The organism is Streptomyces sp. IMTB 2501 (assembly GCF_001953885.1).
In the GTDB taxonomy this organism is placed as follows: Bacteria; Actinomycetota; Actinomycetes; order Streptomycetales; family Streptomycetaceae; genus Streptomyces.
The window spans coordinates 1-54,948 of record NZ_MQUS01000005.1; the positions used below are offsets into that span (position 1 = coordinate 1).

Genomic DNA, 54,948 nt, shown 5'->3' on the forward strand with positions numbered 1-54,948 from the left:
ATTGAGAAAACCCCCGCACCGGGAACGGTGCGGGGGTTTTCTGCTTTTTAGAAGGTGATTTCGGCCGTGTTCATCGTGCCGCCCCGCCTGCCCGGTGCGTGCTGGCCGCTCCAGTAGAGGTTCGTGTGGGCGATCACCTGCTCCGGGGCGGGTGCGCCGTACTCGGTGAGGTTTTCCGTCGTGTGGGCGTCGGCGACCAGCGTCGCGTCATAGCCCCGGACCAGGGCGCCGTGCAGGGTCGAGCGGACGCAGAAGTCGCTCTGGGCGCCCGTGACGATCAGCCGGCCCACCCCGTGCTCCGCCAGCACGGACTCCAGGCCGGTGTCCTCGAAGGAGTCCCGGTAGCTCTTGGCGACGAGGGGCTCGGTGTCGAGGCGCTTCAGCTCGGGGACGTACTCCCAGACCTCGGTGCCGGGGACCAGTTCCTCGTCCTGGTGCTGTATCCAGATCACCGGCACGTCCGCCGTGCGGGCCTTGCCGATCAGGGTGTTGATGTTGGCGATGACCTCGTCGCGGTTCGGCGAGCCCGGCACCATCACGCCGTTCTGTACGTCGATGACGAGCAGGGCGGTGTTCGGCCGTTGTGGCAGATTTGTCATGGCGTCCACAATATGGGATGCCACTGACAGCGCTCGGCACTACGGTGACCCCATGACCTCCCTGACCAGCGATGACTACAGCGATGACGACAGGGGTGGCTACGTCATCCGTGCCATACGGCCGGACGACTGGCCCCTGGTGAAGCGGCTGCGGCTGGACGCGTTGCGGGATCCGGCCGCGCCGCTCGCCTTTCTGGAGAACTACGAGGATGCCGTGGCCAAGGCCGACGTGTTCTGGCAGGACAGAGCCGTCGGTTCGGGCGAGGGAGCCACGGCGGCGCGGCAGTTCATCGCCGAGGCGCCCGACGGGAGTTGGGCCGGCTCGGTCACCGTACTCGTCGAGGAGGCGGGGACGAAGGACTGGGCGGGGTATGCCATCGAGCGCCGGCAGGGGCATGTCGTGGGGGTGTACGTCCGGCCCGAGCACCGTGGGAACGGGCTGATCAAGGCCCTGTTCGACGCCGGGGTGGCGTGGGCGCGGGAACGAGGTGCGGAGCGGGTGCGACTGCTGGTGCACGAGGAGAACTCGCGAGCGCAGGGGGCGTACCGCAAGGTGGGTTTCGTGCCGAGCGGGGTGGTCGTGCCGTTCTTCAAGGACCGGGCGGAGACCGAGTTGGAGTTCGTTCTGGAGTGGCCGTCCTAGACCGGCAGTTCCCGGTGGGGCCAGCGGGAGCGGGCCTGTTCGCGGGAGCGGAGCAGGGCGAGGGTCGGCAGGCCCTGGTCGGTGCCGGTGGCGAGCAGATCCGGGAGTTGGGGGAGCGGGGCCACGGCCGCGATGTCGTCCAGGATCAGCGTGAGTGGTGGGTCGAGCCGACCAGAGGATGACCGTTCGGCCATGCGCCGGCCGCGCTCGACCACGCTTGAGACGAGGGCCGTCAGCAGCGGCATCGCGCCGGGATTGCTCTTGGGGTCCTCGATGGATTCACCGACCACATAAAGCGTGCCCCCTTCGTGGACGAAGGAATCCAAGGCGAGCGCATCAGTTCGGTTGGGAGTGCAGGCTTCGCGGATGTTGACCGTGGAGAGGGCGGACAGAGCGCGGCCGGTCAACTCCTGTGCGATGTCACGCCGTTCGGGGTGCGCGGTGAGCGCGGCCTCCAGTTCGCCGGCGGCGCCGGGGGCGGCCTTGGGGTGGGTACGGAGGGTGCGTACGGCGTCCTGGATCTGGTTGCCCTGGGACCAGCGGTGGACGTGGCGGATGGTGCGGTTGTCCAGGGCGGCGGCGTGGAGGTAGCTCCGGAGGAGGGTGGTCGCCGTGTCCGCGACCGCCTGGTCGAGCTTGGCCGTGGGCTGTACGGGGGCGAGGAGGGCGCCGGCTCTGCTCACTGCGGTTTGTTTGTCCTCGCAGCCCGTGATCGGGGACCAGTGGAGGCGGGCCGGGGTGTCGCAGAGGTGGGTGGGGTCGTAGAGGAGGGTGGGGCCCAGTTTGGCCTTTGCGTCCTTGGTCTCCGCCCACAGGGCCGGGTTCGATGTGACGACCAGGGTCGGGCCGGGCGCGTCCTGGATCGCCTGGGTTGCCGTTGCGTGGCGGCTTTCCCTGGGCGCCAGAAGGATTTTCTCCCACCTGCCCACCCGTTCACGGTTGGCTGGAGGGCCGGGTGACGGAGGCTGCGGGACCACCTCGTCGAGAGACACCGTCGGTGCGGGCACCGTCTCGGTGCGCGGGAGTGGGACCTCGTACCGCTGTTGGGCCGGCACAGTCGGCTGCGCGGCAGCCTCGGTCGGTACGACAGCCGCGGTCGGCGTCGCCCGCCGCACGGCCCCCTTGGCTGCCGCAGCCCGTCGTGTCTGTCCCGCTCGCCATCTCGCCACGGTGCCGATCACGAACACGGTGAGGACGAACAGGGCCATCAGCTGGCCGAGGAACAGGCCCCAGAAGAGGCCCCAGCCGGAGAGTTGGGAGGCGGGGGTGTTCGGCCAGGCGCCGGTGATGTCGTGGGGTGCGCCGATCAGGTGGCGCATGGCCAGGGGGGTGCGGGTGAAGGTGACGGCGTGGGGCCAGGCGCCCTTGGCGAAGAGGCCCGCGAGGCCCGTGGCCGTCCACACCAGCACGGTCATGCCGAGGAGGAACGCGAGTATGCCGATCAGCAGGCCGTCGGGGATACCGCCCTGGCCCTCCCGGCGGTCCTCGCGGCGATCGCGAGCGTCCGGTCTCACCCGTTCCTCCCCAGTACCTGTGTGCCTGTGCCTGTGCCCGGGTCCCTACGCCACCGTCGATTCGGAGTCGCCCAGGTGCTGTTCCACGAAGGCCGCCGCCCGCTGCTCGGCCTCCAGCTCGGCGGCGCGCAGCGCGTCGTCGGCAGTGAGGTCGCTGGAGGACTCGGTCATCGCGCGGTCGGTGAAGACCAGGGGGCGTTCCGTCTCTGTGACCAGGTGTTTGACCACCTGGACGTTGCCGTTGACGTCCCAGACGGCGATACCGGGCGTCAGCGTCGGGATGATTTCCACCGCCCACCTCGGCAAACCCAGCACCCGGCCGGTGGCCCGTGCCTCGTCGGCCTTCTGGGCGTAGATGGTGCGGGTGGAGGCCATCTTCAGGATCGCCGCCGCTTCCTTGGCCGCGGCTCCGTCGACGACGTCGGACAGGTGGTGGACGACCGCGACGAAGGACAAGCCGAGCCGCCGTCCGAACTTGAGCAGGCGCTGGAACAGCTGGGCCACGAAAGGGCTGTTGATGATGTGCCAGGCCTCCTCGACCAGGAAGATGCGCTTCTTCCGGTCGGGGCGGATCCAGGTGTGCTCCAGCCATACGCCGACGATCGCCATGAGGATGGGCATGGCGATGGAGTTGCGGTCGATGTGGGAGAGGTCGAAGACGATGAGCGGGGCGTCGAGGTCGATGCCGACCGTGGTCGGGCCGTCGAACATGCCTCGCAGGTCACCGTCGACCAGGCGGTCCAGGACGAGGGCGACGTCCAGGCCCCAGGCCCGTACGTCGTCTATGGCGACGTTCATCGCCTCGGCCGACTCCGGCTCCGGGTGTCGTAGCTGCTCGACGATGTCGGAGAGGACCGGCTGGCGGTCCAGGATGGATTCGTTGACGTAGGAGTGGGCGACCTTCAGGGCGAAGCCGGAGCGCTCGTCGAGGCCGTGGCCCATCGCGACCTCGATGATCGTGCGGAGCAGCGCGAGCTGGCCCGTGGTGGTGATCGAGGGGTCCAGGGGGTTCAGACGGATGCCGTGGTCCAGGGCCGCCGTCGGGTCCAGGCGGATCGGCGTTATCCCCAGCTCTTCCGCGATGAGGTTCCATTCGCCGACCCCGTCCTCGCCCTGGGCGTCCAGGACGACGACCTGGCGGTCCTTGAAGCGCAGCTGGCGCAGGACGTACGTCTTCTCCAGCGCCGACTTGCCGTTGCCGGACTCGCCGAGGACGAGCCAGTGGGGGGCCGGGAGCTGCTGGCCGTACAGCTGGAAGGGGTCGTAGATGTAGCCCTTTCCGGAGTACACCTCGCGGCCGATGATGACGCCGGAGTCGCCGAGGCCGGGCGCGGCGGTGGGCAGGTAGACCGCCTGGGCCTGGCCCGTGGAGGTGCGTACCGGCAGCCGGGTCGTCTCGACCTTCCCGAACAGGAAGGAGGTGAAGGCGTCGGTGAGGACGGACAGCGGATCCCGCATCGGTGAATCAGCCCCTACCTTCGGATGCCGGTGGCGAAGGGAAGTGTGTTCACGAAGGCGCGGTGGTGCTCTCGGTCGCACCACTCCAGCTTGAGGTACGACTTGCCGGCGGAGGCCCTTATCGTGCGCTTGTCGCGGGCGAGGGCCTCCGGGGTGCGGGAGGAGACGGTGATGTAGCCGACGAGGTTGACGCCGGCGGCGCCGCTGGCGAGGTCTTCGCCCCGCTGGTCGAGGCGGTGGTGCGCGGCGACGTCCCGGGGGTCCACGGTCCGGTTCATCTTGGCGGCGCGGGAGGCCTCGGCCTCGTCGTTGGTCTTCTCGGTCAGCATGCGTTCGATGGCTACCTCGGTGGGTTCGAGATCCATCGTGACGGCGACCGTTCGGATGACGTCGGGGGTGTGGACGAGGAGGGGTGCCAGGAAGTTCACACCCACCGGGGTCATCGGCCATTCCTTCACCCAGGCCGTGGCGTGGCACCAGGGGGCGCGGGTGTAGGACTCGCGGGTCTTGGCCTGGAGGTAGGTGGGCTCCATGGCGTCCAGCTCGGCCGGCCAGGCGTTGCGCTGGGTCATGGCCTGGATGTGGTCGATGGGGTGGTCGGGGTCGTACATGGAGTGGATGAGGGAGGCCAGCCGCCCCTGGCCGAGCGGCTGCCGTACCCGGATGTCGGCTTCCTGGAGCCGGGAGCAGATGTCGGTCAGCTCGCGGGCCATGACGACGGCGAGCCCGGCGTCCCGGTCGACCTTGCTGCCGTGGGCGCGGACGGCACGGGCCATGGCATTGGCCTCGGCGGCGAGTTCGCGCGTGTAGTGCATGCAGGCGACGAGGTAGGCGCGGTGCTGCTCGCTGCTGGTGGACACCATGGACTGCAGCTGGTCGTAGGACCGCTGGAGCCAGTCGGGGGAGCGGCCGTCGCCGCGCAGGGCGACGTCCTTGGCGTGGGCGTCGGGGTCGGCGGGCAGGGTGCGGGCGAGCATCTGCAGCCGGGTCACGAATCCGTCGCCGTTGGCGACGTGCTTGAGCAGGGTGCCGAACCGGTCGACCAGGGCCTCCTGGTCCTCGGAGTCGCGCAGGCCGACACCGGGGCCTTCGATCTCGATGGCGGCGGTGACGGTCTTGCGGTCGGCGTGCAGCAGTACGGCGATCTCGTCCGGTCCGAAGGGCGCGGCGAGCCAGGTGATCCGCCCGATGCCGGGCGGCGGCCCGATCTCGACCTCGCGTCCGTCGAGCCGCGTCCCGGCCTCCATGACGGTGGACCGGTAGACGGCGCTGCCGCCCTTGATGGTCCGCTTGTAGCTGCGGTTGATCTCGAACCACTTGTAGAAGGTGCGGCGCTTGTACGGCACGTAGACCGCGGCGAGCGCGAGCAGCGGGAAGCCCGTCAGCAGCGCGATCCGCAGGCTGAGGACCGGGACGAGGAGGCCGCACATCATGCCGAGGAACGCGCCGGCGACGATGAGCGCGATCTCGCCGGACTCGCGGTTCCGGCCGACGATCGCGTTCGGCCGGGCGCGGCCGATGAGATATGTACGGCGGGGCGTGACCGGATGGGACAGGTGGGACTCGGTCGTCAACGCCCTTCACCTCCCGTGCGGTTGATGTTGCGGGTGTTGCTGGCGTGCGGGGTGTTGGCGGGGCTGGGCGCGCGGGGCGCGGGTGTGGCGGAGGGGACGGCTCCACCGCCTCCGGTGGGGGTACGGCTGCTGTGGGCGGCGACTCCGCCGCTGGCGGGGTTGGCGGGGCGGGGGGCGCTGGTCTGTGCTCCTGCGCCTCCGTTGCTGTCGGCGCGGGAGCTGTGGGTCTTGATGCCCTGGGCGACGAGGGTGGCGGGGGAGCTGATGACGGCGGCGGCCTTGCCCTCGGCGCCCTGCATGATGCGGTTGTTGCGGCCGTTCGCGATCTCGTCGCCGAAGCCGGGGACGAAGCGGTAGATCATCGCGCTGGCGAAGATGGCGAGCAGGATGATGGCGAGGCCGGAGACGACGGCGGAGAAGGAGTCGGGGCCGTTGCCGGAGGAGAGGGCGCCGGCGAGCCCGAGCACGATCACGATCACGGGTTTCACGAGAATGACGGCGATCATGATGCCGGCCCAGCGCCGCACGTGCCCCCACAGGTTCTTGTCGACCAGGCCTGCGTAGACGACGGTGCCGAGGAGGGCGCCGACGTAGAGGAGCGCGGCGCGGATGACCAGCTCCAGCCAGAGGACGCCGGAGGCGAGGATGCTGACCAGGGAGACGACGATCAGCATGATGGGGCCGCCGCCGATGTCGGTGCCCTTGTTCAGGGCGCCGGAGAAGGTGCCGAAGAACGTGTCGGCCTGGTCGCCGGTGGCCTTGGCGAGGACGTCGGTCACTCCGTCGGTCGCGGATACGACGGTGTACAGGATCAGGGGGGTGAAGGCGGAGGCGAGCACGGTAAGCCACAGGAAGCCGACGGCTTCCGAGATGGCGGTCGTGAGCGGCACGCCGCGTACGGCTCGTTTGGCCACGGCCAGGAGCCACAGCAGGAGCGTGAGGATCGTGGATGCGGCGAAGACGATGGCGTACTGCTGCAGAAACTTCGGGTTGGTGAAGTCGACGTTGGCAGTCTCCTTCACGGCTTTGCTGAGCTTGTCGATGGTCCAGGAGGCAGCGTCAGCACACCCCTTGGCCAGGGATGATAGGGGGTCGAGGGTGTCGGTGAGGGGGTTGTTGTTCCCGGTGAGGCCACTCTTGGACCCGCCGCCGTCATTTTCGCAGTACTTCTTGGCGGGTCCGGCGACCAGTGAGCAGGGATCGTTGCTCGGGCTTGGCTTGGGAGCCGCGACCACGCTCGTGGCGAGGAGCACGAGGGAAGTCTGGAGGGCGGCCACTAGGCCGGTGAGCGTGAGGGCCTTGCGTCGGCTACCGGGCATAGGTGAAGCCTCCGAACTCCTGGACCGCCTTGCTGATTTCGTTGGCCCCGGACACAGGGTTGTCACCGGTGACGGGAGTGGGACCTGTCTTCTGGGTGGATTCCTCGACCTTCCAGTCCTCGCCGCTCCAGTTCAGTTTCATGGTCACGGTGAACCAGCTACTGGTCACCGGATTGGTTGAACTGTCGCCGGCGATGCCGAAGAGCCCGTTGCACCAGACTTCGACTGTGGCCGCGTTGGCAGTGAATGACGTGACTTTGGTGCCGGCCGGCACAGTACGGTTCACGAATGTGCTGCCCTTAGGCGCGCTGCCGTCGTTGTTGAGCCCGATCTTCTGCAGGAAGGCGGCAGAGTAGTCCGCGTCGAATCCGGACTGCTGATTACCCACGGTGCTGGGGTCAGCGATGGCCTGAACGATTTCGTGTCGTCGGGCGGCGTTGAACATGCCGTCAGACCCCAACGCCACCGCATAATTCGCCGCCGCGCTCTGTGCCCCCTGCTCCGTGCGGGCGAAGCCCGAGGGGATGGTGGCTGTCTTGGTTTCCACCGGGCGGGTGCCGGAGGGGGCTGTGGTGGAGGTCTGGGGTTGGGAGCCCTTGGTGGTCGAGCCGTCGGTGGAGGAGTGGTTGTCTCTGTTGGCGAATGCGATGGCTGCGATGAGGAGGACCACCACGCCGACCACGGTGACCAGGCTGCGGGAGGAGGAGCGGCGGGGGGTGCGGCGGGGGGCGCCGCCGTAGGGGTCGCCCTCAGGGAGGCGGGTGCGGGTGTGGCCCGTGTCGCCGTAGTCGGGGTAGGACTGTTCGTCTCCGGGGTTCATACCGTGCGCACTCCCTCACCCTCGTAGGCATACGACGGTAGCCGTGCTGGTTCCCGCGTGGGCGCGGTGTGGTGACTCGACATCAGCATCAGGGAGACGCAACCTCAGCCGGGGAAGGGCAGCTAGACCGCCATGCCGTACACGATCGTGAACAGGGTGCCCAGGGAGCCGATGATGAAGACCCCGGTCAGACCGGCGATGATGAGGCCCTTGCCCTGTTCCGCGCTGAAGGTGTCGCGCAGGGCCGTGGCGCCGATGCGCTGCTTCGCCGCGCCCCAGACCGCGATGCCGAGGCACAGGAGGATGGCCACGGCCATGACCACCTCGATCATCACCTTGGCCTCGTTGCCCAGGCTGCCGAAGGGGCCCCAGTTCGGGGCGATCCCGCCGATGATGGTGTTGATGTCTCCCTTGTCGGCCGCAAAGAGCATGTAAGTCACCGCCCCTGGTGGGTAGTTCCGTCTGACCGCCTGCGGTGTGCAGAGGTCAGGCCTCATTGTCGCCGACAACGTCGCCAACGTATGTCGACTTGACGTCATTGACTGGCGGGTTTCGTACGAATAGCCCGTACGGTCACTCTGTGTATCACGGCAGGTCACGCCGGGCAACGAGGTCCGACCGGAACCTGTCGTGTGGTTCTGTCGTTGTCCTCCTTTACGACCTGGCGCGGTTTCTGACGGCCGGTCGGGTGAGGCGTCGACACGATGTTCTCATGGCGGGGGCGCGGAAAACGGCCAAGGGCCCCGGCGGTGTGGGTCGCCGGGGCCTTGACGTGCGATGCGGCGGTGCGGTCAGCCGGTGAAGGCCGATGTGCCGTCCGGGGTACCCCATCCGGTCGGGCCGTCGTAGCCCGATCGGGCGGTGCACAGATAGCTGGGCGAGCAGGTGCCGTTGTTGCCGCTGGTGACGTCGTTCAGTGCGGAGGTGCCGGCCGCGGTGTAGGGGAACCTGGCCGGGTAGCTGCCGCTCGACGGGGTGCCGGCCAGGGCGTAGACGCCGGCGATGATGGGCGAGCTGGCGCTGGTGCCGCCGAAGGTGTACCAGCCGGCCGTCACTCCGTAGGAGTCGTAGACGGAGACGCCGGTCGCCGGGTCGGCGACTGCCGAGACGTCCGAGATCGTGCGCTTGCCGCAGCCCGTGTCGGTCTGCCAGGCCGGCTTGGCGTCGTACGCCGAGCAGCCTGAGCCGGTGCCCTCCGTGCTGCTCGTCTTCCAGACCGACTCCGTCCAGCCGCGGGAGGAGGACGACTTCGACAGGGCCGTGCCGCCCACCGCCGTCACGTACTTCGAGGCGGCCGGGTACTCGGCGCCGTAGCCCCCGTCGCCGGCGCTGACGGTGATGGCGACGCCCGGGTGGTTGAAGTAGGAGGAGTCGTACGACGTGTCCGAGGACGATTCGGAGCCGCCGTAGCTGTTCGACACGTACTTGGCGCCCAGCTTGACGGCCTCGTTCACCGCGGTGCCCAGGTTGGCCGTCGTCGCGGACTTGGCCTCGACGAGCAGGATGTTGCAGTTCGGGCAGGTCGCGGAAGCCATGTCGAGGTCGAGGGACTCCTCCTCGGCCCAGCCGCTGTCGGCGGAGGGCAGGGAGGTGGAGGAGCCGGTCTGGGAGACCTTGGTGAAGCAGCCGTTGGACGTCGTGCAGGCGGAGAGACCGTAGTAGGAGCGGTACTTCGCGAGGTCGGCCGCCGCGTTCGGGTCGTCGTACGCGTCGACGATGGCGATGGTCTCTCCGGAGCCGTTGGAGGAGGCGGCGGAGGTCAGGCCGTAGGCCGACTGGAGGTCGGAGGGGCCGTAGCCGGAGGGGGAGGTGGCGTCGGCGGCCTTGGGGGTGATGCCGGTCCTCGCGGCCTGCTGCTTCTGGAAGGCGGTGAGGCCGCCGGTCACCCGGAAGGAGTCGCAGGCGAGTTCGCCGTGGTGCTTGGGGGTGGCACAGGGGGTCGCGGTCCAGGTGGCCTTCGCCGTGGGGGTGGCCGTGTCCGCGTGGGCGGCGGTGCCGAGGCCGGAGAGGGCGAGTGCGGCGGTGGCCACGAAGGCGGCGGTGAGGCGGCGCCGGTGGCCGGGTGCGGCCGTGGATCTGACGGGGTGAGTCGTACGCATGTGCAGCTCCTGGTTTCCGGGTGGGGGTGGGAACAGGGCTGTGCGGGTGCGTGCGGCGGTACGACGAAGACTGTGACTTGTTGAGTACGCGACAACCAGGGGATGACTGGAATCCTGGCGTCCGCCTTACCGAAGCATTCCGCTCACTTGGCGCAACTCATAGCTGTCTCAAGGGAGGTGGACAGGGAAAACGGGCCGCGGCCGGCTGCCGTGGCCCGTCTTCCTTCCGTGCCGCCAAGGGGACCCCACGTCCCCCTCGCCTGGCGGCTCCCCGTGACCCGACGGGGTGGATCAGGCGGTGCTCAGCTCGCGCCGAAGGCGCTCGTGCCCTGCGGGGTGCCCCAGCCGGTCGGGCCGTCGTAGCCGGGCCCGGCGGTGCAGAAGTACGACGTGGAGCAGCTGCCGTTGCTGCCGCTGGTGACGTCGTTCAGGGCGGAGGTGCCGGCCGCGTTGTACGGGTACTGGGCCGGGTAGTCGCTGCTGCCCGGGGTGCCGGCGAGGGCGTAGACCGAGGCGATGATCGGCGAGGAGGCGCTGGTGCCGCCGTAGGTGTTCCAGCCCGTGCCGTCGGAGCCGTAGGAGTCGTAGACCGAGACGCCGGTGGCCGGGTCGGCGACCGCCGACACATCGGCGATCATGCGCTTGGAGCAGCCGCTGTCGGTCTGCCAGCTGGGCTTGGCGTCGTTGGCGGAGCAGCCGGAGCCGGTGCCCTCGGTGCTGGAGGTGTGCCAGACGCTCTCGGTCCAGCCGCGGCTGTTGGAGGAGGTCTTGAGGGCGGTGCCGCCGACGGCGGTGACGTACTTCGAGGCGGCCGGGTACTCGGCGCCGTAGGCGCTGTCGCCCGCGCTGGCGGTGATGGCGACGCCCGGGTGGTTGTAGTACCTGGAGTCGTACGTCGTGTCGGAGGAGGACTCTGCGCCGCCGTAGCTGTTGGAGACGAACTTGGCGCCCAGCTTGACGGCCTCGTTCACCGCGGTGCCCAGGTTGGCCGTCGTCGCGGACTTGGCCTCGACGAGCAGGATGTTGCAGTTCGGGCAGGTCGCGCTGACCATGTCGAGGTCGAGGGACTCCTCACCGGCCCAGCCGCTGTCGGCCGAGGGCAGGGAGGTCGTGGAGCCGGTCTGGGAGACCTTGGTGAAGCAGCCGCTGTCGCTGGTGCAGGCCGGGAGGCCGTACTGCGAGCGGTAGGTCGCGAGGTCGGCCTCGGCGTTCGGGTCGTCGTAGGCGTCGACGATGGCGACGGTCTCGCCGGAGCCGTTGGAGGAGGCTGCGGAGGTCAGGCCGTAGGCCGACTGGATGTCCGAGGGGCCGTAGCCGGTGGGGGAGTCGGACGCGGCGTTCGGCTTGACCGTCCTGGGCGCGATGCCCTTGAGTGCGGCCTGCTTCTCCATGAAGGCGGTGGTGCCGCCGGTGACGCGCAGCGCGTCGCAGGCGGCGTAGCCCTTCTTCGGGGTGGCGCCGCATGCCTTCTCATAGTGCACGTGGGCCTTGGCGACCTGGGCGGCCACGGCCTGGGCGCTCACCTTGTGGCTCGTGGCGGCGGTGTCCGCGCTTGCGTGTGCGGCGGTGCCGAGTCCGGCGACGACGAGCGCGGCGGCGCCGAAGGCGGCCGAACCGATCCGGGCCCGTCTACCGCGTATGTGGGGGGAGTTGGGGTTGGTCGTACGCAACGTACAGCCTCCTGGAAGTGGTGGACAGAGGCCTGCGGGTGTGGGGTTCCACCGATGGGTGACCGGTGGGGGCGGCGGCCCGCGACGACCATCGCTTGTTGAGTACGCGACAACAAGAGGCTTGGGGAATCCTGACTGCCGCGTTACCGAAGGCGGTTGGCGGCTTACTGATCAATGGCTGTGTGCTGGCTCTGTGCTGGTTGCCGCTTGACCCTGCGCACAGTCTGGGCACAGCGTGCGGCTACGCGCGTAACTGCTCCGCGACCGACGCGTGTTACCGCGGCCGGATTCCGTTCAGCAGCAGGTGGACGTGTTCGTCCAGGCCGTTCATGCCCTCATCGGCGGGGAGTGCGCCGCCGGCGATCAGGGTGGCGAGGCCGTGCAGGCTCGCGGCAGCGATCATGGTGATCCGCTCGGGGTCGCCCGCGATGATCTCCCCCTGCTCCTGGGCGTCCGCGATCATCCGCGTGATGGAGCCGAGGGAGTGGTCGACGGCCGCGGCCAGCTGCGCGGAGCCGGCAGAGCCTTCGGGGGCGTGCTTGCGCGCGAACATCAGCTCCAGCAGCTCGGGGTTCTCGACGGCGAAGCCGAGATAGGCGCGGGCGAGCGCGGCCAGCCGTCCCTCGAAGTCGAGGCCGGGGCCCTCGACGGCGGTGTCCAGGGCCCGGTTCAGGCGCTCGTACCCGTCCAGCGCGAGGGCGTCGATCAGGGCCTGCTTGTCCTTGAAGTGCCGGCCCGGCGCGGCGTGGCTCACACCGGCGTCACGCGCCAGCTCGCGCAGGGAGAGGGCGCCGACCCCCTTGTCCCGCAGGGTGCGCTCGGCGCTCTTGAGCAGGGCGGCGCGCAGGTCTCCGTGGTGGTAGGGGCGATTCGAGGGCGAGGAGGACAGGCGCGGCATGGACACCATCGTAACGGGATGTTGTCGTTGACAGCATTGTTGTCGACGTCTACATTCGGGGTATGGCTGACACGAAATGGAATGTGACCGACCTCCCCGACTTCACCGGCCGTACGGCCGTGATCACCGGCGCCAACAGCGGCCTCGGCCTCGTCACCGCCGAGGCGCTGGCCCGGGCCGGGGCGCATGTGGTGTTCGCCGTACGGGACCTGGCGCGCGGCGGGGCCGCGGCGGCGCGGGTGAGCGGCAGCACGGAGGTGCGCAGGCTGGACCTGGCGGACCTGGACTCGGTGCGGGAGTTCGCGGACGCCTGGGACCGCCCGCTGGATCTGCTGATCAACAACGCGGGCGTGATGATGCTGCCGGAGCAGCGCACCAAGCAGGGCTTCGAGATGCAGTTCGGCACGAACCACCTCGGGCACTTCGCGCTGACGAACCTGCTGCTGCCGTACCTCACGGACCGGGTGGTGACGGTGTCCTCCGGCGCCCACCGCTTCGGCGACCAGGCGATCCACTTCTCGGACGTGAACCTGCGCGGCCGCTACACCCCGACCCGCGCCTATGCCCAGTCCAAGCTGGCGAACCTCCTCTTCACGCTGGAGCTCCAGCGCCGCCTCACCGAGGCCGGCTCCCCGGTCCGGGCCCTGGCCGCCCACCCCGGCTGGGCCGCCACGAACCTCCAGAGCCACCACGGGAATCCTCTGATGAGGGGCGCCATGGCGGTCGGCAACAAGCTGTTCGCCCAGAGCGACAGGGCCGGCGCCCTGCCCACTCTCTACGCCGCGAGCCGGGACCTGCCCGGAGCGGCCTACGTCGGCCCCGACGGCCTGGGCGAGTGGCGCGGCGCTCCCACGCTGGTCAGCCGCAGCGCGGCGGCCAGCGACCCGGATGCGGCCCGCCGGCTGTGGACGCTGTCGGAGGAGATGACCGGGGTGGAGTGGGGGCTGAAGCCGGTCAGCCGACCGTGATGTGCTGGTCGGGTCGCCCTTCACCTCTCCCAGAAGCGAGCCGGCGTGCCCAGCTTGTACGGCTGCGGGCTCACACTCACGTCCCCGGAGAACGGACGGTCAAGCACGATGACCAGAAGCAGACAGATCGCGATCAGCGCGGCCACCGACGCGACGAAGAGCGACTGAACGACCCGGTGCCGGATGCTGTACAGGAAGGTCAACGGGATGATCACCCGTGTGCCGCCGTAGGCCAGAATCTGCAGCAGCAACGGTAGATGCTCGTCAGCCTTGTCCAGCCGGTCCCGGCGTTGCCCGGCCACATCGTTCAGCGGGGTGACCACCTCCCGATAAAACGTCTTCTGCGCCTCGGTGGAGGGCTCATACACCTGAACCACCGTGAAGAAGTTGCCGATCCGGGCCTGGGAGGCGCTGTACTGCGCACGTCCCAACCTGGGCAACCCGGGACTCGTACGGTCACGGTGGTCGGCGACACAGGGAAATCGTCACTCGCACAGACGAGCTAGTTACGTGGAGTGGTCGAACTCGCCTACCTGTACGCCGAGCACGACCTCTCCTCGTGGGCGGATTGTCAGATCTGTAACGTAACGCGATCATCCGTGTTCGTAGTGCAAATGGAGGTGACGCGGGGGCAAGACGGGAGGGTGCCCAGTACGGTGGGTGACGTCGCCCTCGGCGGCATGCCTCTGGACGGTCAAGCTCGGCTGCCGTAGGGAGGTTTCACAGGAAAATCTCAGTGAAGTCGGAGCGGGTTTCTCACTTTCGTGGGACAGAGTGGGGACTGATGGAGCGCATCTCACGCATCTCGGTCACCTCGCGTCCCGCGTTGCTCGGCGCTGTGGTGATGCTCGCCCTGACGTCGGCGTCCGTGGCGACGGCCGATGACGGGCCGGGGCCCTTCGGGGTCACCGCCGACGTCGACGCCACGCGGCAGACGGCGCGGGTCGGCGCGCTGTTCGGCGCGGACCGGGCCGACAACCTGTCCGGCGGGCACTTCTGTACGGCCTCGGTCGTGCACAGCCCCCACGGCGACCTCATCGTCACCGCCGCGCACTGTGTGAGCGACACCGGTACCGACCTGGTGTTCGTGCCGGGCTACCGGGACGGGAAGGCACCGTTCGGGGTGTGGAAGCTGGGGCAGCGCTATCTGCCCGACGGGTGGTCCAAGGACCAGGACGAGGACAGCGACCTGGCCTTCGCAACCGTCGACGACGTGGACGACAGGCCGATCGAGGACGTGGTGGGAGGCAACCGGTTCACGGTCGGCACGGCCACCGGCGCCACCGCCGTGACCGTCATCGGCTACCCCGACTCCCGCGAGAGCCCCATCAGGTGCACCAACAAGGCGACCGTGCACAGCCGCACCCAGCAGCGCATCAACTGCCCCGCCTTCACCGCCGGCACCAGCGGCAGCCCCTGGATCAACGGCGACGGCCAGGTCGTCGGCGTCCTCGGCGGCCACGAGGAGGGCGGCTTGACGGACGACGTGTCGTACAGCGTGGCCCTGGGGAGCGAGGCGGCGGGGCTGTACAAGAACGCGACCGCCGAACCCTGACAGATCCCTGGGGCACCGTGGACCGCCAACCGGATCCCTGAGACATCCCGGACCGTCAACTGATCTTCATGGCAAGGTGTGTCCGTGGATGCGCTCAAACCCCAGGACCCGCCGTACATAGGCACGCACACGCTGCTCGCCCGGCTCGGGGCGGGTGGGATGGGACAGGTCTATCTCGGGCGGTCGCCCGGCGGGCGGCTCGTCGCCATCAAGGTGATCCGGGACGAGATCACCGACCACCCCGAGGCACTGGCCCGGTTCCGGCGCGAGGTGGAGACGGCGCGGGCGGTCCGGAGTGCCTACACGGCCAACCTCATTGACGCCTCCTTGGACAGCGCCCCCTACTGGCTGGCCACGGAGTACGTCACCGGCCCCACCCTCGCCCAGGCCATCGCCGAACGCGGTCCGCTGCCGGCCGAGACCTGCCGCGCCCTGTGCGCCGCGCTCGCCGAGGGCCTCGCCGCTGTCCACGCACATGGTGTCACCCACCGGGACCTCAAGCCGCAGAACGTCATCCTCGCCGCCCAGGGGCCGCAGCTCATCGACTTCGGCATCGCCCGCGGCGTCGGTCAGACCGCCCTCACCGACGCCGGGTTCGCGCCCGGCACGCCCGGCTTCACCGCCCCCGAGGTGCTGCTGCGCAACGAGGTCGGTCCCCCGGCCGACGTGTTCGCCCTCGGCGCCACCCTCGCCTACGCGGCGACCGGCCGGGCGCCCTTCGGCGCCGGCGACCCCAACGGGGTCAGCTACCGCGCCGTCCACGAGCCCGTCGACCTGGCCGGCGTCGCACCGGAGTTGGCCACCCTGATCGAGGCATGCGTGGCCAAGGAGGCCGCCGCCCGGCCGGGGCTCGCCGAGGTGATCGCACGGTGCGGGGTGCGCACCGCGCTCGTGGCGGACCCGGTCTACGCGGGCCTCGCCACACCGGGCGAGGCCGCGGCGCAGACCCCGACGATGCCGCTGCGTCAGCCGGTGGCGCCGCCGGTGGCTCCGCCGGCGGGGCCGCACGATCTGCCGACGGCGGGGCCGGCACCGTACGGCCCGCAGGGTTCCCCGCCCGGTTACACGCTCACCCGGATGTCCCAGCCGGGCCGCCGACCGGGCAAGCGGTGGCTGGCGGCCGTGGCGGTGGGGCTCGTGGTGGGCGTCGGCACGGCCACGGCCGTGGTGCTCGCACAGCAGGGTGACGGCAAGGACGGCGCGGCAGGCCGGGCTTCCGCGAGCGGACGGGGCACGGCGTCCAAGGGGGCCGCCGGCAAGGGCGGCGCGCCCGCCTACGCGGAGATGAAGATCGACCGGACGCTGTTCGACTCGGCCACCGGCCAGTGTCAGCTGCCGCCCGAGGAACGCCCCTCCGACGGTTTCATGATGGTGATCGAGGACCCCGACAACCCGGACAAGAACGGCCGGGTCCTCACACTCGACCACCGCGTGCGGATCGGATTCCGGGACAAGTACCCTCCGGCGTCGAAGGCGCCGTACTACGTGACGGTGAGCGTCAAACCGCCGAACGACATCGACCCCGACACCGGCAAGCCCGTCGACGGAATGCGGATCACCAGCGCGACGTCGGGCTACACCAGCACACCGCTCGATCTCTACGGCGGTGCCGACCGGGGCGACTGGAAGTACGTCACCTACCCGGACGACTTCCGGCAATGGGTGAAGGGCAAGGCCTACCCCGCCATTCCGCTCACCAACGACCCGGGCGACTGGACCGTGGAGTGGCACCACATCCGTACGCCCGGCGACTACAGCAGCGTCATGTGCGCGGGCTTCGCTGTGAAATGACGCCACATCACGCCGAAAGGGCCTTGAACCGCGCTGGCATGGGGGAAAGTTGAACCGTGCGGAAGGTATGGGTGGTGGGTGGGGCGGCCGTCGGGCTCGGGCTGAGCTTCGTCATGCTGCTCGTCGTCGGGGTGTACGTCGTCGCCGGGAACCTCCTCGGCGGGGTCGCGTCGGCCGGCCGGGGGCTTGCCAAGGGGGCCGTCCCGGCCGCCTACCAGTCGCTCGTGCAGAAGTGGGGCAACCTGTGCCCGGCGCTCACCCCGGCGCTGCTCGCCGCCCAGCTGTACCAGGAGAGTGGCTGGAACCCGACCATCGTCAGCCCGGCCGGCGCGCAGGGCATCGCGCAGTTCATCCCGAGCACGTGGGCCACGCACGGCATCGACGGCAACGGTGACGGCAAGCGGGACGTCTGGGACCCCAACGACGCGATTCCGTCGGCTGCTTCGTACGACTGCGAGCTGGCGAAGTATGTGAAGGGCACCCCCGGCGACGTCTCCGACAACATGCTCGCCGCCTACAACGCCGGTGCGTACCGTGTCATAAGGGCCGGCGGGGTCCCGGCCATCGCCGAGACACAGGACTACGTCAAGCGGATCCGCAGCCTGTCACAGAGCTTCGCCGCGCCCGTCAGCCGGATCGACCCCACCCAACAGGCCGCCGGTGCCATCGCGTTCGCCCAGAGCAAGCTCGGTACGCCCTATCTGTGGGGCGGGGAGGGGACCGCTGAGCAGGGTGGGCGGTTCGACTGTTCGGGCTTGACGCAGGCCGCGTACGCGAAGGTGGGGATCACGCTTCCGCGGGTGGCCAACGACCAGTACAACGCCGGCCCGCATCCTTCGCGGGATCAGCTTCTGCCGGGTGACCTGGTGTTCTTCTCCACCGACCGCAGCGATTCGCGGGCCATCCATCACGTGGGTATCTACGTGGGCGGCGGGTACATGATCGACGCGCCGCGCACCGGGGCCGTCATCCGGTTCGATCCCATCGACGGCGCTGACTACTTCGGCGCCACGCGCGTCACGGCAGATGGCGCAAAAGCGCTTCCCACGACGGTTTGAGCGGGTGTGCACCGTGCGTGAACCACCCCCCTGAGCTGCGATGATGAGTATCTCTTCGATAACGTCTGGGTGATCATTCAGTGGAGTGTGGAACGTATTGATGGGGGTCATGCGTTCCTGTTGGCGTACGCACACGAGGTGCGTCCGGCAGACGACGAAGGGGCCACAGCACCATGGCTGTACTCGCCGAATCCGGATCGAACCCCGACGTCGAACTGCTCTACGACATCAACGGCCTGGCCAAGGACGCCCCGCACTGGTTCGACCGTGCCATGGAGTTCGTCGGTGAGTACGGCCTGCTGCTCGCCATGGTCCTGCTGGTGCTGTGGTGCTGGTGGTCCGTGCGGCGCCGGGGCGGTGAGGACGCCGCGTCCTTTGTCGCCGCGCTGGTGTGGGCGCCGCTCGCGGCCGGCATCGCCGTACTGGTCAACGTTCCGATCCGGGGCTTCGTGGAGCGCCCCCGGCCCTTTGTTGATCACCAGGGCCTGGACGTCCTCATCTCCGGCAAGACCGACTTCTCCTTCGTCAGCGACCACGCGACCATCACCATGGCGCTCGGGGTGGGGCTGTTCGTCGCCAACCGCCGCTTCGGCCTCGTCGGGATCGGGCTCGCGCTGCTGGAGGGCTTCTGCCGGGTGTACATGGGCGTGCACTATCCGACGGACGTCATCGGCGGGTTCGCGCTCGGTACGGCTGTCGCGCTGCTGCTGTCTCCGCTGGCCATGGCGCTGCTCACGCCGCTGATGAGGGCCGTGGAGCGGGCGCCGAGGGTGGGGCGGATCGTACGACGCCGGTCCACGCCGGATGTCCCGGTCGTCCCCGGCACCCGCCGCCCGGCCCAGTCCGAGGAACGGGATCTGGCGGCGTAGCCCGGCGCGCGGCCACTGCCCTCACCCCGTCCTACAACCCCTGTGCGTAAGAGAAGAACCGCTGCGGGTCGTACTGCTGCTTCACCTTGCCCAGGCGGGTCGCCGCGTCCCCGTAGTACGCCTTCTTCCAGTTCGTCAGCGTCGGGTCCGCGTAGTTCTGGTACGCCGCGCCGGAGGCGTAGGGCGCCATCGCCTTGTGTGCCGACGTGAGCCAGGACTGTGCCGAACCGCCGGAGGCCCCCGCGCCCCAGGACGCTATGTACTGGGCCAGCATCCGGGAGCGGCGGTGGACGAAGGCCGTCGCCGTCGGCGAGACGCGGTTGACCGCACCGCCGAGGGCCGTGAAGGCGATGCTGCCGGCGCCGCCCCGCACCGAGGTGATCTGCTTCAGCACCGTCTGGATGCCGGCCGCCGACAGGGAGCGGTCGAAGAAGTCCGAGCGTGCCGCGTACGTCTCCCGGCCCAGGCGGCCCTGCGGGGAGCGGCCGGGCGTGGAGCCGGGCAGGTGGCACTGGGCGTCCGCGGAGAAGGAGGAGCAGCCGGCGTAGATCTCCATCGCCTCCTCGTAGCCCCGGCGGCGCAGGGTGGCGGAGGTGGCGTTGGCGCCGGCCGCGTGGGCCAGGCGGTCCACGGCGTTCTGCAGTTCGCCGTAGGTGCCGAGGGAGAAGCAGGCCACGGAGATCGACGGGGTGCCGCCCGGGGAGCAGGACAGGTGCAGCGAGGACCAGATCTCGTCGGGCTGGCTCGGGCCCCACTCCTGCCAGGCCTTCAGCACCGCGGCCGCCTTCGCCCACGGCCATGTCATGTACGCCGTCACCGCCTGCGGTGCCGCGTGGGTCTTGAACTGCAGCTCGGTGACCACGCCGAAGTTGCCGTTGCCCGCGCCGCGCAGCGCCCAGAAGAGGTCGGAGTGGGACGTGGCATTGGCGGTGACCTGGGTGCCGTCCGCCGTGATCACGGTCGCCTGGGTGAGGCTGTCGCAGGTCAGGCCGTAGGCGCGGGACGCGACGCCGTGGCCGCCGCCGAGCACCAGGCCGGAGACACCGACGCTGGGGCAGGAGCCGGCGGGTATGGTCACGCCCTTCGCGGCCAGCGCCCGGTAGACGTCGATCAGCTTGGAGCCGGCGCCGACCACCGCCTGCCCGCCGCTGACGCGTATGCGGTTCAGCCGGGAGACGTCGAGGATGAGGCGGTTGTCGCCGGAGGAGTAGCCCGCGTAGGAGTGGCCGCCGTTGCGTATGGAGATCCGTATGTTGTGGGCCTGGGCGTAGGCCAGGGCCGTACGGATGTCGTCGGCGTGCGCCGCGTAGGCCACCGCGGCGGGCTTCAGGCCGTCGAAGCGGGTGTTGTACAGCTGGTGGGCCGTCGTCCAGGCCGCGTCGCCGGGTCGGACCAGGGTGCCGTCGAGGTCATGGGCGAGATCCGTCCAGTTCGCGGCCGCACTCACGCTGGTGGTCTTGAGGGCCGTGAGGGACGATGAGCCCGTGGCGGCCGACGTCGTGGACCTGCCCGAGCCCGAGCTGCACCCGGTCAGCGCGGTCGCGGCCAGTGCGGCCGTGCCGCCTGCGATGAACGTACGGCGTTCCATGCCCATCGTCGTCTCTCACCTCTCCCCAGGCCCCCTTGGCCCTACCTGGGGTGAGATGACGGTGAGAGGCACATTGGTTCGCGCGGTTCGCAACAGTTCGCACACAGGCAAACGAACGCCGAATACGTGTGCGCTTAACCCTGCCGTCGGAACCTCTATGTGCCCTCCCCGTAAGCATTCCGTGACCTTACCGGGCCGACGGCAGGGGTTCACCCGCCGTTCACTTCCGGCCATCGGCGGCTTCACCTGTTCTGCCTAATTTCGGCCGTGCACGGTGCGGAGCGCGGCCATTCATGCGCTCGGCCATATGAGCGCTCACAACCCTCGACAACTTCGCACGCCGCCCACTGCGGCGGCTCCTGGAAGGAACTCCCGAAAGTGAAGCTTCAGCGCAAGAACCGGCTGCGCGCCGTCTCGCTCGGTGCGATCGCCGTCTCCGGCGCCCTGGCCCTGACGGCGTGCGGCTCCGACAACACCGGCGGCGGTTCGAAGGCCTCGGGCAACCCGTCCGGCGCCGCGAACGCCTCCTCGATCAAGTGTGACGGCGCCAAGGGGCAGCTGCTGTCCGACGGCTCTTCCGCGCAGAAGAACGCGATCGACGCCTGGGTCAAGAACTTCTCCCAGGCCTGTGGCGTGCAGATCAACTACAAGGCCGGCGGCTCCGGTGCCGGTGTGACGTCGTTCACCCAGGGTCAGATCCCGTGGGCCGGTTCCGACTCCGCGCTGAAGCCCGACGCCGTCGCCGCTTCCAAGAAGGTCTGCTCCGGCGGCCAGGGCATCGACCTCCCGATGGTCGGCGGCCCGATCGCCCTCGGTTACAACCTGAACGGCGTGGACAACCTGGTCCTGGACGCCCCCACCGTCGCCCAGATCTTCGATGGCAAGATCAAGAACTGGAACGACCCGGCGATCGCGAAGCTGAACCCGAAGGCGAAGCTTCCCGACCTGAAGATCCAGGCCTTCCACCGCTCGGACGACTCCGGCACCACGGACAACTTCACCAAGTACCTGAAGGCCGCCACCCCGGAGAACTGGAAGTACTCGGGTGGCAAGACCTGGCAGGCCAGCGGTGGCCAGTCCGCCGCCCAGTCCTCCGGTGTGGCCCAGCAGGTCAAGCAGACCAACGGCGCCATCGGCTACTTCGAGCTGTCCTACGTCGGTGACGGCGTCAAGGCCGCGAGCATCAACACCGGTGCCGCCCAGCCGGTCGCCCCCAGCACCGACAGCGCCACCAAGGCCATCGCGGACGCCAAGATCGTCGGCGTCGGCAAGGACCTGTCGCTGAAGCTGAACTACACCACCAAGGCCGAGGGTGCGTACCCGATCACCCTGGTGACCTACGAGATCGTCTGCGACAAGGGCAACAAGGCCGACACCCTGCCCACCGTCAAGTCCTTCCTCAACTACATCGCCTCCGAGGACGGCCAGAAGATCCTGAGCGGCATCAGCTACGCGCCGATGCCCGAAGAGATCATCAGCAAGGTCCGCACCACCATCGCGGGCCTGAGCTGACCTGATCCGAGAGTGCGGCCCGGTTCCCACGGCCTCCCCGCGGGCCGGGCCGCACCGTCCGGTGCACCGCCGCCAAGAGCCACCCACCCCACCGGGTGAGCGGCTCAGCAGACCGGAGACTCCTGATGGACATATCGACTAAAACAACTGACGCCTCTCCCCCCGCCCCCCAGCCGGCCGCCGTCGGGAGGCGGGGTGCCGCGCGCGCCAAGACCCGTCCCGGCGACCGTGTCTTCCTGGGCCTTTCCCGAGGCTCGGGCATTCTGCTGTTGGTGATCATGGCCGCGATCGCGGTCTTCCTCACCTACCGCGCGTCCCTCGCGATCAGCAAGGACCACGCGAACTTCCTGACCGCCTTCGAGTGGAACACCAACCTCATCCCGCCGTCCTTCGGCATCGCCGTCCTGGCCTTCGGCACGGTGGTCTCCTCGATCATCGCCATGGTCCTGGCCGTGCCGGTCGCGGTCGCGATCGCGCTGTTCCTCACCCACTACGCCCCGCGCAGGCTGAGCGGCCCCGTCGCCTACGTGATCGACCTGCTCGCCGCAGTGCCGTCCATCGTCTACGGCCTGTGGGGCGCCCTGATCCTCGTACCGCACATGAACGGCCTGTTCGGCTGGCTGAACGACTACCTCGGCTGGACCGGCATCTTCTCCTGGGACGGCGGCGCCCCCCGCTCGATGCTGACCGTCGGCATCCTGCTCGCGATCATGATCCTGCCGATCATCACCAACGTGAGCCGCGAGGTCTTCCGCCAGGTCCCGCAGATGCACGAGGAGGCCGCCCTCGCCCTCGGCGCCACGCGCTGGGAAGTGATCCGCACGGCCGTACTGCCCTTCGGCCGCTCCGGCGTGATCTCCGCCTCCATGCTCGGCCTCGGCCGCGCCCTCGGCGAGACGATGGCCGTCGCCACCGTGCTCTCCCCGGACTTCGACATCCACGCCAGCCTGCTCAACCCGGGCGGCGGCACCTTCGCCCAGAACATCGCCAGCAAGTTCGGCGAGGCGACGCAGGACGGGCGTGACGCGCTCATCGCCTCCGGCCTGATCCTGTTCGTCATCACGTTGCTGGTCAACGGCGCGGCCCGCGCGATCATCGCCCGCCGCAAGGAGTACTCGGGGGCCAACGCATGAGCACCGCAGCCGTCACCGGCAAGCGTCCCAGCACGCTGCGCAGCGCCAGCCTGCCGAAGTGGTCGCCCTGGGCGATCGCCGCCGGCTCCGCCGTGGTCGCCGTGGGCATCGGCCTGGGCGCCGGCCTCAGCAGCAAGATCGAGTGGGGCCTGATCGCCGTACTGCTCTTCGTCTTCGGCACCTTCGCCGTCGCGGCGAAGGTCGAGGGCAAGCGGCAGGCCAAGGACCGCGTCGTCACCGCCCTGGTCTGGGTGGCCTTCCTGCTCGCGCTGATCCCGCTGGTGTCGCTGATCTGGACCACCGTCAAGCGCGGTGTGAAGGTCCTCGACCCCTACTTCCTCACCCACTCGATGGGCATCGTCGCCGACTCCGAGCCGGGCGGCGGCATCTACCACGCGATCATCGGCAGCCTGGAGCAGGTCGGCCTCGCCACCCTGATCGGCGCCCCGATCGGCGTGCTCACGGCCGTCTACCTGGTGGAGTACGGGCGCGGCAAGCTCGCCCGGGCGGTCACCTTCTTCGTCGACGTGATGACCGGTATCCCCTCCATCGTGGCGGGTCTGTTCATCCTCAGCCTCATGCTGATGTCCGACATGCAGCCCTTCGGCTTCGCCGGCTCGCTGGCCCTGGCCATCCTGATGATGCCGGTCGTCGTCCGCTCCACGGAGGAGATGCTCAAGCTCGTCCCGAACGAACTGCGTGAGGCGTCCCTGGCGCTGGGCGTGCCCAAGTGGCGCACCATCCTGAAGGTGGTCCTGCCGACCTCCATCGGCGGCATCACCACGGGCATCATGCTGGCGATCGCCCGAATCGCGGGCGAGACGGCCCCGATCCTGCTGCTGGTATGGGGCAACAGCTTCATCAACAACAACCCGTTCTCGGGTGCCCAGCAGGCGCTGCCGCTGTACATCTACCAGCAGTACGCGAACAGCTCGGGCTCCACGGCGGCCTACGACCGCGCCTGGGCGGCCTCTCTCACGCTGATCGCCTTCGTGATGATCCTCAACCTGGTGGCCCGCGGCATCGCCCGCTGGAAGGCCCCGAAGACCGGTCGCTAAGGCGACAATTTCCGGCTCCGCCGGGCGGAGCCCCTCAGCGACCGAGCTTGAATTTCTGGAAGTGAAGTAGACGACATGGCCAAGCGAATCGACGTAAGCGGACTGACCGCCTACTACAGCGCCCACAAGGCGATCGAGGACATCTCGATGACCGTCGAGCCGCGTTCGGTGACGGCGTTCATCGGCCCCTCCGGCTGCGGCAAGTCGACGTTCCTGCGCACGCTGAACCGGATGCACGAGGTCACCCCCGGTGGCCGCGTCGAGGGCAAGGTGCTGCTGGACGACGAGGACCTGTACGGCGCGGGCGTCGACCCGGTCTCCGTCCGCCGCGAGGTCGGCATGGTGTTCCAGCGCCCGAACCCCTTCCCCACGATGTCGATCTTCGACAACGTGGCGGCGGGTCTGCGCCTGAACGGCAACTACAAGAAGAGCCAGCTGAACGAGATCGTCGAGAAGTCGCTCAAGGGCGCGAACCTCTGGAACGAGGTCAAGGACCGCCTGAACAAGCCGGGCTCCGGCCTCTCCGGCGGCCAGCAGCAGCGCCTCTGCATCGCGCGGGCGATCGCGGTGGAACCGAAGGTCCTCCTCATGGACGAGCCCTGCTCGGCCCTGGACCCGATCTCCACGCTCGCCATCGAGGACCTGATCGGCGAGCTGAAGGAGCGCTTCACGATCGTCATCGTGACGCACAACATGCAGCAGGCCGCGCGTGTCTCGGACCGTACGGCGTTCTTCAACCTGTCGGCGGTCGGCCAGCCGGGCCGCCTGATCGAGATCGACGACACCGAGCGGATCTTCTCCAACCCGTCGGTGCAGGCCACGGAGGACTACATCTCCGGCCGCTTCGGCTAGGCCGACGCCGGTGCCATAGACCCCTCGCGGTGCTGCATGGCGGTGCCACCGCGAGGACGCAAGAGGGCCCGCCCCTGGCTCCCGGGGGCGGGCCCATTGCGCTTCCCGGCCCACCCGCCCACCCGACCCGGCCGGCTGGAAGGTGCTGTCAGGCGCCCACCTCGAACCACAGCAGCTTCCCGGCGCCTCGGTCCAGCGGACTGTCCCCGAGGGGCCACCCACCCCAGGAGTCGGCGCATTCCTGTACGAGGCGCAGCCCGCGCCCCTGCTCCGCGTTCACCGGAGCGGGCGGTACCCGATCCCAGGGAGGCTCCCCGAAGGGGGCGGGGATCCACGGATGCCGGTCCCACACCCCGACCCTGATCCGCCCGTCGGCGAGGGCGGTGAGCCGGAGGGATGCGGGGCCGTTGGTGTGTCGAAAGGTGTTGGTAACCAGCTCGGACGTCAACAACTCGATGGAGTCCAGGACTTCGTGTCTGTCGTGCCCGCTGAGCACTGCTCGTACGGTCGTACGTGCGACGCGTGCCGCACGCGGATCATGGGGCAGGCGAAGGGCGTACACCCAGGTGTCGGGCAGGGATACGGTGCCCATGAAGACCTCCGACGAGAGAAGGGACTTGGGTTCGCTCAACTGACCACGCCAAGGCGGTGGCTCTGCCTGGGGTAGGTGCGCTTCCGGCTTATGGGCGTGGGGAGTTGGGCGGTACGGGCACTACAGTAGGACCAGGAGGGAGATTCATCTTCCAAATCAGGAAGATGAATCCGCTTTTACCTCGTGTGGGTTACGAGAGTGCCGCGTCTCAGCCTGAAAGGACGTGCCTTGCCGCCGGTCAACAATCCCACTCTGCGTCAACGCCGTCTTGGTGCCGAGCTGCGTAAACTTCGCGAGCGATCCGGGCTCACGGTCACCCAGGCCGCAGCGCTCCTGGGCGTCAACCAGGGGCGCGTCAGCATGATCGAGACGGGCCGCAGCTCCCTCAGCGCCGACCGCGTACGGTCGCTGGCCTCCGCGTACGACTGCTCGGACGGGGCCATGGTCGACGCCTTGGCAGCAATGACCGGACGCCGGACGCGCGGCTGGTGGGAGGAGTACCGGGAACACCTCCCGGCCGCACTGGTCGACCTGGCCGAACTGGAGCACCACGCGGCCGGATTGCGGGTGGCCCTCGCGCTGCACATTCCCGCACTGCTACAGACCACCGACCATGCCCGCGCCCTCTTCCGAGCTGTGGTGCCGCCCATGCGGCAGTACGAGATCGAGCACCGTCTCACGCACCGCATGAAACGGCAGGGCATTCTGCACCGGGAAGAGCCGCTCGCATACGCGGCGATCATCCACGAGTCAGCTCTTCGGATGCGGTTCGGTGGTCCTGACGTCAGGTGCGGTCAGCTCAAGCATCTCCTTGACATGAGCGAGTTGCCGCATGTCACCGTCCGGGTGATCCCCTTCGAAGCGGAGTACTACCCGAGCACGGGTCAGTCCTTCGACTACGTCGAGGGCCCGGTTCCGCAGCTCGACACGGTCCAGCTCGACACCCATCACGGTGGGTGCAGTTTCCTCGACGGGGAGGCACAGTTGAGTAAGTACCGTGACGTGTTGGATCACATGGAGTCCTGCGCGCTCGGGGCCGCCAAGTCGCGCGACTTCATCCAGAGCCTCATCCGGGACATCTGAGAGAGCGACAGTGCAGACACTTCACTGGCAGAAATCCACTTACAGCGGCGACAGCTCGAACTGCGTCGAGATAGCCACCACCCCCACCGCGATCCACATTCGCGACTCGAAGAACACCGGCGACCTCCAGCTCACCATCCCCTCCTACACCTGGACGGAGTTCATCCGCTACGCGGCAGGGGGCAGAGCCTCGTAGAAGTTCGTGCAAGTTCGTGGTGGTGGCGGCGTCCTGGCCTGCAAGCTCGTTCCAGTGATCGCCCATCACGGTCAAAGGAGGCCAGGCATGACGTTGCGCAAGCTGGGCAAGGACCCCGAGAGTCCTGAGGGCAAGTCGCCGACCGTGTACCTCGACGATGAGAAGGACACCTACCTGGTCCAGGGCTGGAAGGTGACCGATGAGGACAGGCGATCGCAGTTGGATCTGCCCGGTCACGAAGACGTCGTAGAGATCCCCCGACGCATGGCGCAGTTCTTTCTGGAGGTGAACAGCCGTGGCGATGCCGACGCTTGAAGAACGGCTTCGGCGCTGTACCCGTGCTGCCGTGCACCTGGAGATGCGCGACGGCTACATGCGTTCCGATCCCCGTTTCGTTGCCTGGCAGCAGGGCGTCAGGAACGACCCGGCCGACAGTGACCCTGAGCGTCGGCCGTGGTTGCGACTGATCGCCGACCTGGTGGGCCAGGGGGTCGAGGTGCGCAGGGCACGGATCGTGTCGGAGCCGGTGTCGGACTACATCAGGTTTGAGCATCACCTGACGGGCCCCACCGTGGCAGCGGGCGAGAAAGTGCGCTGGCTGCCTCGCCGCCGTGCTTCCGGGCTCGCCCTGCCAGGCAACGACTTTTGGCTCTTCGACGACAGCTCAGTGGTCTTCCACCACTTCGCCGGAGATGGCGAACTTGCCCCGGACGACGAGGAGTTCACCGACGATCCGGCGGTTGTGAAGCTGTGTGCGGACGCGTTCGAGGACGTCTGGTCCCTGGCAGTGCCGCACGCGGACTACCAGCTCACCTGATCCACAATCCCCGGCGTGACCTCATCCAGTGTCAAGCAAGCACGGCAGGCCCTCGGCCGGCGTCTGCGCGAGATCCGCAAGGACGCCGGCCTCACGGCGCGGGAGCTGGCACGGCGCGCCGGCTGGCACGAGTCCAAGTGCTCGCGTCTTGAGAATGGGCGCACGCCGCCGTCCGACGCTGACATCCGCACGTACACAGCCCACTGCGCTGCCCAGGATCAGACCGCTGATCTCATCGCCACAGCACGCGGTATAGAAGGCGCGTACATCCAGTGGCGGCGCATGGAGCGGGCGGGCCTGAAGCGCGTCCAGCAATCAGTAGCGCCTCTGTTCGAGCGCACGCGCCGTTTTCGCGTCTATCAGTCGTGGGTGATCCCGGGCCTGCTCCAATCTGCCGCGTATACGCGAGCTGTACTGAGCACCGTGGCGGATCTGCGGGACGTGCCCGACGACATCGACGAGGCCGTAGCCGTCCGCATGGATCGCCAGCGCATCCTGTACTCCGGTGACCGCAGGTTCGCGATGCTCGTCGAGGAGTGGGTGCTGCGAACGGTCATCGGCGACAGCGGCGTCATGGCCGGAGCGCTTGGCCACCTCATCTCCGTCGCCTCGCTGCCCTCGGTCAGCCTGGGCGTCATTCCCCTCGGCGTGCCCCGTGGCCAGGGATGGCCCGTGGAGTCGTTCACCGTGTACGACGACACGCAGGTCAACGTGGAACTCGTCTCCGCTCACCGGACGGTCACCCAGCCTGGTGAGATCGCCGAATACACCAAGACGTTCGCTGAGCTGTCGGCCATCGCTGTGTACGGCGTACAGGCCAGATCGCTCATCACTGCTGCCATCGATGCCCTCGGGTAACCGCCGCGCAAGTCCTTAGAAGCTCATGGCCCCCAGGCCCCCAGGCCGCCACCGCTCCAGCCTGGGCACCATGGCAAGAAACCGGCAGACCTACCCCGACCCGCGTCCCGTTGATCTCCCCATCGGCTTCCATGCCTGGCTCCTGGACTGCGCTCCTGTCGCTGACTGCGAGACCTGCCAGTCCGAGTGGCAGCGCCTCAACGTGGCCAAGGGGCTCGGCGACATCACGCAAGCCGCCAAGCACGCCACGAACATCCGCGATCACGCCTGGGACCCACTGATGACGATGGACATGCAGTCGTACGGCTGCAAGCAAGGCGTCGCCCTGCGACACGGCCGGGAGCTCGTGTCGCCCGAGCTGTTCGCGCGGCTGACGGACCTATTTCCGGAACCACCGGCGGAGTGCAACGCACCGACATGCTGTGGCGACGGCCCCTGCTGCTGACCCCGGCCACTGTCAGTGCCGGCCGCTAGAGTCCCGGCCCTCACAGTCCGGGACTCTAGGTGCAAAAAGGGAGTTTTCATGGCAACTGCCGAAGGAGCCAAGGGCCGTGGACGGGTGACCGTCTTCTCCTTGTTCGGGCCCGTCTTCGGCTTCGCGACCACTCTCGTGGATGACCAGCAGCTTGCCTATGTGGGGCCGCTGACCCCCGGTGTCGGGTGGCGCCTGCTCTGGAGGATGGCGGAGCGGTGCCACAACGACGGGGTGACGGAAACCAGGAAGGCCGAGTGGATCGTCTCGCAGGCATCCCGGGCGTTCATCTGTGGCAGCGGCGTCGTGACGAAGCTCTCCGACGCTGATTGGGTGATCGAGGCTGGTGGCTGGCTCGTGGAGCTTGGCGGATCCTGGTGCAACCAAGACGTGCTGGTCACCGGCAACCTCACGGTGCCTGCGCTCACCGCCGAGCAGATCGCCGCGAAGCACACCCATTACCCGCAGTACGCGGACTGACAGCACAATGCCCACCCCCTTGGCCGGCTTTTCAGCCGACCGAGGCGGGTGGGCGGTGGGAAAAAAAGAACTACAGCACCGTCAGCTTGAGCAGGCCCAGGGCCAGGGCTGCGACCAGGGCCGCCGCCGGCATCGTGATGAACCAGCCCAGGACGATGTTCTTGGCCACGCCCCAGCGCACGGCGTTGAGGCGCTTGGTGGCGCCCACGCCCATGATGGCCGAGGTGATGACGTGGGTCGTGGAGATCGGGGCCTTGAAGAGGAACGCCGTGCCGAACATGATCGAGGCGCCGGTGGCCTCCGCGGCGAAGCCCTGCGGGGGGTCCAGTTCGATGATCTTGCGGCCCAGTGTGCGCATGATGCGCCAGCCGCCCGCGTAGGTGCCCAGGGAAAGCATGATCGCGGAGACCAGCTTCACCCAGACCGGGATCGGGTCGCCGAACGTCTCGTGGCCGGAAATCACCAGGGCCATGACCACGACCCCCATGGTTTTCTGGGCGTCCTGGAGACCGTGACCGAGCGCCATGCCGGCCGCTGACACCGTTTGCGCTATGCGGAAGCCCCGCTTCGCCTTGTGCGGGTTGGCGCGGCGGAACAGCCACATGATGGCCAGCATGACCAGGTAGCCGACCACCAGGCCCACCACCGGGGACAGGAACATCGGGATGATGACCTTGTCGACCACGCCGTTCCAGTGGACCGCCGTACCGCCCGCCAGGGCCGCCCCCACCAGGCCGCCGAACAGGGCGTGGGAGGAGGAGGACGGGAGACCGAAGTACCAGGTGATCAGGTTCCAGGCGATGGCGCCGACCAGGGCGGCGAAGAGGATGCCCATCCCCGTCGAGCCCTGGGGCGTGGAGATCAGGCCTTCGCTGACCGTCTTGGCGACGCCCGAGCCCAGGAAGGCACCGGCGAGGTTCATCACCGCCGCCATGGCGAGAGCCGCCCGCGGGGTCAGCGCCCGCGTCGACACCGACGTCGCGATCGCGTTCGCCGAGTCGTGGAAGCCGTTCGTGTATGTGAAGAAGAGCGCGACCGCGATGGTCACGACCAGGGCGAGGGTGTCCATCGACGCCTCAGGACTCCTTGACGGCGATGGTCTCCACCGTGTTCGCCACGTGCTCGAACGCGTCCGCCGCCTCTTCCAGGACGTCCACGATCTGCTTGAGCTTGAGCACCTCGATCGCGTCGTACTTGCCGTTGAAGAGGTGGGCCAGCAGCTTGCGGTGGATCTGGTCGGCCTGGTTCTCCAGACGGTTGACCTCGATCCAGTACTCGGTGAGGTTGTCCAGCGTGCGCAGGTGCGGCATCGCCTCCGCGGTCAGTTCGGCCGCCCGGGCAAGCACCTCGATCTGCTGCTCGACGCCCTTCGGCAGTTCCTCGACGTTGTAGAGGACGACCAGGTCGACGGCCTCCTCCATGAAGTCCATGATGTCGTCGAGGGAAGATGCGAGGGAGTAGATGTCCTCGCGGTCGAACGGCGTGATGAACGAGGAGTTCAGCTGGTGGAAGATCGCGTGCGTGGCGTCGTCACCCGCGTGTTCCGCGGCCCGCATACGCTCTGCGATCTCGGCTCGGGCAGGTGCGTCCGCCCCGAGCAGTTCCATCAGGAGTTTCGAGCCGGTGACGATGTTGTCCGCGGATGCGGCGAACATGTCGTAGAAGCTCGTCTCCCTGGGGGTCAGACGAAAGCGCACGTGGGGTCCTCGGGGTGCTTCGGTTTCGGTCAGGCTGATGCTAGGCGCATCATCCGGCCACGGCTAATGGGCCGCATCCCAGTGTCGCCCATCGGGCAGATTGATCAGCACGGGGGCGCACCAAGGGCTCCTTACCCCGCGGAGTTCGTTACCATATACCCACCAGGGGTATCTATCACTGGCTCGTACCGAGATGGAGGCGCGCGATGACGACGACCGAGGCCGGCGCCACGGCACCCTCCGGGACCGCGAGTGAGCCCGCGCACACCACGCACGGGTATCACAAACAGAAGGACGAGCACCTCAAGCGGCTGCGCCGCATCGAGGGCCAGATCCGCGGGCTGCAGCGGATGGTCGAAGAGGACACGTACTGCATCGACATACTCACCCAGGTCTCCGCCTCCACCAAGGCGCTGCAGTCCTTCGCGCTGCAGCTGCTGGAGGAGCATCTGCGGCACTGTGTGGCCGACGCGGCTCTCAAGGGTGGCGACGAGATCGACACGAAGGTGGACGAGGCGACGAAGGCGATCGGCCGCCTGCTGCGGTCCTGACCTGTCAGGACTCCCGCTCTTCGGCCACCCGCAGCACCTCGTCGATGCTCTCCAGGCTGAGCCGGTCCTCGGCCGCGGAGGCCGCGATGATCAGCTCTCCGCACAGCTCGATCTCGGCGAGGGCCACGTGGTCCTGCACCGCCGTACCGCCGACCGGAGCCACTCGCCTCACCTCTTTTCCACAGTCACCCACTTCCTAGAGTAGGCAGCGCCCTACAGACCGCGCATGGCACGGACGGGCTACTTACGGGGTGGTGCCCAGGACTAGTGCCCGTCCTTCGCGCTGTCATCCCTCGCGTCCCTCGCGCTGTCGCCCTTCGGGCCGCCGTCCTCGGCGATACGGCCCGCGTAGATGTCCGCCGGGCGCGGCAGCCGTACGTCGGCAGGGGCGCCGAAGTCGTACAGCAGCGTCGTCGAGGCGACCGCCACGGGGGTCTGCTGCCGGCCGTTGACGAAGCTGAAGCGCTGCCTGAGCTTGCGGATGCGGCCCTGGTCGTCGAGATAGGCGTCGAACGGAACCTCGGCCGTGGCGAACCCTTTCGCCGCCGCTGCCAGTGCTTGCCGGTTCTGGGCGGAGGCATGGCGCGCCGCGCCGCTCAGATCCGCCGTGCCCCGGTAGTGCCGCACGGCGGTCCCGCCGACCTCGGTGCGGCCGACGTACGTCGCCGTCCGTGTCCCGCGCAGTACCTCGGCCGCCGCGTACGGATCGGTCGCGCCGCCGGTGACCAGGTTGCCGTCGGACAGCGTGGCGGTGTCCACCCGCACCCACTTGCTCGTCGGCACGCCCGCGCCCCGGTTCTTCATGAACAGGGCGCCGGGAGCGAGGAGTTCGGTGATCGGCTGGTGCTCGGCGGTGCCCGCCGGGTCCTCGGGCAGGACGACCGTGAGCCGGCCGAGCCGGTGCCGGTAGTCGTAGACGCCCTGGCCGCGAATGGTGACCCGGGTGCCGCCCGTGGCCATCTCCATGGAGGTGGTGGCCTTGGAGGTGCCCGCGCCGCCCAGCGTGTCGGCGGCCCGGTGCAGGATGGCGACCGGGTCGCCCCCGCCCTTGACGTCCTCCGCGGCGGCCCCGGTGCCGGAACATCCCGTGGCACCCGCCCCCAGGCCGAGCATGATGCCGACCGCGACGAACGTCCTGCCCACGTTCCTGTGCTGCCGCCGATCCATCGCCTGCCTACCCCCAGCCGGTACGTCCGTCACGGGCCCCCTGTCGTCCGGTTAACGACGGGTAGGAGGTGTTGTCACGCGGCGCCGGGAGCCGGGGAGAGGCGTATGAGCCCCGTACGAGCGCCGTGTGAGCCCTGTCGGCGCCGGGTGGGTAACGTTGCCGGGGTGACAGTCAGTGCGGCACAGCAGGACGAGCCGGAGCCTGCCCGGTCGGGGCAGGAACATCGCACGACGACGACCGAACAGGGCCGGTTCTGCGTGGCCGGCTGCAGCTGCGGCTGGCGCGGCCCCGCCCGCAGAGCCCGCAGCCAGGCCCGTACGGACGCGGAGCGGCATCTCGCGGGACTGTGACGGGGCGTTGAGCGCCCGCGTCCCGCCATGGGGCAAGGATCCTGCCGGCGTCCCCGCCCGCGTCGGCCGACGCATTCTCGCCCCCTCCCCGTATCTGTTGCTCCTTTGTCTGTTGCTCCCTGGGAATGAATCCGTCGTCGTGCCGTGACCGTTTGCCCGAACACCTGACTGCTAGTCAGCACAATCGGCGTCGGCCGAACTTGAGCGGCCGCGCGACCGACACCAGGGCGGATCACATGAAGCGACTCACGTCACCGACGGACCGAAGTACCGGGACACGAAAGGGCAGATGGAGGCTGCTGCGGTTGAAGGGCGCCGTGGCAGCGGGTCTGCTGCTGTTCGCGTTCGCCTCCCAGGCACAGGCCATCGACTCCACCATCTCTGTGAACAACAAACGCACGGGGTGGGACGCGAGCGAGCCGAACCTGTCGCCGGCTCAGGTGTCCTCGTCGAGCTTCGGATAGCGCTGGTCCACGCCGGTGAACGGCTCGGTGCTGGCCCAGCCGCTGGTCACCGGCAAGAACGTGGTCGTCGCCACCGAGAACAACTACGTCTACGGCATCGACGCCGTCACCGGGAAGACGAACTGGACCCGCCAACTCGGCCCGGCCTGGCCCACCTCGTCGATCCCGTGCGCCGACCCCGCGCCGCACACCGGATCACCTCCACGCCGGTGTACGACCCGTCGTCCAACACCGTCTACCTCACCAGCAAGGTCAACGACGGCCCGGACGCGCAGCACCCGCACTGGTACTTCCACGCGATGAGCGCCTCCACCGGTGCCGAGCGCGCGGGCTGGCCGGTGCGGATCCAGGGCACGCCGACCAACAGCCCCGGCCACCCGTTCAACCCCTTCACCTTCGCGCAGCGGCCGGGTCTGCTGCTGAACGGCTCGGTGTACGCGGCCTTCGGCTCCTACTGCGACGTCGGCCCGTACGTCGGCAACGTGGTGGGGGTGAACATCGGCACCCGCGGCCTGCACCTGTGGTCCGCCGAGGCCGGCTCCGACACCCGGGAGGCCGGTATCTGGCAGAGCGGCGGCGGGCTGGTCTCGGACGGCTCCGGCCGGATCATCCTCACCACCGGCAACGGCGCCATCGCAGGCTCGCCGAGCCCCGGGCCGGGCAACAGGCCGCCCGGCAACCTCGGCGAGTCGGTGGTCCGGCTCGGCGTGAACAGCAACGGCAGCCTTTCGGCCCGTGACTTCTTCAGTCCGGCCAACAACAAGACACTGGACCACAACGACACCGACCTCGGCTCGGGCGGACCCGTCGCCCTTCCGACCGGTTTCGGCACCACCGCGCACCCGCACCTGCTGGTGCAGGTCGGCAAGGACGGCCGGGTCTTCCTGCTGGACCGGGACAACCTGGGTGGCATGGGCCAGGGTCCGAACGGCACGGACAAACCGGTGAGCGTGGCCGGACCGTTCGAGGCCATCTGGGGCCACCCCGCCGTCTGGGGCGGTGGCGGAGGCTACGTGTACACCGTGGCCACCAAGATCGGCAACGCCGCTTCGCCGCTGCGCGCGCTGAAGTTCGGGGTGAACAGTTCCGGCATCCCGACCCTGACCAGCGTGGGCACCAGCAACGAGGGCTTCGGCTACGGCTCCGGTTCTCCCCTGGTCACCTCCAACGGAACGTCCCCCGGCTCCGCGCTGGTCTGGGCGGTCTGGTCCGGCTCCGGCCCCGGCGGTGTCGGCGGCGAGCTGCGGGTCTACGACGCGGTGCCGGTGGGCGGCGTCATGCACCTGCGCCGTGCCTTCCCGATCGGCACGGCGGCCAAGTTCGTGGTCCCCGCCACTGACGGCGGCCGGGTCTACGTCGGGACCCGGGACGGCCACCTGGTGGCCTTCGGCACCGCGGGTGCGACCGGCGCCGCCCCTCCGACCGGTGGGACCGGTGGTGGGACCGGTGGGACCGGTAGCGGGACTGGTGGGACCGGTAGCGGGACTGGTGGGACCGGTGGTTGGACCGGTGGTGGGTCTTCTGGTGGGACCGGTGGGACCGGCGGTGGGACCGGTGGGTGCCTCCCCTGTGAGGAGTCCAAGCACGGGTCCTGAGCCTTCGCCACGCTCAAGCCCCGGCCCCGGCCCCGGACGCAACTCAGCAGAAGCGTCCGGGGCCGGGGCCCAACCGGCGGCCGCCGTGGCCGGCGGCGACATGGACGATCTCGGTCCGACGCCGTGGCGTTCCCGGGCCGCGGCGGCGTCGGGCTCGGCCTGTGGTGCGGCACGGTGTTGACGCTCAGCCGCAGGGCGGCGCCGGTGAACTGTGCCGAGGTGAGCGGTGACGGCCTGTCAGTCCTCCCCGTGCTGGTCGGCGTCGATTGCCGCGAGTGTCGGAGGGATCAGGTCCCTGTCGCGTTCGTAGGTCAGGCGTTCGCGGGCTCTGTCCGGCGACAGCCACAGCAACTCGCTCACTTCGTCGCCGGGTACGAAGGCTCCGCCGGTCGACTCCGCGGCCCAGTACGTGACTTCCTTGTCCCGGCCCGTGTTGTCGACGTAGTGGGCACTCGGCAGGGCCGATCCGAGCCGGCATGTGTGGCCGGTCTCTTCCTCCACTTCGCGCAGGGCAGCCGCGCGGGCCGTCTCGCCCTTCTTCAGCTTCCCTTTGGGCCAGGACCAGTCAGACCACTTCGGCCTGAAGACCAGGGCCAGCTCGACGCCGCCCGAGGAGGAACGGCGCCAGAGCACACAGCCGGCCGCGCGGACCATTGATCGCCTCCTCGTGGGACCTCAGGACGCGCCGAGGATCTGCTGCTGCCATGCCTGCTGGAAGGCGAACCTGGCCGCCTCCACCTCGTGCCGCTGATCGGCGTGCAGCACGCCGAGGGCGTATGCCGTCGCCGGTGCGATACGGGGCGTACGGGCGGCCTGGGCCGCCGCCGCTGCCGCCTCCGAGGCATCGCGGTGCCGGTTCAGGGCCTGGCCCGCCGCCAACAGCCGCACGTCCACCGGGGAGTTGCCCGCGTGCAGCACCTCCTGGGCGTACCGGTGCAGGCGCAGCAGCAGCCGGACCTGGTGCCAGGGGCCGTCCTGGGGGTGGGGGGACGGGTCCGGGGACAGGCCGTGGACCAGGGCCTCCGCGTTGTACGGGTGGCCCGCGGTGACCAGGGGCAGACCTGCGATGGCGTCTGTCAGCCGTTCCTCCGCAGCGGCTGCCAGGGGGCGCAGGTCGGTGGTGGGCGCGGCGGGCGTGAGGGGGACCTCGCTGGCCAGCACGGCGACCTTGTCGGCGACGGCGTGGAAGCGGCTGGATCCCAGGGCCTGGAGCGCCGTGGAGTGAGCCCTTGTCCGGGAGAGGGTCAGCTGGCGTTCGAGCAGGGCGCCCGCTTTGGCCGCGCCCACGGTGAGGTTGCCGCGTTCCGGTGCGGCGGTTGCCGGGCCACTGGCGTTGTCCGGTGCCGCTCTCTGCGGGACGGGCGCCGCCCCGGCGGCACGACTGCCCGCAGCCACGGTGGCTGCCGAGTCGATCGCCTGGCCCGGGAACCCCGTCGCCCCCGACAGCCGGTGCAACGCCAGGAGCAGGCGTTCCAGGCGGGCCTCGTACGCGTGCTCCAGGCCCAATGTGCCGGAGAGCCACGCCAGTTCGGGGCGCATCTCCTCGGACCAGTCGGGGTCCAGCAGGGGGCGGAAGGTGTGCAGGCTGCCGCTGATGCGGCGGGCCGAGCGGCGCAGGGCGCGCGCCGCGTCGACGGACTCCTCCGCGCCGTTGTCCCCCGCACCCGCCCGGTCGCGCGCGGAGGCACCCCCGTTGGCACCGCCGTTCTCACGGTGCAGGCGCAGGGCGCGGAGGAACTCCGTGGCCTGGGCGCGCAGGTACGCCGCCAGGGCGTCTCCGGTCACCACCTCGGCCGTGGGGTCCGTCGGTTCAAGGTGTTGCTGTGCCACGCCGGCGCCTCCGGGCGTCTATGAGCATCTCCTGGACGTTGCGCAAGGGCTGTCCGTCCGCGTCGGTCGCGCGCCGGGTCCACTCGCCGTCGGGGCCGAGGTGCCAGGAGGAGGTCGAGTCGGACATGCCGGTGTCGAGCAGCCGGTTCAGGGCCGCCCGGTGCGCCGGGTCGACGACGCGGACCAGGGCCTCGATCCGGCGGTCGAGGTTGCGGTGCATCATGTCGGCGCTGCCGATCCACACCTCGGGCTCGCCGCCGTTGCCGAAGGCGAACACACGGGAGTGTTCGAGGAAGCGGCCGAGGATCGAGCGGACCCGGATGTTCTCCGACAGGCCCGCGACACCCGGGCGGATCGCGCAGATGCCGCGCACCCAGATGTCGACCGGCACGCCGGCCTGGGACGCGCGGTAGAGCGCGTCGATGACCGCCTCGTCGACCATCGAGTTGACCTTGATACGGACGAAGGCGGGGCGGCCCGCGTGGTGGTGCTGGACCTCCTTGTTGATCCGCGCGACCAGACCGTCCCGCAGGGACTTCGGGGCCACCAGCAGGCGGCGGTAGGTCTCCCGGCGCGAGTAGCCGGACAGGCGGTTGAACAGGTCGGAGAGGTCCGCGCCGACCTGCGGGTCGGCCGTGAGCAGGCCCAGGTCCTCGTACAGCCGGGCGGTCTTCGGGTGGTAGTTGCCCGTGCCGACATGGCTGTAGCGGCGCAGGGTCTCGCCCTCCTGGCGGACCACCAGGGACAGCTTGCAGTGCGTCTTCAGGCCGACGAGGCCGTAGACGACGTGGCAGCCGGCCTCCTCCAGCTTCTTCGCCCACTTGATGTTGGCGTGCTCGTCGAAGCGGGCCTTGATCTCGACCAGGACGAGGACCTGCTTGCCGGCCTCGGCGGCGTCTATGAGCGCGTTGACGATCGGGGAGTCGCCGGAGGTCCGGTACAGGGTCTGCTTGATCGCGAGGACGTCCGGGTCCTCGGCCGCCTGCTCGATGAAGGCCTGTACGGACGTCGAGAAGGAGTCGTACGGGTGGTGCAGGAGCACGTCCCGCTGGCGCAGCGCGGCGAAGATGTCCGGTGCCGACGCCGACTCGACCTCGGCGAGGTCGCGGTGGGTGCCCGCGATGAACTTCGGGTACTTCAGCTCCGGGCGGTCGAGGCCGTGGATGCGGAACAGGCCGGTGAGGTCCAGCGGGCCGGGCAGCGGGTACACCTCGGCCTCGGAGATCTTCAGCTCGCGGACCAGCAGGTCCAGCACCTCACGGTCGATGGACTCCTCGACCTCCAGACGCACCGGCGGGCCGAAGCGGCGCCGCATGAGCTCCTTCTCCAGGGCCTGGAGCAGGTTCTCGGCGTCGTCCTCTTCTACTTCCAGGTCCTCGTTGCGGGTGAGCCGGAACGTGTGGTGCTCCAGCACCTCCATGCCCGGGAACAGCTCCTCCAGGTGCGCGGCGATGACGTCCTCGATGGGGACGTACCGGCCGGGGCTGCTCTCCAGGAAGCGGGACAGCAGCGGCGGCACCTTCACGCGCGCGAAGTGCTTGTGGCCGCTGACCGGGTTGCGTACGACGACGGCCAGGTTCAGGGAGAGGCCGGAAATGTACGGGAAGGGGTGTGCGGGGTCGACGGCCAGCGGGGTGAGGACCGGGAAGATCTGGTGCCGGAACAGGGTGAACAGGCGGGCCTGCTCCTTGTCGGTCAGCTCGTTCCAGCGGACCAGCTGTATGCCCTCCTCCGCGAGTGCGGGGGCGACGTCCTCGTGGTAACAGGCGGCGTGCCGGGCCATCAGCTCGCGCGAGCGGGCCCAGATCATCTCCAGCACCTCGCGCGGCTGCAGCCCGGAGGCGGACCGGGTCGCGACACCGGTGGCGATACGACGCTTCAGTCCGGCGACCCGGACCATGAAGAACTCGTCCAGGTTGCTGGCGAAGATCGCGAGGAAGTTCGCGCGCTCCAGCAGCGGGGTGTTCGGGTCCTCGGCCAGCTCCAGGACGCGTTCGTTGAAGCCGAGCCAGCTGCGCTCCCGGTCGAGGAACCGGCCCTGGGGCAGGGGCGTACCCTCACCCTGCGCTTCCTCGTACCCGTCGAGGTCCGCGTCGATGTCGGGTTCCAGGTCGGAGACAGTGGCGGCCACCGTGTGGGGGCGGTGTGCGGCGATGGAGCCCACGGGAGGCTGCGCGTGCTGGACAGGTGCCTTGGCGTCTTGCTGGCTCATGAGTCCATTCTTCCGCGCCGCGGGGGTGACGGGCGCGTCGGAACGTGCGGGCGGGAGCGTCACGGTCCCGTTCAGCGCTGGCCCCTCGGGGGGCGGCGAAGGCTCTGGCACGGCGGGCTTCATTGCCCGAGCGTCGCAAGCTTGGCTGAATCAATGGTTACGGAGACATGACGTGCGGGATAGCGCGGGGCGGCTCCCGGAGGTCTGCATCGCGAAAGTTACGGATCCCGTGCCGGCCCGGGAGTAGGCCGCTTGCCCGCGCGTGCGGGGTGCCGCTCTGCTTGAGCGAGGTGACCTGGGCGACCGCCGGTCACCGGCGCGGCATCAGCCGCTGGGCCCGGCGCCGCGACACCGCCGGTGATCGCCACACCGAGGACCAGCGAGGGCGGCTGCGGCGCAGCGAGCGAGGGCGGCGTACGGCGCAGCAGCAGACCGCCGGGGCGCCGACGGCGAGCCCGGCGAGGGCCGGGGCGACGGTGGTGGGGCCGTTGGTTCGGAAGGTCGCCAGGTCATACCAGGCCTTGACGCCGTCGATGCGCCATGGCCCGCTGCCGAGGGCCGGGAGGTCCGCAGTGCCGCTCGCCAGCTCCTGGCGGGTCAGGGCGGTGGTCACGCGGCACGCTCCTCGGGGAGGCGCGCCTCGGGATCGCGCAGGTGGGCGAGGACCAGTGCCTCCAGCGAGGGCGCCGAGGTGCGCCGGCGGCCGGTGACCCGGGACTCGACCACGGCGTGCGCGTCGAGGCCGGCGACCAGCGGCAGAGGGTCGCAGGGGCCCTCCGGCTCGGCGACCACGTGCGAGGACATCATGATCGTGGTGGGGGAAGGGCGAGGCCGGCGCCCATGCGCAGGATCTCGGCGACGGTGAGCCGCGGCCGGGCCGATGCCGAGCACCCTGATCCGCCCCTCGCCGGGCGCCAGCAGCCCGACGGCGGCGCGGACCTGCCCCGCGGGCAGCCGGAAGGCACACTCGTGGTCACCACGTCCGGTGTCCATCCCTTTCCCGGATCAGACGTGCGTACGGCGAGGGCCCTCGCACCACTGCGCCTTCCCCGAGCGGATGCCCCCGGCCGACGACTCGGCGATCGCCGCGTCCACCCGGCCCGGTCAGGTGACCCGCGGCATGTCCCGGGGCGGTGGTGACCGGGTGCCGGGGTTCTCTCCACTGCTGTGGCCGGTGTGCTGGTTTCGACGACGGCCTTGCCGGTTCCGTGGTGGTCCTCCCCCGGACAGAGCCGCTGCAGCGGGCGGACCTATCCGCCGTCACGTCTCCGTGCGGTACATCAGGTCCGTCTCGTACGTGGTGAAGCCCAGTCGTTCGTACACCGACACGGCCGCCTGGTTGTCGGCGTCGACGTAGAGCATCGCGGTCGGGAGTTGCTGGTCGGCCAGGTGGCGGAGCCCGATCGTGGTGAGGGACTTGCCGAGGCCGCCGCCCTGGTCGCCGGGGCGGACGCCGAGGACGTAGACCTCGCCGAGGCCCTCCTCGGCGTGCGCCTTGGTCCAGTGGAAGCCGATCAACTCCCCGCGCCGCTCGGCGAGGAAGAACCCGGCCGGGTCGAACCACGGCTCGGCCTTGCGGTCGTCGAGGTCCCGCTGGGTCAGCGAGCCCTGCTCCGGGTGGTGGGCGAAGGCGGCCGCGTTGACCGCGAGCCAGGCCGTGTCGTCCTTGCCGGGCACGAAGGTGCGCACGGTCACGCCCTCCGGCAGCACCGGGTCGGGCAGGTTCAGATCGCTCAACGGGCGCCGCATCTGCCGCAGTTCGCGGAACAGCGTCAGGCCGAGCACCTGGGCGAGATGCCGGGCGGCCGGATGCCCGCCGTGCGCCCACACCCGCAGCCGCTTGCCGGAGGCGGCGAGCAGCGCCGCGCCGAGTGCCCTGCCGTGCCCGTGCCCGCGGTGCGCGGGGTGGACGACGAGTTCGGCGGCCGGTGCCTCCACCGGGTCGGTGTCCTCCAGCTGGGCGTAGCCGACGAGTTCGTCGCCGACGGTCAGCAGCAGATGCGAGACGCCCTCGCGGGCACCCCCGCGCAGCTGCAGCCGGCCCTGCTCGGACACCGGCTGCTGCCCGTCGACCCCGGCGGCCTCGGCGAGCAGGGCCAGCACGGCCTCGGCCCGGTCCGGGGTGAGCGCGGAGTGGGTCTCGATGGAGCGGGCGGGGAAGGCTCGTACGGTGTCGTCGCTGCTCATGCGTAGAGGGTACGGCAGGCCTCCCGTAAAACCTATGTGAATGGCGGTTCGGTTCCGCAATGTCCCTGTGAATTACTCACAGGGCTCTTTAATTGAGGTCTCATCGGAATTCACTCTTTTTGGCCCTTGGGTGCCCTAATGTTTTCCGTGTCGAAAGCGAAAGACGCGGACGGCGCAGCAGAGAGAAGCGAACAGAGAGGGAACGGCCATGAGCTTCCACAAGATTGTCCCGGTGAATAAGGACCGCAAGCCCGCCCCGGCCCCGAAGCCCCGCAAGTACGAGCCGAAGAAGCGCGAGCCCAGGCGCCCGGTGGGTCACAAGTAATCCCGCCATAAAAGCAAGCTGGGTATAAACCAAGAATCAGGAAGGGGAATTCCATGTCTTTCCACAAGCTCGCCCCCATCGGCAAGAAGCACTGCAAGCCCGGCCCGGCGCCGAAGAAGCCGGCACCGAAGAAGCCCGCGCCGCGGCGCCGCCCGGTCGGAGACAAGGGCTGAGACAAGGGCTGAGTCAAGGACTGAGCCAGACCGTCGTGAGGCGGGGTCACCGGTTATCGCGTGGTCGCACCGGTGGCCCCGCCTCCGCCGTGTTCGAAGCCGTGTCCACGGCTGTGGAAAGGAATTGCCGATGCTGAGGGAAGCCCGCGAGGCCTTCCGCCGGTTCTGGCCGCTGACCCGCGGGGACCGCAGGTGGCTCTGGGCGATCACCGGCTGCGTGGTCGTGGCCGCGCTCGCCGAGACCGCCGCGATCCTGCTGTTCGCCCAGCTGACGGACCACGCCCTCAAGACCGGCCGGCTGTCCGCCTTCTGGGGGCCGGCCGGTGCCTGGCTCGGCGTGGCCGCGCTCGCCGCGTTCGTCGGCTATCTCGGCAACTCCCTGGCCACCTGGACCGCGGAGAGGTTCGTGCTGCGCCTGCGTGCGGCCGTCTTCCGCCATGTCCAGGACCTGCCCCCGCACTTCTTCCAGCGCCACCGACAGGGCGACCTGGTCGAACGGCTCACCGGAGACATCGAGTCCATCGAGCAGCTGGTGGTCTCGGGCGTCGTGGGCGCCGTATCGGCAGCCTTCTCCGCCGTCTTCTACGCCATCGCCGCCTTCTGGCTGCGCTGGGACCTGGCGGTGGCCACCTTCGTCCTCGCGCCGCTGTTCCTGCTCGCCGCGCGCCGCTTCTCCGGCCGTATCGAGCAGACCTCGCGTGCCGAGCGGGTCGCCGACGGCGCGATCACCTCGGTGGTGGAGGAGTCGCTCGGCAACATCGTCCTCACCCAGGCCTACAACCGGCGCGCCGACGAGGAGCGGCGGTTGGAGCGCGAGGCGCGCGCCTGGATGCGGGCCAGTGTGCGCTGGGCGCGGCTGAGCGAGATGTACGCGCAGTTCGTCGAGGTCGTCGAGACGCTGTGCGTGCTCGCGGTGATCGGCCTGGGCGTGTGGGAGATCTCCGCCGGCCGGATGACCCTCGGCCGGCTGCTCGCGTTCGCCGCCTTCCTCGGCTACCTCTACCCGCCGGTCCGCAACCTCGGCCAGCTCGGCCTGACCGTCACCGCGGCCACCGCCGGCGCCCGCCGCATCGGCGAGATCCTGGACGCCGAGCCCGCCGTCACCGACCCCGCCGTCCCCGTCCCCGCGTGGCCCGTACACGGCCGGGTCGGCTTCCACCAGGTCTCCTTCCGCTACCCGGGCTCCGCGCGCGCCTCGCTCCGGGACGTCGAACTCACCGCCTGTCCGGGTGAGTTGGTGATCGTCACGGGGGCGAGCGGCGCCGGCAAGTCCACCCTCGCCAAGCTCCTCTCCCGCTTCTACGACCCCTCGGCCGGCGTGATCACCCTGGACGGCGTACCGCTCGGGGACCTGTCCCTGCACTTCCTGCGCGAGCAGATCGCCCTGCTGCCGCAGCAGACCCTGGTCCTCAACGGCACGATCCGCGAGAACATCGCCTGCGGCCGCCCCGGCGCGACGGACACGGAGATCGGGCAGGCGGCGCGGGACGCGGCGGCGCACGACTTCATCACCGCGCTCCCCGACGGCTACGACACCCCCATCGCCCCCGGCACCGCCGCCCTCTCCGGCGGTCAGCTGCAGCGCATCGCCATCGCCCGCGCGATGCTGCGCGCGGCCCCGGTCCTCGTCCTGGACGAGCCGACGGCGGGCCTGGACGCGGTCGCCGCCCGCCAGGTGGTCCAGCCCCTGCGCCGCCTGATGTCCGGCCGTACGACCATCATGATCACCCACGATCTGTCCCTCGCCCCCGACGCCGACCGCATCCTGGTCATCGACCGCGGTCGGCTGGTGGAGACGGGCACCCACGAGGAACTCCTGGCGCGGGGCGGCGCGTACGCGCGACTGGCGCTGCCGCTGCCTCAGGCGGCGGCGGCACCGCCGCCGGAGGGCGAGGACACGCTGATCCTCGGATGGTGAGGACGCTCAGGTGCTCTCAGGTGGTCTTCTTCCGGTCGAACCAGATCGTCGCCAGCGTCGGCACCAGCCCCGCCCAGAAGACGATCCGCGGCACCGCCCGCTCGGTCCACGGCACCTGGCTGATGACCAGCGCACACAGCACGGCCCAGGCGGCCTGGCCGAGGACGATCCGGGGCCAGCGGCGGCGGTGGATCAGGGAGCGGAGGTTGTAGCGGACGCCGGTCCGCAGCCGGCGGTAGCGCAGCAGCGCGCCGACGGCCCAGAGGGCGCCGACGGGCACGAAGTACCACAGCCGCTGGCCGAGGGGGACGGGCAGCGCGTGAGGGACCTGGCCGTCCTTGGTCCACAGGTCGAGCAGCACACCGGCGAGCCCCAGACTGAGCAGGGCGATCCAGCGCACCCCGCGCAGCAGCCGGTAGGAGGCGTGGTCCAGGCCTTGCTGAAGGGGTGCCGAGTGCGGGGTGGCGGCGAGGGCGTCGGCGTAGAGGGTGGCGGCCTCGGCGGCCTTGACGCCGGGGGCGGTGGCGGCCTGCTCGGTCCGCCGGGCCAGCGCCTCGGCGTGGTTGGGGTCGAGCCGGAGGATGGCCCGGTCCATCTCGTCGCGGACGGCCTGGTCACCGCTCATTCTGGCGATGCCCCAGCGCACCTCGTACGGGAAGACCTCCTCAGGCGCCAACCGTATTGCGGTGAGGGCCAGTTCGTCCGACTCGCGGAGGAAGCCGGCCAGTGCTTCCTGGGTGACCGAGCCGCCGTTGGCGTGCCCGAACCGCAGCGAGCGGATGCGGTACAGCCAGTTGGCGAGCAGCGCGTACCCGTACCAGTATTCGGGCGCGAGGCGGATGGCCTCGCGCAGGACGTCCTCGGTCTCCAGGAACCGGCCCACGACTCGCAGCGCGCGGGCGTGCTGGATGAGCGCTCCGACGTGCCCGGGATCGACGGCCAGCGCCCGCTCGGTCGCCTCCAGCGCCTGGTCCGCCTCGTTCTCCACGGCCAGATGGCAGCTCGCGAGCCGGACCCAGGCGCCGGTGTCCTCCGCGTCCTCGGCGAGCCGCTGCCCGAGCACCGCCTTGGCCTCGTCGTAGCGCCGCAGGTCGTACAGCACGTCGGCCCGCTCCAGGGCCGGGTGCAGTGTGCTGCTCACAGCTTCCGCCGCTTCTTCAGATAGGCGATGAGGTCGTCGTACATGCCGCCCTCGTTGGCGAACATCGCCACGTTGCGGGCGGCGGCGAACCACGGCTCGGTGGACGGTACGACCTCTTTCGCCGCTCCCAGCAGATCCTTCATGCCGATCATGCGTACGGTCCCGGACCGGGCGGAGTCGAGCAGCGCGCGCTCGGCGGCGGCCTCGCACACATGGGCCAGGTCGGCTCCGGAGAGCCCGTCGGTGGCCTTGGCGAGCTTGCCCAGGTCGACGTTCTCGATGGGCCGGTCCCGCAGGTGGTAGCGGAGGATCGCCTCACGGGCCGGTGCGTCGGGCGGCAGCACGAGCAGGGTGCGGTCCAGTCGCCCCGGCCGCCGCAGCGCGTTGTCGACGTCCCAGGGCACATTGGTGGCGGCGAGCACGAACACGCCGTCGTTGGCACCTGCGTCGATCCCGTCCAACTCGGTCAGCAGCTGATTGACGGTGTTGCGCATGCCGCCGTGCAGGGTGCGGCTGCGCTTGGCGCCGAGGGCGTCCAGCTCGTCGAGGAAGACGACGCAGGGCGCCTGCCGACGGGCGGTCTGGAAGATCTCGTGCATGTTGCGCTCGGAGTTGCCGGTCCACATGTCGAGCACGTCGCTGACCGACACGGACAGGAACGACGCCCCGAGTTCACCGGCGACGGCCCGCGCGATGAACGTCTTTCCGCATCCGGGCGGCCCGTACAGCAGGAGTCCGCCGCGCAGGCTCTTCCCGTACAGCTTCTGCAGCTCGGGATTGCGAAGAGGCGCGAGAAAGGCGGCCTCCAGCCGGTCCTTCACCTCATGCATCCCACCGACGTCGGCGAGCCGCAGACCCCCGGGCCTCTCGACGTCCCAGGCCTCCGCGTCCCCGGGGTCGTCGCCCCCATCCGCCCGCACGGGCGCCTCCGCCTCGACGAACCGCGGCGGTACGACGTCACCGATCTGCTCTTCGGCGGCTTCCCAGTCGAAACCGGGGCGCTGTGCGGGCGGGGCGGGCCGCTGGGCCGGGGCGGGCTGCGAGGCCGAGGGGGCCTCCGGTGCGGCGGGGGTCTCCGGTGCGGCGGGGGCCGGCTGCTGGGGCAGACCCATGGCCCGGGTCATGAGCTGTCGCGCCTGCGCGTCACCCGGCGCGTGCTGCAGGGCGACGGCCGCCTCGGCGACCGCGGCCTCCGACTGGCCCTCGTTCAGGAGGAGTTCGGCCAGATGCAGTCGCAGCGGCACATCGGCGGGCGCGGCGGCGACGGCCGTACGCAGGCTCTGGATCAGAGGAGAGTCTTCCGGCATGGGCTCAAGCCTACGGAGCCGCTATGCGCTCACTTCCGCTTGGGCCCGGTGATGGCCTCACCGATGACGAATCCCTTGGCGGGACCTTCGGGGATGGTGATCTCGGTGCCGTAGGGGACACGGTGGATGTCCTCCCAGTCGGCCTTGTCGGGACGGGGAACGGTGAAGAGGGTGACGGCGCCCTGACCGTCGTAGTCGTCGATGAGTACGTAGACGGGGATGCCGGCGCGGGCGTACTCCCGGCGCTTTCGCATGCGGTCGCGTTCCAGGTTGCGGTGGCCGGGGGAGGCCACTTCCACGACGAGGGAGACAGCTGAAGCGGCTACGCCCAGTCCTTCCTCGTCAGCGTGCGGCTCCAGGTCTTCGGGTGCGATCAGGACGTCCGAGATCCACGCCTTGAGCCCGTGGACGACGTTGGTGTCCTGATATGCAGCATGCTCTCCCTCGCCCAGGAACCGCACCAGCCTGTTGCGGAGGCGGTTGACGATCTGGGCGTGGGAAAGGCGACCGGTGGGCGACACCTCGATGGCTCCCTCAATGATCTCAGCGCGGTAGCCCTCGGGGAGTTCCATGGCCTTCCACGCCAGCCACAGGACCTCGTCCAGGTCGGGTACGTTCTGGGATTCAGCCGGAGCCTCGGACATGGTCTCGGGCCTCTCATGTGCGAGAGCTGGCACCTCCTCCTCAAGTGTGGGCTGGGTCGGGCAGCGACACAAGCAACGCGATCACGCTGGACGCGACAGTGGATATGACCGGAGAAAATGACAGGCGATCACCCGTTCGAGCGACAGTCGAAATGGTCAGCCGTCTGTACTCGACCGGGTCCCACGGCTGACCGCGACGCGGAGTACTTCCTCCAGCGACTCCGAGGCCCGCGTCAGAGCGAAGCGCACGGCCATTTCCCCCGCTGTCCTGTCCGCGAGTACGGCCTTCGCTCCGGCCAGCACCTGCCTCCACGTCATCGGCGAGGAGGGAGAGGCGGCTGTGGTCGCTGTCGGTGCTGAGGTAGCAGGGCTTGCCCTCCGGGGTGCTCCAGGGCAGGAGACGGAGTCCGTCACTCACGTGAAGACTTCCACTTCGTGGAGGTACGGGCGTACGAGCGGGGTGTCGTACCAAAAGAGGTGTGCTTCGGTGTCGCGGCGGCGGATGGGGTGTGTGGTCAATAGCGAGTCCGCGTCTTGCAGTTGGGCCGGGGACGCGCGGCGGCGGCCCCGGGCGGGAAGCAGTGCCCGGATGAGCAGAAGCAGCAGCGATTCGATGACTCCGGCGATACGTGCGCGCACGTCGAAGCTCCTTGAGCGGCAGGGGGGTTGGCGAGCGGTGATTACCGTTCGTGCCCTGATCGTCACAGCTGCGGCGTACGCTGCGGAAGAGGTTCGGTGTTGCCTGGGGCGCCAGGCAACGGGGAGGGGTGACGTGGTCGAAGACGTTGACGCGAAGCCGGTTTCCGGGCGGGCCATGCTGGGGCAGACGCTGCGGGTGCTGCGCGAGAAGGCCGGGAAGTCGCTGGGGCAGCTGGCTGAGGAGACCGGGTACGACAAGAGCTACTTGAGTCGGTTGGAGTCCGGGGAGCGACTGTCCAAGGTGACCGTCATGGAGGACCTGGACGGGTATTACGGCACCGGTGACCTGCTGGTATGCCTCTGGAAGGCGACTCGGCTGGACGCGTTCAAGGACCAGTACAAGGAGTACATGGGACTGGAGGCGACGGCGCGGATCATGTGGCTGTTCTCGCCGGGGATTCCAGGGCTCTTACAGACCGAGGACTTTGCTCGCGGGGTGTTGTCTGGGGCTCAGACAACAGCTGACGGCGACGAGGCCGTCGAGGAGCAAGTGGCGGCACGGCTCGGGCGGCAGTACCTCCTGACGCAGAAGCCGGAGCCCGAAGTCCGGGTCGTCATGGACGAGTTCGCGCTCCGACGCCCTGCTGCGCGGGGCAAGGCCTGGCATGATCAGTTGCTCCATCTTGAGACTGCCGCGCTGTGGCCCAACGTGACGCTCCAAGTACTGCCCTTTTCCGCGGGAGCGCACCACCATATGACCGGGTCGCTGACGCTGCTCTGGCAGAGGGACGGCAGTGCTGTTGCCTACAAGGAGGGCAACGGTTGCAGTCGGTTGATCGAAGATCCGGACGAAGTACTGCGGCAACGACTGTCCTACGATCGGCTCCGCGACCTGGCGCAGTCCCCGTCGGACTCGCTCACGTTCATCAGGGACGTACTGGAGGAGCACAGATCATGACGCGCACCCCCGATCTCAGCACCGCCCTGTGGTGCAAGTCCAGCTACAGCGAAGGGGGAGCGAACGACTGCGTCGAAGTCGCCGACGGCTACCCCGGCGTCGTCCCCGTCCGCGACAGCAAGATCCCGTCGACCCGCCCGCTGATCTTCTCGGCGACGTCCTGGGGCGCCTTCGTGCGCGGCGTGAAGGAGACGGCGTGATCTTCGCCCCCGGCACCGCCGTGTGGCGCAAGTCGAGCTACAGCGATGGGGGAGACAACGACTGCGTCGAGGTCGCCGATGGCTACCCCGGCATCGTCCCCGTCCGCGACAGCAAGACCCCCGCGTCCCGCCCGTTGGTCTTCTCGGCCGCCTCCTGGTCGGCGTTCGTGAGGACGCTGTAGGCGGCCGGTCGCCTCTCAATTCTCCAGCAGCGCGGGCCAGTTCTGGTCGGCTGCCCACTCCGCGAAGGTCGTCCAGCCGACCTCCGGGTATGCCCGGCGCAGAGCAGGGACGTCGACGTCGAGGCCTGTGGTGGTGAAGTACGCGAACATCGCCGCCAGGTCCGCGGAGTGGGTGCGGACGTGGTCGAGGGCGACCTCCTGGTGGGTGATCGGGTGGCCCGTGGCGGTGGTGAGGGTGGCCGCGATCCCGGCCGGGGTGCGGGTGTCCGAGGCTATGTCGATACGGCGGCCCACGAATTCCCTCCGGCGGCTGAAGGTCAGCGCGGCGAACGCGCCGATGTCCGCGGCGGGGATCAGGGCGAAGGGCCGGTCCGCGGGCATGGGCCAGCCGAGGACGCCCTCGCGCAGTCCGGCCAGGGTCCAGCCGGTGGCGTAGTTGTCCATGAAGGCGGCCGGGGCGATCACCGTCCAGGGCACGTCGGATGTGCGCAGATGCCGCTCGATCTCGTACTTGCTCTCGTAGTGCGGGATGCCGGTGCCGCGGTCGGCGTGGGCGGCGGAGGTGAGGACGACGTGGCCGAGGCGGGCGGCCGCGGCGGCTTCGACGAGGGTTCTGCCCTGCCGGACCTCGGTTGCCGTGTCGGTGCCGAAGGGGGTCGTGACCGCGAAGAGCGCGTCCGCGCCGGTGAGGGCCGCGTCGAGCGAGTCGCGGTCGTCGAAGTCGGCGTGGCGGATCTCGGCGCCTAGAGCGCGCAGAGCGTCGGCGGCCGGTGAGTCGGGGCGTCGGGTCAGGGCGCGGACATGGTGGCCGGCGGCCCAGAGGGCGCGGGCGGTGGCTCCCCCCTGGGTGCCGGTGGCGCCGGTGACGGCGACGGTGAGCATGGTTCTCCCCTTGGTGGCTTGGGTGGCTGTCTGGGCAGGTAAGATTGCTGCATGACGCATTGACTGCGTCACGCAGTAGATAGTATCGGGAATTCTGCTGTGTCGCGCAGTGATTTTTGGAGGCGAGTCAAATGGCGGACGAGACAGAACCGTGCCGGGAGCGGCTGTACGAGGAGCTGTCGGCCGAGTCACGCCGCTATCTCGCGTCCTACGTGCTGTTCAACCAGGCCGTCGCCGACCATCTCGGCCTGCACCCGACCGACGTACAGGCGCTCAGCCTGCTGACCGTCGAGCCCGAGCCGCTCACCGTCCGGCAGATCGCCGACATGACCGGCCTCACCACGGGTTCGGCCACCCGGCTGGTGGACCGGCTCGAACGCGGCGGTTATGTGGCCCGTACGCCGGATGCGCGGGACCGCCGCCGGGTGCTGGTCACTCCGGTGCCGGAGCGCCTCGCGCGCGTCACCGCGGTGTGGGACGAGCTGGGCCGCACCTGGCAGACGCTGCTCGACGAGCACAGCGAGGACGAACTGAAGGCGATCACCCGCCATATGCGCCGGGCGAACGACCTGAGTCGCACCCAGATCCAGCACCTGCGCACCCTGCCCAAGCCGGACTGAGCCGACCGCGTCGAGGTGGCCCCGCTCAGCCGGCCGACGGCTCCGGTGTCTCCGGTGGCGGTGTCGGCGCGCCCGGCAGCCGTACCGTCGCCACCGTGCCGCCGCCGTCCGCGGGGGACAGCGTGACCTCGCCGCCCGCCTGCTGGATCGTACGTGCCACGATGGACAGGCCGAGGCCGGAGCCCGGCAGGGCGCGGGCGCTGGGGGAGCGCCAGAAGCGGTCGAAGACGTGCGGGAGTTCGTCCTCGGGGACGCCGGGGCCGTGGTCGCGGACGGTCAGGACGCCCTTGGTGAGCCGCACCTCGACCGTGCCGTTGCCGGGGCTGAACTTCACCGCGTTGTCGAGGATGTTGACGACCGCCCGCTCCAGCGCGGAGAGCTCCGCCCGGACGTACCAGGGCTCCAGATCCGCCGTGATCGTCAGCTCCGGGCCGCGCAGCCGGGCGCGGCGCAGGGCCGCCTCGACAGTGTCCTGGAACGACACCACCTGGACGCGCTCGCCCCGCTCCCCCTCCGAGCGGGACAGCTCCTGCAAGTCGCCGATCAGTGAGGCCAGTTCGGTCATCTGGGCCTTCACCGAGGACAGCAGGGCCTTGCGGTCCTCCGGCGGGAGCGGCCGGCCCGTCTCCTCGCTGCGGGTGAGGAGTTCGATGTTCGTCCGCAACGACGTCAGGGGCGTCCGCAGCTCATGGCCTGCGTCGGCGATCAGCTGCTGCTGGAGATCGCGGGAGCTGGCCAGGGCGGTGGTCATCGAGTTGAAGGAACGGGAGAGGCGGGCGATCTCGTCGTCGCTGTCGTCCTCCACCGGGATCCGGACGGCCAGGTCCTCGGTCCGCGCCACGTGTTCCACGGCCTCGGTCAGTTTGTCGACGGGCCGCAGCCCCGCCCGGGCCACGGCGAGACCGGCGGCGCCGGCTCCTATGACGCCGATGCCGGAGACGAGCAGCAGGACGAGCGCGAGCTCGTTGAGGGTCTTCTCGGTGTTCGCGAGCGGGACGGCCGTCATCCAGGCGGCACCCGGATACGACTGGAGCCCGGTGTCCGTGGCGACCACGAGCGGCATGGTGAGCACTCGGACGGGGTTGCCGTCGGTGTCCGTACCGTTGCGGAGAATGCCGCCCTGGCTGGTGTCGCGCCCGACGATCGCCCGGTCGGCCGAGGTGGTCCGCACCACGCCCGGGGAGCCCGACGAGACACAGGCCGTGCCGTCCGCCTTGATCAACTGCGAGTAGATGGTGTTGTGCGCCGGCCAGCCGCCGGAGGACTCCGTCGGCTTCTGCGGGCAGGCCGCCAGCAGGTCGAGCACCTGTCCGGCGTGCACGGGGCGCTGCGACGAGTTCTGCAGATCCTTGTCGACCAGGTCGTACAGCTTGCCCTGCACGATGAACCAGCAGGTCACCGAGACCGCCGCCACCGCGAACGCCACCGCCGCCGCGACCAGCATCGCCAGCCGGGCCCGGATCGGCAGCGCGCGGTAGCGCCGCAGCAGCCTGCTCACTCGGCGCCGCCCTGGCGCAGGACGTACCCCACGCCCCGCACCGTGTGCACGAGCCGCGGCTCGCCGCCGGCCTCGGTCTTGCGGCGCAGGTACATGACGTAGACGTCCAGGGAGTTCGAGCTCGGCTCGAAGTCGAAGCCCCAGACCGCCTTGAGGATCTGCTCGCGGGTGAGGACCTGGCGCGGGTGCGCCATGAACATCTCCAGCAGGGTGAACTCCGTGCGGGTCAGTTCGACCTGGCGGCCGCCCCGGGTGACCTCGCGGGTCGCGAGGTCCATGCGCAGGTCGGCGAAGGTCAGTGCCTCGTCCTTCTGGGCCTGGGCCGACACCGCGGCCGCGTACGAGCTGCGGCGCAGGAGTGCTCGGATCCGGGCGAAGAGTTCGTCCAGCTCGAAGGGCTTGACCAGGTAGTCGTCGGCGCCCGCGTCGAGTCCGGTGACCCGGTCGCCGACGGTGTCGCGGGCCGTGAGCATGAGGATCGGGGTGGTGTCGCCGGCGCCGCGGATACGGCGGGCCGCCGTCAGGCCGTCCATGCGGGGCATCTGGATGTCCAGTACGACCAGGTCCGGCTTGTAGACGGTGGCCTTCTCCAGCGCGTCCGCGCCGTCGACGGCCACCTCCGTGTCGAACCCGTCGAACGCGAGGCTGCGCTGGAGCGCCTCGCGTACCGCCGGCTCGTCGTCGACGATCAGGATGCGCTGGGGGTCACGGTCGCCTTCGGCGGGGCTCATCGCTCGCGATTCCTCGGGGTGCGGGTGGGTGGAACGGACGGTGCCTCTCAGCCTGCCACGATCGGCGGGCCGGGAGGCACATCGTCGGACTCGGGCCTGGACGGGGCGGGAGGCACACCGCCGGGGTCAGGCCCGGACCGCGGTCAGGCGGTTCAGCGGGACCTTGCGGCGGCGGCTGCGGGTGGCGGAGGTACGCAGGCCCATCAGTTCCGGGAACGTCGCCGCGGCCACCTCGGGTGCGCGGGGCGCCGGCTTGGGTGCGCGGGAGGCCGGCTCGGGCTCGCGGGGTGCCGGGACGGGCGCGTGCAGATCCCGGGTGACCGAGAGGGCCAGGACGATGTCGGCGGGGCCGCGGACGGCGATCTCGTGCGAAACCTTCGTGATCATGACGTACTCCCTGCTGACTGAGGGTGAAGCGTTAGCTGTTGTTGCCCGCCCGCAGCTTGGCCAGGTCGGACTTGACGGTGTTGACGGGGATCGCGAAGCCGAGACCGATGCTGCCCGCGTCCGAGGACGACGAGGACTGCTGACTCGACGAGTACATCGCGGAGTTGATGCCGATGACGTTGCCGCCCGCGTCGATCAGCGCGCCGCCGGAGTTGCCGGGGTTGAGGGACGCGTCGGTCTGGATCGCCTTGTACGTCGTCGTCGACGAACCCGTGTCGCCGTTGAAGTGACGGCCGCCGAACTGGAACGGCCAGTTGCCGTCGCCGCCCTGGTTCTGACCCTGGTTCTCGTCGGTGGAGACGGTCACGTCCCGGTTGAGGGCGGAGACGATACCGCTGGTGACGGTGCCGGTCAGGCCCTCGGGGGAGCCGATCGCGACGACCGAGTCGCCGACCTGGACGCTCGACGAGTTGCCGAGGGACGCGGGTGTCAGACCGGAGGCGCCCTGCAGCTTGATCAGCGCGAGGTCCTTGGAGCTGTCGGTGCCGACGACCTGGGCGGTGTAGCTCTTGCCGTCGCTGGTGCGCACCTTGATGGACTGCGCGCCGGAGATGACGTGGTTGTTGGTGACGATCTCGCCGCCCGAGGTGATGATCACGCCGGAGCCGGTGGACGAGCCGCTGCTGAGGGTGGCCTGGATCTCGACCACGCTCGGGCTGACCGCGGCGGCGATCGCGGCGACGTTGCCCTTCTTGCTGGAGGGCACCACATTGGTGCTCGTGCCGGCGGCGGCGACCGTGTCCTTGCCGGTCAGCTCCTGGAAGGCGTACGCGGTGCCGCCGCCGACCGCCGCAGCGACGATCGCGACGGCCGCGAGGAGGGCGACCGGACCCCGGTTGCGCTTCTTCCGCGGCTCGGGTGCCGGCATGCCGTCCGTCGCAGTCGGGGGCCCGTACGGCGGCGGGGGCGGCCACTCGGGGCTCACGGGAGCGGAGGGGCTAGCGGGAGCGGAGTAGTAGTGCTGCTGCGGGTACTGCTGCGCGTCGTTGCCCTGGGTCTCGGTCATGTCATAGAGAGTCCCCCGCGAACGTGAGAGCTTCCTGAGTGCTCGCTGAGAAGCCCGGCAGAACCTCGTTTGCCCGATATAAAGGCGGAGACGGACCGTGGCCGCTCAGCTCACGCAGCCGCAGGACGTGCGCACCACCAGCCGGGACGGGAACGTCTTCAGCCGCTCCCGGCGCGACCCCGGCACCCGCAGCCCGTCGTCCAGGACCAGGTCGACCGCCGCCCGGGCCATCGCCGAGCGGTCCGAGGCGACCGTGGTCAGCGGCGGGTCGGCGAGCGCCGCCTCCTTGATGTCGTCGAAGCCGGCCACCGCCAGCTCGCCGGGCACGTCGAGGCGCAGCTCGCGCGCGGCCCGCAGCAGGCCGATCGCCTGGTCGTCGGTGGAGCAGAAGATCGCCGGCGGGCGGTGCGGCCCGGAGAGGATGTCGAGGGCGACGCGATAGGCGTCGTAGCGGTTGTACGGGGCCTCGAACAGCCGGCCCTCGGTGGACAGCCCGGCCTCGGCCATGGCCCGCTTCCAGCCCTCGACGTGGTCGGAGACCGGGTCGCCGACGGCCGGTGTCTCCGCCGTACCGCCCATACAGGCGACGTACTCGTAGCCGTGCTCCAGCAGATGGCGTACGGCGAGCTGGGCGCCGCCCAGGTCGTCCGTGACGACGGCGACGTCGTCGATGGCCTCGGGCCGCTCGTGCAGCAGCACCACCCGGGCGTCCCAGGCGTCGATCTCGGCGGCGGCCAGATCGTTCAG

At 69.6% G+C, this 54,948-nt stretch carries 60 protein-coding genes and 1 pseudogene (1 of these 61 only partly in view); 27 read left to right on the top strand and 34 right to left on the bottom strand.

All coding sequences use genetic code 11. From position 1 onward, the window contains the following. Positions 1-47 precede the first annotated feature (47 nt). Positions 48-599 carry a cysteine hydrolase family protein gene (locus AV521_RS10280; RefSeq protein ID WP_076086760.1) on the bottom strand — a complete coding sequence of 184 codons (552 nt, stop codon included), beginning with the start codon at positions 597-599 and terminating at the stop codon, positions 48-50. A gap of 52 nt (positions 600-651) precedes the next feature. Between AV521_RS10280 and AV521_RS10285 the strand changes: the two genes are divergently transcribed. Then, positions 652-1,242, top strand: a complete 591-nt coding sequence (locus AV521_RS10285) for a GNAT family N-acetyltransferase (RefSeq protein ID WP_079249200.1) — start codon at positions 652-654, stop codon at positions 1,240-1,242. Here AV521_RS10285 and AV521_RS10290 read toward each other — a convergent pair. From AV521_RS10290 to AV521_RS10330, 9 genes are all read right to left on the bottom strand, one after another. Then, positions 1,239-2,756, bottom strand: a complete 1,518-nt coding sequence (locus AV521_RS10290; protein WP_076086763.1) for a type IV secretory system conjugative DNA transfer family protein — start codon at positions 2,754-2,756, stop codon at positions 1,239-1,241. The genes AV521_RS10285 and AV521_RS10290 overlap by 4 nt on opposite strands. A 45-nt stretch (positions 2,757-2,801) precedes the next feature. Continuing rightward, positions 2,802-4,214 carry an ATP-binding protein gene (locus AV521_RS10295; protein WP_076086766.1) on the bottom strand — a complete coding sequence of 471 codons (1,413 nt, stop codon included), beginning with the start codon at positions 4,212-4,214 and terminating at the stop codon, positions 2,802-2,804. A gap of 14 nt (positions 4,215-4,228) precedes the next feature. Then, the gene (locus AV521_RS10300) at positions 4,229-5,788 is read right to left on the bottom strand and encodes an SCO6880 family protein (RefSeq protein WP_076086769.1); all 1,560 of its coding nucleotides are present in this window, start codon (positions 5,786-5,788) and stop codon (positions 4,229-4,231) included. Further along, complete coding sequence (locus tag AV521_RS10305; protein ID WP_076086772.1) at positions 5,785-7,107, bottom strand: hypothetical protein; 1,323 nt, start codon at positions 7,105-7,107, stop codon at positions 5,785-5,787. The genes AV521_RS10300 and AV521_RS10305 overlap by 4 nt, the downstream gene beginning before the upstream one ends. After that, on the bottom strand, positions 7,097-7,927 hold the full coding sequence (locus AV521_RS10310; RefSeq protein ID WP_076086775.1) for a hypothetical protein: 831 nt from the start codon (positions 7,925-7,927) through the stop codon (positions 7,097-7,099). The genes AV521_RS10305 and AV521_RS10310 overlap by 11 nt, the downstream gene beginning before the upstream one ends. Before the next feature lie 122 nt (positions 7,928-8,049). Next, positions 8,050-8,358, bottom strand: coding sequence for a hypothetical protein (locus tag AV521_RS10315; RefSeq protein WP_009189392.1), 309 nt, complete (start codon positions 8,356-8,358; stop codon positions 8,050-8,052). A 360-nt stretch (positions 8,359-8,718) separates the two neighbouring features. Beyond that, positions 8,719-10,026 (bottom strand): S53 family peptidase, encoded by a 1,308-nt coding sequence (locus tag AV521_RS50660; protein ID WP_076086777.1) that lies wholly within the window; start codon positions 10,024-10,026, stop codon positions 8,719-8,721. A 302-nt stretch (positions 10,027-10,328) separates the two neighbouring features. Then, the gene (locus AV521_RS10325; RefSeq protein WP_076086780.1) at positions 10,329-11,696 is read right to left on the bottom strand and encodes a S53 family peptidase; all 1,368 of its coding nucleotides are present in this window, start codon (positions 11,694-11,696) and stop codon (positions 10,329-10,331) included. Between the two features lie 274 nt (positions 11,697-11,970). Next, a complete protein-coding gene (locus tag AV521_RS10330) occupies positions 11,971-12,594 on the bottom strand; it encodes a TetR/AcrR family transcriptional regulator (RefSeq protein WP_107480880.1) in 624 nt (207 codons plus the stop codon). Positions 12,595-12,656: 62 nt separating this feature from the next. Here AV521_RS10330 and AV521_RS10335 point away from each other — a divergent pair, with 62 nt between their 5' ends. Further along, complete coding sequence (locus AV521_RS10335) at positions 12,657-13,562, top strand: oxidoreductase (RefSeq protein ID WP_076086783.1); 906 nt, start codon at positions 12,657-12,659, stop codon at positions 13,560-13,562. Positions 13,563-13,582: 20 nt separating this feature from the next. Here AV521_RS10335 and AV521_RS10340 read toward each other — a convergent pair whose 3' ends face one another. Then, on the bottom strand, positions 13,583-13,993 hold the full coding sequence (locus AV521_RS10340; protein WP_076086786.1) for a DUF4239 domain-containing protein: 411 nt from the start codon (positions 13,991-13,993) through the stop codon (positions 13,583-13,585). A gap of 353 nt (positions 13,994-14,346) precedes the next feature. Here AV521_RS10340 and AV521_RS10350 point away from each other — a divergent pair, with 353 nt between their 5' ends. The 4 genes from AV521_RS10350 (at position 14,347) to AV521_RS10365 (ending at position 18,835) form a co-directional block, all read left to right on the top strand. Further along, the gene (locus AV521_RS10350) at positions 14,347-15,117 is read left to right on the top strand and encodes a trypsin-like peptidase domain-containing protein (RefSeq protein ID WP_076086792.1); all 771 of its coding nucleotides are present in this window, start codon (positions 14,347-14,349) and stop codon (positions 15,115-15,117) included. Positions 15,118-15,201: 84 nt separating this feature from the next. Next, the gene (locus AV521_RS10355; RefSeq protein ID WP_079249201.1) at positions 15,202-16,908 is read left to right on the top strand and encodes a serine/threonine-protein kinase; all 1,707 of its coding nucleotides are present in this window, start codon (positions 15,202-15,204) and stop codon (positions 16,906-16,908) included. Between the two features lie 113 nt (positions 16,909-17,021). Then, positions 17,022-17,966 carry a bifunctional lytic transglycosylase/C40 family peptidase gene (locus AV521_RS10360; protein WP_079249220.1) on the top strand — a complete coding sequence of 315 codons (945 nt, stop codon included), beginning with the start codon at positions 17,022-17,024 and terminating at the stop codon, positions 17,964-17,966. Between the two features lie 173 nt (positions 17,967-18,139). After that, positions 18,140-18,835 (top strand): phosphatase PAP2 family protein, encoded by a 696-nt coding sequence (locus AV521_RS10365; RefSeq protein ID WP_076086800.1) that lies wholly within the window; start codon positions 18,140-18,142, stop codon positions 18,833-18,835. A gap of 31 nt (positions 18,836-18,866) precedes the next feature. Here AV521_RS10365 and AV521_RS10370 read toward each other — a convergent pair whose 3' ends face one another. Beyond that, on the bottom strand, positions 18,867-20,423 hold the full coding sequence (locus AV521_RS10370) for an FAD-binding oxidoreductase (RefSeq protein ID WP_076087422.1): 1,557 nt from the start codon (positions 20,421-20,423) through the stop codon (positions 18,867-18,869). Between the two features lie 378 nt (positions 20,424-20,801). Here AV521_RS10370 and pstS point away from each other — a divergent pair, with 378 nt between their 5' ends. The 4 genes from pstS (at position 20,802) to pstB (ending at position 24,978) form a co-directional block, all read left to right on the top strand. Continuing rightward, positions 20,802-21,935, top strand: a complete 1,134-nt coding sequence (gene pstS, locus AV521_RS10375; protein ID WP_076086803.1) for a phosphate ABC transporter substrate-binding protein PstS — start codon at positions 20,802-20,804, stop codon at positions 21,933-21,935. Between the two features lie 125 nt (positions 21,936-22,060). After that, positions 22,061-23,068: a phosphate ABC transporter permease subunit PstC gene (gene pstC / locus AV521_RS10380; protein WP_076086806.1), complete on the top strand. Its 1,008-nt coding sequence runs from the start codon at positions 22,061-22,063 to the stop codon at positions 23,066-23,068. Further along, positions 23,065-24,126, top strand: a complete 1,062-nt coding sequence (gene pstA, locus AV521_RS10385) for a phosphate ABC transporter permease PstA (RefSeq protein WP_076086809.1) — start codon at positions 23,065-23,067, stop codon at positions 24,124-24,126. The genes pstC and pstA overlap by 4 nt, the downstream gene beginning before the upstream one ends. A 75-nt stretch (positions 24,127-24,201) precedes the next feature. After that, a complete protein-coding gene (gene pstB / locus AV521_RS10390; RefSeq protein WP_076086812.1) occupies positions 24,202-24,978 on the top strand; it encodes a phosphate ABC transporter ATP-binding protein PstB in 777 nt (258 codons plus the stop codon). Between the two features lie 148 nt (positions 24,979-25,126). Here the strand turns inward: pstB and AV521_RS10395 are convergent, their stop codons facing one another. Beyond that, positions 25,127-25,570: an ATP-binding protein gene (locus tag AV521_RS10395; protein ID WP_076086815.1), complete on the bottom strand. Its 444-nt coding sequence runs from the start codon at positions 25,568-25,570 to the stop codon at positions 25,127-25,129. Positions 25,571-25,798: 228 nt separating this feature from the next. Between AV521_RS10395 and AV521_RS10400 the strand changes: the two genes are divergently transcribed. The 7 genes from AV521_RS10400 to AV521_RS10430 all read left to right on the top strand — a co-directional run bounded on the left by AV521_RS10400 (position 25,799) and on the right by AV521_RS10430 (position 29,476). Next, positions 25,799-26,653: a helix-turn-helix transcriptional regulator gene (locus tag AV521_RS10400; protein ID WP_076086818.1), complete on the top strand. Its 855-nt coding sequence runs from the start codon at positions 25,799-25,801 to the stop codon at positions 26,651-26,653. A 10-nt stretch (positions 26,654-26,663) separates the two neighbouring features. Next, on the top strand, positions 26,664-26,849 hold the full coding sequence (locus AV521_RS10405) for a DUF397 domain-containing protein (protein WP_076086821.1): 186 nt from the start codon (positions 26,664-26,666) through the stop codon (positions 26,847-26,849). Between the two features lie 87 nt (positions 26,850-26,936). Beyond that, positions 26,937-27,164, top strand: coding sequence for a hypothetical protein (locus AV521_RS10410; RefSeq protein ID WP_076086824.1), 228 nt, complete (start codon positions 26,937-26,939; stop codon positions 27,162-27,164). Further along, positions 27,151-27,666: a DUF6879 family protein gene (locus AV521_RS10415; RefSeq protein ID WP_076087423.1), complete on the top strand. Its 516-nt coding sequence runs from the start codon at positions 27,151-27,153 to the stop codon at positions 27,664-27,666. Before AV521_RS10410 ends, AV521_RS10415 begins: the two co-directional genes overlap by 14 nt. A 6-nt stretch (positions 27,667-27,672) precedes the next feature. After that, positions 27,673-28,524 carry a helix-turn-helix transcriptional regulator gene (locus tag AV521_RS10420; RefSeq protein ID WP_076086827.1) on the top strand — a complete coding sequence of 284 codons (852 nt, stop codon included), beginning with the start codon at positions 27,673-27,675 and terminating at the stop codon, positions 28,522-28,524. Positions 28,525-28,594: 70 nt separating this feature from the next. Beyond that, positions 28,595-28,969 carry a hypothetical protein gene (locus AV521_RS49190; RefSeq protein WP_179022979.1) on the top strand — a complete coding sequence of 125 codons (375 nt, stop codon included), beginning with the start codon at positions 28,595-28,597 and terminating at the stop codon, positions 28,967-28,969. Positions 28,970-29,083: 114 nt separating this feature from the next. Next, positions 29,084-29,476, top strand: a complete 393-nt coding sequence (locus tag AV521_RS10430) for a hypothetical protein (RefSeq protein ID WP_079249202.1) — start codon at positions 29,084-29,086, stop codon at positions 29,474-29,476. Positions 29,477-29,546: 70 nt separating this feature from the next. On the opposite strand, the gene AV521_RS10435 is transcribed toward AV521_RS10430, so the two are convergent. Then, positions 29,547-30,545 (bottom strand): inorganic phosphate transporter, encoded by a 999-nt coding sequence (locus AV521_RS10435; protein ID WP_076086836.1) that lies wholly within the window; start codon positions 30,543-30,545, stop codon positions 29,547-29,549. A gap of 7 nt (positions 30,546-30,552) precedes the next feature. Further along, a complete protein-coding gene (locus tag AV521_RS10440; protein ID WP_067120521.1) occupies positions 30,553-31,173 on the bottom strand; it encodes a DUF47 domain-containing protein in 621 nt (206 codons plus the stop codon). A 206-nt stretch (positions 31,174-31,379) separates the two neighbouring features. On the opposite strand from AV521_RS10440, the gene AV521_RS10445 reads away from it, so the two are divergent. Further along, entirely contained in the window at positions 31,380-31,724 is a 345-nt protein-coding gene (locus tag AV521_RS10445; RefSeq protein ID WP_076086839.1) for a metal-sensitive transcriptional regulator, read from the top strand. A 4-nt stretch (positions 31,725-31,728) separates the two neighbouring features. Here the strand turns inward: AV521_RS10445 and AV521_RS49195 are convergent, their stop codons facing one another. Both AV521_RS49195 and AV521_RS10450 read right to left on the bottom strand, forming a co-directional pair. Beyond that, complete coding sequence (locus tag AV521_RS49195) at positions 31,729-31,887, bottom strand: hypothetical protein (protein WP_179022975.1); 159 nt, start codon at positions 31,885-31,887, stop codon at positions 31,729-31,731. Positions 31,888-31,988: 101 nt separating this feature from the next. Continuing rightward, complete coding sequence (locus AV521_RS10450; RefSeq protein WP_076086842.1) at positions 31,989-32,891, bottom strand: hypothetical protein; 903 nt, start codon at positions 32,889-32,891, stop codon at positions 31,989-31,991. 165 nt (positions 32,892-33,056) lie between these two features. Between AV521_RS10450 and AV521_RS10455 the strand changes: the two genes are divergently transcribed. The 4 genes from AV521_RS10455 (at position 33,057) to AV521_RS52630 (ending at position 35,301) form a co-directional block, all read left to right on the top strand. After that, positions 33,057-33,242, top strand: a complete 186-nt coding sequence (locus AV521_RS10455; RefSeq protein WP_076086845.1) for a hypothetical protein — start codon at positions 33,057-33,059, stop codon at positions 33,240-33,242. Between the two features lie 317 nt (positions 33,243-33,559). Next, positions 33,560-33,706: a hypothetical protein gene (locus AV521_RS52620; protein WP_179022981.1), complete on the top strand. Its 147-nt coding sequence runs from the start codon at positions 33,560-33,562 to the stop codon at positions 33,704-33,706. Between the two features lie 27 nt (positions 33,707-33,733). Then, positions 33,734-34,009 carry a hypothetical protein gene (locus AV521_RS52625; RefSeq protein ID WP_371917018.1) on the top strand — a complete coding sequence of 92 codons (276 nt, stop codon included), beginning with the start codon at positions 33,734-33,736 and terminating at the stop codon, positions 34,007-34,009. A 974-nt stretch (positions 34,010-34,983) separates the two neighbouring features. After that, positions 34,984-35,301, top strand: coding sequence for a PQQ-binding-like beta-propeller repeat protein (locus AV521_RS52630; protein ID WP_371917019.1), 318 nt, complete (start codon positions 34,984-34,986; stop codon positions 35,299-35,301). A gap of 237 nt (positions 35,302-35,538) precedes the next feature. Here the strand turns inward: AV521_RS52630 and AV521_RS10470 are convergent, their stop codons facing one another. The 6 genes from AV521_RS10470 to mshD all read right to left on the bottom strand — a co-directional run bounded on the left by AV521_RS10470 (position 35,539) and on the right by mshD (position 41,530). Further along, positions 35,539-35,955 (bottom strand): NUDIX hydrolase, encoded by a 417-nt coding sequence (locus tag AV521_RS10470; RefSeq protein WP_076086854.1) that lies wholly within the window; start codon positions 35,953-35,955, stop codon positions 35,539-35,541. Between the two features lie 21 nt (positions 35,956-35,976). After that, positions 35,977-37,131 carry a CHAD domain-containing protein gene (locus AV521_RS10475; protein WP_076086857.1) on the bottom strand — a complete coding sequence of 385 codons (1,155 nt, stop codon included), beginning with the start codon at positions 37,129-37,131 and terminating at the stop codon, positions 35,977-35,979. Then, positions 37,112-39,466, bottom strand: coding sequence for an RNA degradosome polyphosphate kinase (locus tag AV521_RS10480; RefSeq protein WP_107480866.1), 2,355 nt, complete (start codon positions 39,464-39,466; stop codon positions 37,112-37,114). The genes AV521_RS10475 and AV521_RS10480 overlap by 20 nt, the downstream gene beginning before the upstream one ends. Positions 39,467-39,653: 187 nt before the next feature. Further along, a complete protein-coding gene (locus tag AV521_RS10485; RefSeq protein WP_076086863.1) occupies positions 39,654-39,956 on the bottom strand; it encodes a hypothetical protein in 303 nt (100 codons plus the stop codon). Then, positions 39,953-40,336, bottom strand: a complete 384-nt coding sequence (locus AV521_RS49210) for a hypothetical protein (RefSeq protein ID WP_076086866.1) — start codon at positions 40,334-40,336, stop codon at positions 39,953-39,955. Before AV521_RS49210 ends, AV521_RS10485 begins: the two co-directional genes overlap by 4 nt. A 267-nt stretch (positions 40,337-40,603) precedes the next feature. Next, positions 40,604-41,530, bottom strand: a complete 927-nt coding sequence (gene mshD, locus AV521_RS10495; RefSeq protein WP_076086869.1) for a mycothiol synthase — start codon at positions 41,528-41,530, stop codon at positions 40,604-40,606. A gap of 628 nt (positions 41,531-42,158) precedes the next feature. Here mshD and AV521_RS10500 point away from each other — a divergent pair. Then, a complete protein-coding gene (locus tag AV521_RS10500) occupies positions 42,159-43,946 on the top strand; it encodes an ABC transporter ATP-binding protein (protein WP_076086873.1) in 1,788 nt (595 codons plus the stop codon). A 16-nt stretch (positions 43,947-43,962) separates the two neighbouring features. On the opposite strand, the gene AV521_RS10505 is transcribed toward AV521_RS10500, so the two are convergent. The 5 genes and pseudogenes from AV521_RS10505 to AV521_RS48610 all read right to left on the bottom strand — a co-directional run bounded on the left by AV521_RS10505 (position 43,963) and on the right by AV521_RS48610 (position 47,677). Next, positions 43,963-45,087: a tetratricopeptide repeat protein gene (locus tag AV521_RS10505; RefSeq protein WP_076086876.1), complete on the bottom strand. Its 1,125-nt coding sequence runs from the start codon at positions 45,085-45,087 to the stop codon at positions 43,963-43,965. Further along, positions 45,084-46,394, bottom strand: a complete 1,311-nt coding sequence (locus AV521_RS10510; RefSeq protein WP_076086879.1) for a 26S protease regulatory subunit — start codon at positions 46,392-46,394, stop codon at positions 45,084-45,086. The genes AV521_RS10505 and AV521_RS10510 overlap by 4 nt, the downstream gene beginning before the upstream one ends. A gap of 29 nt (positions 46,395-46,423) precedes the next feature. Continuing rightward, entirely contained in the window at positions 46,424-47,038 is a 615-nt protein-coding gene (locus AV521_RS10515) for a Uma2 family endonuclease (RefSeq protein WP_076086882.1), read from the bottom strand. A 156-nt stretch (positions 47,039-47,194) separates the two neighbouring features. Further along, a pseudogene (locus AV521_RS50665) lies at positions 47,195-47,456 on the bottom strand (hypothetical protein). Then, positions 47,453-47,677, bottom strand: a complete 225-nt coding sequence (locus tag AV521_RS48610) for a hypothetical protein (RefSeq protein ID WP_076086885.1) — start codon at positions 47,675-47,677, stop codon at positions 47,453-47,455. Before AV521_RS48610 ends, AV521_RS50665 begins: the two are co-directional and overlap by 4 nt. A gap of 133 nt (positions 47,678-47,810) precedes the next feature. On the opposite strand from AV521_RS48610, the gene AV521_RS10530 reads away from it, so the two are divergent. Genes AV521_RS10530 through AV521_RS10540 form a run of 3 tightly spaced genes read left to right on the top strand, consistent with a single transcriptional unit; the run spans position 47,811 to position 49,017 of the window. Beyond that, the gene (locus AV521_RS10530) at positions 47,811-48,635 is read left to right on the top strand and encodes a helix-turn-helix transcriptional regulator (protein ID WP_256725497.1); all 825 of its coding nucleotides are present in this window, start codon (positions 47,811-47,813) and stop codon (positions 48,633-48,635) included. Next, on the top strand, positions 48,632-48,835 hold the full coding sequence (locus AV521_RS10535; RefSeq protein ID WP_076086888.1) for a DUF397 domain-containing protein: 204 nt from the start codon (positions 48,632-48,634) through the stop codon (positions 48,833-48,835). The genes AV521_RS10530 and AV521_RS10535 overlap by 4 nt, the downstream gene beginning before the upstream one ends. Next, positions 48,835-49,017, top strand: a complete 183-nt coding sequence (locus AV521_RS10540) for a DUF397 domain-containing protein (protein WP_076087425.1) — start codon at positions 48,835-48,837, stop codon at positions 49,015-49,017. The genes AV521_RS10535 and AV521_RS10540 overlap by 1 nt, the downstream gene beginning before the upstream one ends. A gap of 15 nt (positions 49,018-49,032) precedes the next feature. Here AV521_RS10540 and AV521_RS10545 read toward each other — a convergent pair whose 3' ends face one another. Next, positions 49,033-49,899, bottom strand: coding sequence for an NmrA/HSCARG family protein (locus AV521_RS10545; RefSeq protein WP_076086891.1), 867 nt, complete (start codon positions 49,897-49,899; stop codon positions 49,033-49,035). A gap of 131 nt (positions 49,900-50,030) precedes the next feature. Here AV521_RS10545 and AV521_RS10550 point away from each other — a divergent pair, with 131 nt between their 5' ends. Beyond that, a complete protein-coding gene (locus tag AV521_RS10550) occupies positions 50,031-50,519 on the top strand; it encodes a MarR family winged helix-turn-helix transcriptional regulator (protein ID WP_076086894.1) in 489 nt (162 codons plus the stop codon). A gap of 25 nt (positions 50,520-50,544) precedes the next feature. Here AV521_RS10550 and AV521_RS10555 read toward each other — a convergent pair whose 3' ends face one another. The 5 genes from AV521_RS10555 to AV521_RS10575 form a co-directional block, all read right to left on the bottom strand. Further along, on the bottom strand, positions 50,545-51,963 hold the full coding sequence (locus AV521_RS10555) for a sensor histidine kinase (protein WP_371917020.1): 1,419 nt from the start codon (positions 51,961-51,963) through the stop codon (positions 50,545-50,547). Between the two features lie 50 nt (positions 51,964-52,013). Further along, a complete protein-coding gene (locus AV521_RS10560) occupies positions 52,014-52,748 on the bottom strand; it encodes a response regulator transcription factor (protein ID WP_076086903.1) in 735 nt (244 codons plus the stop codon). Between the two features lie 126 nt (positions 52,749-52,874). Continuing rightward, a complete protein-coding gene (locus AV521_RS10565; protein ID WP_076086906.1) occupies positions 52,875-53,135 on the bottom strand; it encodes a hypothetical protein in 261 nt (86 codons plus the stop codon). Between the two features lie 31 nt (positions 53,136-53,166). Then, on the bottom strand, positions 53,167-54,201 hold the full coding sequence (locus AV521_RS10570; RefSeq protein WP_076086909.1) for a S1C family serine protease: 1,035 nt from the start codon (positions 54,199-54,201) through the stop codon (positions 53,167-53,169). Positions 54,202-54,306: 105 nt separating this feature from the next. Further along, on the bottom strand, positions 54,307-54,948 hold the 3' portion of the coding sequence (locus AV521_RS10575) for a LacI family DNA-binding transcriptional regulator (RefSeq protein WP_076086912.1). It continues 384 nt past the right edge of the window; the window shows 642 of its 1,026 coding nt (coding positions 385-1,026); its start codon lies beyond the right edge, outside the window; the stop codon is at positions 54,307-54,309.

Coding starts and splice junctions, on each gene's coding strand:
- AV521_RS10315 (WP_009189392.1), bottom strand. CDS start 8,358: ATGCTCTTTGCGGCCGACAAGGGAGACATCAACACCATCATCGGCGGG.
- AV521_RS49210 (WP_076086866.1), bottom strand. CDS start 40,336: ATGGACACCGGACGTGGTGACCACGAGTGTGCCTTCCGGCTGCCCGCG.
- mshD (WP_076086869.1), bottom strand. CDS start 41,530: ATGAGCAGCGACGACACCGTACGAGCCTTCCCCGCCCGCTCCATCGAG.
- AV521_RS10335 (WP_076086783.1), top strand. CDS start 12,657: ATGGCTGACACGAAATGGAATGTGACCGACCTCCCCGACTTCACCGGC.
- AV521_RS10280 (WP_076086760.1), bottom strand. CDS start 599: ATGACAAATCTGCCACAACGGCCGAACACCGCCCTGCTCGTCATCGAC.
- AV521_RS10445 (WP_076086839.1), top strand. CDS start 31,380: ATGACGACGACCGAGGCCGGCGCCACGGCACCCTCCGGGACCGCGAGT.
- AV521_RS10395 (WP_076086815.1), bottom strand. CDS start 25,570: ATGGGCACCGTATCCCTGCCCGACACCTGGGTGTACGCCCTTCGCCTG.
- AV521_RS10330 (WP_107480880.1), bottom strand. CDS start 12,594: ATGCCGCGCCTGTCCTCCTCGCCCTCGAATCGCCCCTACCACCACGGA.
- AV521_RS52630 (WP_371917019.1), top strand. CDS start 34,984: ATGCACCTGCGCCGTGCCTTCCCGATCGGCACGGCGGCCAAGTTCGTG.
- AV521_RS10570 (WP_076086909.1), bottom strand. CDS start 54,201: ATGACCGAGACCCAGGGCAACGACGCGCAGCAGTACCCGCAGCAGCAC.
- AV521_RS10435 (WP_076086836.1), bottom strand. CDS start 30,545: ATGGACACCCTCGCCCTGGTCGTGACCATCGCGGTCGCGCTCTTCTTC.
- AV521_RS10550 (WP_076086894.1), top strand. CDS start 50,031: ATGGCGGACGAGACAGAACCGTGCCGGGAGCGGCTGTACGAGGAGCTG.
- AV521_RS10470 (WP_076086854.1), bottom strand. CDS start 35,955: ATGGTCCGCGCGGCCGGCTGTGTGCTCTGGCGCCGTTCCTCCTCGGGC.
- AV521_RS10515 (WP_076086882.1), bottom strand. CDS start 47,038: ATGTCCGAGGCTCCGGCTGAATCCCAGAACGTACCCGACCTGGACGAG.
- AV521_RS50660 (WP_076086777.1), bottom strand. CDS start 10,026: ATGCGTACGACTCACCCCGTCAGATCCACGGCCGCACCCGGCCACCGG.
- AV521_RS10410 (WP_076086824.1), top strand. CDS start 26,937: ATGACGTTGCGCAAGCTGGGCAAGGACCCCGAGAGTCCTGAGGGCAAG.
- AV521_RS10545 (WP_076086891.1), bottom strand. CDS start 49,899: ATGCTCACCGTCGCCGTCACCGGCGCCACCGGCACCCAGGGGGGAGCC.
- AV521_RS10560 (WP_076086903.1), bottom strand. CDS start 52,748: ATGAGCCCCGCCGAAGGCGACCGTGACCCCCAGCGCATCCTGATCGTC.
- AV521_RS10310 (WP_076086775.1), bottom strand. CDS start 7,927: ATGAACCCCGGAGACGAACAGTCCTACCCCGACTACGGCGACACGGGC.
- pstA (WP_076086809.1), top strand. CDS start 23,065: ATGAGCACCGCAGCCGTCACCGGCAAGCGTCCCAGCACGCTGCGCAGC.
- AV521_RS10305 (WP_076086772.1), bottom strand. CDS start 7,107: ATGCCCGGTAGCCGACGCAAGGCCCTCACGCTCACCGGCCTAGTGGCC.
- AV521_RS10535 (WP_076086888.1), top strand. CDS start 48,632: ATGACGCGCACCCCCGATCTCAGCACCGCCCTGTGGTGCAAGTCCAGC.
- AV521_RS10480 (WP_107480866.1), bottom strand. CDS start 39,466: ATGAAGCCCGCCGTGCCAGAGCCTTCGCCGCCCCCCGAGGGGCCAGCG.
- AV521_RS10555 (WP_371917020.1), bottom strand. CDS start 51,963: ATGCTGGTCGCGGCGGCGGTGGCGTTCGCGGTGGCGGCGGTCTCGGTG.
- AV521_RS10295 (WP_076086766.1), bottom strand. CDS start 4,214: ATGCGGGATCCGCTGTCCGTCCTCACCGACGCCTTCACCTCCTTCCTG.
- AV521_RS10365 (WP_076086800.1), top strand. CDS start 18,140: ATGGCTGTACTCGCCGAATCCGGATCGAACCCCGACGTCGAACTGCTC.
- pstB (WP_076086812.1), top strand. CDS start 24,202: ATGGCCAAGCGAATCGACGTAAGCGGACTGACCGCCTACTACAGCGCC.
- AV521_RS10360 (WP_079249220.1), top strand. CDS start 17,022: ATGCTGCTCGTCGTCGGGGTGTACGTCGTCGCCGGGAACCTCCTCGGC.
- AV521_RS10415 (WP_076087423.1), top strand. CDS start 27,151: ATGCCGACGCTTGAAGAACGGCTTCGGCGCTGTACCCGTGCTGCCGTG.
- AV521_RS10565 (WP_076086906.1), bottom strand. CDS start 53,135: ATGATCACGAAGGTTTCGCACGAGATCGCCGTCCGCGGCCCCGCCGAC.
- AV521_RS10500 (WP_076086873.1), top strand. CDS start 42,159: ATGCTGAGGGAAGCCCGCGAGGCCTTCCGCCGGTTCTGGCCGCTGACC.
- AV521_RS10370 (WP_076087422.1), bottom strand. CDS start 20,423: ATGGAACGCCGTACGTTCATCGCAGGCGGCACGGCCGCACTGGCCGCG.
- AV521_RS10450 (WP_076086842.1), bottom strand. CDS start 32,891: ATGGATCGGCGGCAGCACAGGAACGTGGGCAGGACGTTCGTCGCGGTC.
- AV521_RS10285 (WP_079249200.1), top strand. CDS start 652: ATGACCTCCCTGACCAGCGATGACTACAGCGATGACGACAGGGGTGGC.
- pstC (WP_076086806.1), top strand. CDS start 22,061: ATGGACATATCGACTAAAACAACTGACGCCTCTCCCCCCGCCCCCCAG.
- AV521_RS49190 (WP_179022979.1), top strand. CDS start 28,595: ATGGCAAGAAACCGGCAGACCTACCCCGACCCGCGTCCCGTTGATCTC.
- AV521_RS10350 (WP_076086792.1), top strand. CDS start 14,347: ATGGAGCGCATCTCACGCATCTCGGTCACCTCGCGTCCCGCGTTGCTC.
- AV521_RS10510 (WP_076086879.1), bottom strand. CDS start 46,394: ATGCCGGAAGACTCTCCTCTGATCCAGAGCCTGCGTACGGCCGTCGCC.